Source organism: Xanthomonas prunicola, assembly GCF_025266575.1.
Lineage (GTDB): Bacteria > Pseudomonadota > Gammaproteobacteria > Xanthomonadales > Xanthomonadaceae > Xanthomonas > Xanthomonas prunicola.
Genome location: NZ_CP096142.1, coordinates 1,780,071 through 1,837,500 on the forward strand (window position 1 = coordinate 1,780,071; position 57,430 = coordinate 1,837,500).

General features: G+C 64.2%; 49 protein-coding genes (2 of these 49 only partly in view). 8 read left to right on the forward strand and 41 right to left on the reverse strand.

The window, feature by feature from the left end; genetic code table 11:
* The 15 genes from M0D43_RS07640 to M0D43_RS07710 form a co-directional block, all read right to left on the reverse strand.
* Nucleotides 1-1,453: the 5' portion of a TonB-dependent receptor gene (locus tag M0D43_RS07640; protein ID WP_252164164.1), read on the reverse strand. Its footprint begins 1,247 nt before the window's first position; only the first 1,453 of its 2,700 coding nucleotides appear in the window; the start codon lies at nucleotides 1,451-1,453; its stop codon lies off the left edge, out of view.
* A gap of 722 nt (nucleotides 1,454-2,175) precedes the next feature.
* Complete coding sequence (gene gspN / locus M0D43_RS07645; RefSeq protein ID WP_252164983.1) at nucleotides 2,176-2,886, reverse strand: type II secretion system protein N; 711 nt, start codon at nucleotides 2,884-2,886, stop codon at nucleotides 2,176-2,178.
* Between the two features lie 5 nt (nucleotides 2,887-2,891).
* A complete protein-coding gene (gene gspM / locus M0D43_RS07650; protein WP_252164165.1) occupies nucleotides 2,892-3,368 on the reverse strand; it encodes a type II secretion system protein M in 477 nt (158 codons plus the stop codon).
* Complete coding sequence (gene gspL / locus M0D43_RS07655) at nucleotides 3,365-4,453, reverse strand: type II secretion system protein GspL (RefSeq protein ID WP_252164166.1); 1,089 nt, start codon at nucleotides 4,451-4,453, stop codon at nucleotides 3,365-3,367. The genes gspM and gspL overlap by 4 nt, the downstream gene beginning before the upstream one ends.
* A complete protein-coding gene (gspK, locus tag M0D43_RS07660) occupies nucleotides 4,450-5,442 on the reverse strand; it encodes a type II secretion system minor pseudopilin GspK (protein ID WP_252164167.1) in 993 nt (330 codons plus the stop codon). The genes gspL and gspK overlap by 4 nt, the downstream gene beginning before the upstream one ends.
* The gene (gene gspJ / locus M0D43_RS07665; protein ID WP_252164168.1) at nucleotides 5,439-6,041 is read right to left on the reverse strand and encodes a type II secretion system minor pseudopilin GspJ; all 603 of its coding nucleotides are present in this window, start codon (nucleotides 6,039-6,041) and stop codon (nucleotides 5,439-5,441) included. Before gspJ ends, gspK begins: the two co-directional genes overlap by 4 nt.
* A complete protein-coding gene (gspI, locus tag M0D43_RS07670; RefSeq protein WP_252164169.1) occupies nucleotides 6,038-6,418 on the reverse strand; it encodes a type II secretion system minor pseudopilin GspI in 381 nt (126 codons plus the stop codon). Before gspI ends, gspJ begins: the two co-directional genes overlap by 4 nt.
* Nucleotides 6,402-6,872, reverse strand: a complete 471-nt coding sequence (locus tag M0D43_RS07675) for a GspH/FimT family pseudopilin (RefSeq protein ID WP_252164984.1) — start codon at nucleotides 6,870-6,872, stop codon at nucleotides 6,402-6,404. The genes gspI and M0D43_RS07675 overlap by 17 nt, the downstream gene beginning before the upstream one ends.
* A 51-nt stretch (nucleotides 6,873-6,923) precedes the next feature.
* Nucleotides 6,924-7,388, reverse strand: a complete 465-nt coding sequence (gspG, locus tag M0D43_RS07680) for a type II secretion system major pseudopilin GspG (RefSeq protein ID WP_252164170.1) — start codon at nucleotides 7,386-7,388, stop codon at nucleotides 6,924-6,926.
* Between the two features lie 28 nt (nucleotides 7,389-7,416).
* Complete coding sequence (gene gspF / locus M0D43_RS07685) at nucleotides 7,417-8,619, reverse strand: type II secretion system inner membrane protein GspF (RefSeq protein ID WP_252164171.1); 1,203 nt, start codon at nucleotides 8,617-8,619, stop codon at nucleotides 7,417-7,419.
* Nucleotides 8,606-10,093, reverse strand: coding sequence for a type II secretion system ATPase GspE (gene gspE / locus M0D43_RS07690; protein ID WP_252164172.1), 1,488 nt, complete (start codon nucleotides 10,091-10,093; stop codon nucleotides 8,606-8,608). The genes gspF and gspE overlap by 14 nt, the downstream gene beginning before the upstream one ends.
* A 4-nt stretch (nucleotides 10,094-10,097) precedes the next feature.
* Nucleotides 10,098-12,176, reverse strand: coding sequence for a type II secretion system secretin GspD (gene gspD / locus M0D43_RS07695; RefSeq protein WP_252164173.1), 2,079 nt, complete (start codon nucleotides 12,174-12,176; stop codon nucleotides 10,098-10,100).
* Nucleotides 12,173-12,991 carry a type II secretion system protein N gene (locus M0D43_RS07700; protein WP_252164174.1) on the reverse strand — a complete coding sequence of 273 codons (819 nt, stop codon included), beginning with the start codon at nucleotides 12,989-12,991 and terminating at the stop codon, nucleotides 12,173-12,175. Before M0D43_RS07700 ends, gspD begins: the two co-directional genes overlap by 4 nt.
* A gap of 159 nt (nucleotides 12,992-13,150) precedes the next feature.
* Nucleotides 13,151-15,808, reverse strand: a complete 2,658-nt coding sequence (locus tag M0D43_RS07705; protein ID WP_252164175.1) for a TonB-dependent receptor domain-containing protein — start codon at nucleotides 15,806-15,808, stop codon at nucleotides 13,151-13,153.
* A 77-nt stretch (nucleotides 15,809-15,885) separates the two neighbouring features.
* Entirely contained in the window at nucleotides 15,886-17,352 is a 1,467-nt protein-coding gene (locus M0D43_RS07710; protein WP_260808073.1) for a beta-helix domain-containing protein, read from the reverse strand.
* Between the two features lie 187 nt (nucleotides 17,353-17,539).
* Between M0D43_RS07710 and M0D43_RS07715 the strand changes: the two genes are divergently transcribed.
* Both M0D43_RS07715 and M0D43_RS07720 read left to right on the forward strand, forming a co-directional pair.
* Nucleotides 17,540-18,400, forward strand: a complete 861-nt coding sequence (locus tag M0D43_RS07715; protein ID WP_260808074.1) for a 2OG-Fe(II) oxygenase — start codon at nucleotides 17,540-17,542, stop codon at nucleotides 18,398-18,400.
* A gap of 183 nt (nucleotides 18,401-18,583) precedes the next feature.
* Nucleotides 18,584-20,629, forward strand: coding sequence for a TonB-dependent receptor (locus M0D43_RS07720; RefSeq protein WP_260808075.1), 2,046 nt, complete (start codon nucleotides 18,584-18,586; stop codon nucleotides 20,627-20,629).
* 226 nt (nucleotides 20,630-20,855) lie between these two features.
* Here the strand turns inward: M0D43_RS07720 and M0D43_RS07725 are convergent, their stop codons facing one another.
* Nucleotides 20,856-21,269 carry a VanZ family protein gene (locus M0D43_RS07725; protein WP_101362742.1) on the reverse strand — a complete coding sequence of 138 codons (414 nt, stop codon included), beginning with the start codon at nucleotides 21,267-21,269 and terminating at the stop codon, nucleotides 20,856-20,858.
* Nucleotides 21,257-22,510 carry a class I SAM-dependent methyltransferase gene (locus M0D43_RS07730; RefSeq protein ID WP_260808076.1) on the reverse strand — a complete coding sequence of 418 codons (1,254 nt, stop codon included), beginning with the start codon at nucleotides 22,508-22,510 and terminating at the stop codon, nucleotides 21,257-21,259. Before M0D43_RS07730 ends, M0D43_RS07725 begins: the two co-directional genes overlap by 13 nt.
* On the opposite strand from M0D43_RS07730, the gene M0D43_RS07735 reads away from it, so the two are divergent.
* Nucleotides 22,509-23,246 carry a pteridine reductase gene (locus M0D43_RS07735; protein ID WP_260808077.1) on the forward strand — a complete coding sequence of 246 codons (738 nt, stop codon included), beginning with the start codon at nucleotides 22,509-22,511 and terminating at the stop codon, nucleotides 23,244-23,246. The genes M0D43_RS07730 and M0D43_RS07735 overlap by 2 nt on opposite strands.
* 157 nt (nucleotides 23,247-23,403) lie before the next feature.
* Here M0D43_RS07735 and folK read toward each other — a convergent pair whose 3' ends face one another.
* From folK to M0D43_RS07760, 5 genes are all read right to left on the reverse strand, one after another.
* A complete protein-coding gene (folK, locus tag M0D43_RS07740; protein WP_260808078.1) occupies nucleotides 23,404-23,919 on the reverse strand; it encodes a 2-amino-4-hydroxy-6-hydroxymethyldihydropteridine diphosphokinase in 516 nt (171 codons plus the stop codon).
* Nucleotides 23,920-24,011: 92 nt separating this feature from the next.
* Nucleotides 24,012-25,514 (reverse strand): ATP-binding response regulator, encoded by a 1,503-nt coding sequence (locus M0D43_RS07745; protein ID WP_260808079.1) that lies wholly within the window; start codon nucleotides 25,512-25,514, stop codon nucleotides 24,012-24,014.
* Nucleotides 25,515-25,517: 3 nt separating this feature from the next.
* A complete protein-coding gene (locus M0D43_RS07750; RefSeq protein ID WP_003482689.1) occupies nucleotides 25,518-25,958 on the reverse strand; it encodes a response regulator in 441 nt (146 codons plus the stop codon).
* The gene (locus tag M0D43_RS07755) at nucleotides 25,955-27,766 is read right to left on the reverse strand and encodes a sensor histidine kinase (RefSeq protein WP_260808080.1); all 1,812 of its coding nucleotides are present in this window, start codon (nucleotides 27,764-27,766) and stop codon (nucleotides 25,955-25,957) included. The genes M0D43_RS07750 and M0D43_RS07755 overlap by 4 nt, the downstream gene beginning before the upstream one ends.
* Nucleotides 27,767-28,048: 282 nt before the next feature.
* Nucleotides 28,049-28,420 (reverse strand): BON domain-containing protein, encoded by a 372-nt coding sequence (locus M0D43_RS07760; protein ID WP_252164185.1) that lies wholly within the window; start codon nucleotides 28,418-28,420, stop codon nucleotides 28,049-28,051.
* Nucleotides 28,421-28,571: 151 nt separating this feature from the next.
* On the opposite strand from M0D43_RS07760, the gene M0D43_RS07765 reads away from it, so the two are divergent.
* Nucleotides 28,572-29,630 (forward strand): oxidoreductase, encoded by a 1,059-nt coding sequence (locus tag M0D43_RS07765; protein ID WP_260808081.1) that lies wholly within the window; start codon nucleotides 28,572-28,574, stop codon nucleotides 29,628-29,630.
* Nucleotides 29,631-30,004: 374 nt separating this feature from the next.
* Here M0D43_RS07765 and gnd read toward each other — a convergent pair whose 3' ends face one another.
* From gnd to M0D43_RS07805, 8 genes are all read right to left on the reverse strand, one after another.
* The gene (gnd, locus tag M0D43_RS07770) at nucleotides 30,005-30,946 is read right to left on the reverse strand and encodes a phosphogluconate dehydrogenase (NAD(+)-dependent, decarboxylating) (RefSeq protein ID WP_252164187.1); all 942 of its coding nucleotides are present in this window, start codon (nucleotides 30,944-30,946) and stop codon (nucleotides 30,005-30,007) included.
* Between the two features lie 20 nt (nucleotides 30,947-30,966).
* Nucleotides 30,967-32,244, reverse strand: coding sequence for a hypothetical protein (locus tag M0D43_RS07775; RefSeq protein ID WP_425510671.1), 1,278 nt, complete (start codon nucleotides 32,242-32,244; stop codon nucleotides 30,967-30,969).
* A gap of 237 nt (nucleotides 32,245-32,481) precedes the next feature.
* Nucleotides 32,482-32,862: a glycine zipper 2TM domain-containing protein gene (locus M0D43_RS07780; RefSeq protein WP_252164188.1), complete on the reverse strand. Its 381-nt coding sequence runs from the start codon at nucleotides 32,860-32,862 to the stop codon at nucleotides 32,482-32,484.
* A gap of 123 nt (nucleotides 32,863-32,985) precedes the next feature.
* Entirely contained in the window at nucleotides 32,986-33,789 is an 804-nt protein-coding gene (locus M0D43_RS07785) for a DUF2242 domain-containing protein (RefSeq protein WP_260808082.1), read from the reverse strand.
* 74 nt (nucleotides 33,790-33,863) lie between these two features.
* A complete protein-coding gene (locus M0D43_RS07790; protein WP_252164190.1) occupies nucleotides 33,864-34,928 on the reverse strand; it encodes a DNA methyltransferase in 1,065 nt (354 codons plus the stop codon).
* Complete coding sequence (locus M0D43_RS07795; RefSeq protein ID WP_252164191.1) at nucleotides 34,921-36,021, reverse strand: hypothetical protein; 1,101 nt, start codon at nucleotides 36,019-36,021, stop codon at nucleotides 34,921-34,923. The genes M0D43_RS07790 and M0D43_RS07795 overlap by 8 nt, the downstream gene beginning before the upstream one ends.
* A gap of 22 nt (nucleotides 36,022-36,043) precedes the next feature.
* Nucleotides 36,044-37,447, reverse strand: a complete 1,404-nt coding sequence (locus M0D43_RS07800) for a nicotinate phosphoribosyltransferase (RefSeq protein WP_252164192.1) — start codon at nucleotides 37,445-37,447, stop codon at nucleotides 36,044-36,046.
* Nucleotides 37,448-37,568: 121 nt separating this feature from the next.
* Nucleotides 37,569-38,624, reverse strand: coding sequence for a bifunctional nicotinamide-nucleotide adenylyltransferase/Nudix hydroxylase (locus M0D43_RS07805; protein WP_252164193.1), 1,056 nt, complete (start codon nucleotides 38,622-38,624; stop codon nucleotides 37,569-37,571).
* Nucleotides 38,625-38,782: 158 nt separating this feature from the next.
* On the opposite strand from M0D43_RS07805, the gene M0D43_RS07810 reads away from it, so the two are divergent.
* Nucleotides 38,783-39,655: an endonuclease/exonuclease/phosphatase family protein gene (locus tag M0D43_RS07810; protein ID WP_252164194.1), complete on the forward strand. Its 873-nt coding sequence runs from the start codon at nucleotides 38,783-38,785 to the stop codon at nucleotides 39,653-39,655.
* A gap of 54 nt (nucleotides 39,656-39,709) precedes the next feature.
* Here M0D43_RS07810 and M0D43_RS07815 read toward each other — a convergent pair whose 3' ends face one another.
* Nucleotides 39,710-40,594: a LysR substrate-binding domain-containing protein gene (locus M0D43_RS07815; RefSeq protein WP_252164195.1), complete on the reverse strand. Its 885-nt coding sequence runs from the start codon at nucleotides 40,592-40,594 to the stop codon at nucleotides 39,710-39,712.
* A gap of 177 nt (nucleotides 40,595-40,771) precedes the next feature.
* Here M0D43_RS07815 and M0D43_RS07820 point away from each other — a divergent pair, with 177 nt between their 5' ends.
* Nucleotides 40,772-41,515, forward strand: a complete 744-nt coding sequence (locus tag M0D43_RS07820) for a sulfite exporter TauE/SafE family protein (protein WP_252164196.1) — start codon at nucleotides 40,772-40,774, stop codon at nucleotides 41,513-41,515.
* Nucleotides 41,516-41,687: 172 nt separating this feature from the next.
* Here the strand turns inward: M0D43_RS07820 and M0D43_RS07825 are convergent, their stop codons facing one another.
* The 4 genes from M0D43_RS07825 to M0D43_RS07840 all read right to left on the reverse strand — a co-directional run bounded on the left by M0D43_RS07825 (nucleotide 41,688) and on the right by M0D43_RS07840 (nucleotide 46,256).
* Nucleotides 41,688-43,847, reverse strand: a complete 2,160-nt coding sequence (locus tag M0D43_RS07825) for a carboxy terminal-processing peptidase (RefSeq protein WP_252164986.1) — start codon at nucleotides 43,845-43,847, stop codon at nucleotides 41,688-41,690.
* A gap of 415 nt (nucleotides 43,848-44,262) precedes the next feature.
* Nucleotides 44,263-45,276 carry a lipoyl synthase gene (gene lipA / locus M0D43_RS07830; RefSeq protein WP_252164197.1) on the reverse strand — a complete coding sequence of 338 codons (1,014 nt, stop codon included), beginning with the start codon at nucleotides 45,274-45,276 and terminating at the stop codon, nucleotides 44,263-44,265.
* A 15-nt stretch (nucleotides 45,277-45,291) separates the two neighbouring features.
* A complete protein-coding gene (gene lipB / locus M0D43_RS07835; protein ID WP_252164198.1) occupies nucleotides 45,292-45,990 on the reverse strand; it encodes a lipoyl(octanoyl) transferase LipB in 699 nt (232 codons plus the stop codon).
* Nucleotides 45,978-46,256, reverse strand: coding sequence for a YbeD family protein (locus M0D43_RS07840; RefSeq protein ID WP_101362763.1), 279 nt, complete (start codon nucleotides 46,254-46,256; stop codon nucleotides 45,978-45,980). Before M0D43_RS07840 ends, lipB begins: the two co-directional genes overlap by 13 nt.
* 264 nt (nucleotides 46,257-46,520) lie before the next feature.
* Between M0D43_RS07840 and M0D43_RS07845 the strand changes: the two genes are divergently transcribed.
* Nucleotides 46,521-47,582, forward strand: coding sequence for a lipid A deacylase LpxR family protein (locus M0D43_RS07845; RefSeq protein ID WP_252164199.1), 1,062 nt, complete (start codon nucleotides 46,521-46,523; stop codon nucleotides 47,580-47,582).
* A 122-nt stretch (nucleotides 47,583-47,704) separates the two neighbouring features.
* On the opposite strand, the gene M0D43_RS07850 is transcribed toward M0D43_RS07845, so the two are convergent.
* The 4 genes from M0D43_RS07850 to M0D43_RS07865 form a co-directional block, all read right to left on the reverse strand.
* Nucleotides 47,705-48,910, reverse strand: coding sequence for a D-alanyl-D-alanine carboxypeptidase family protein (locus M0D43_RS07850; RefSeq protein ID WP_252164200.1), 1,206 nt, complete (start codon nucleotides 48,908-48,910; stop codon nucleotides 47,705-47,707).
* A 413-nt stretch (nucleotides 48,911-49,323) separates the two neighbouring features.
* A complete protein-coding gene (locus M0D43_RS07855; protein WP_252164201.1) occupies nucleotides 49,324-50,727 on the reverse strand; it encodes a septal ring lytic transglycosylase RlpA family protein in 1,404 nt (467 codons plus the stop codon).
* Nucleotides 50,724-51,863, reverse strand: a complete 1,140-nt coding sequence (gene mltB / locus M0D43_RS07860) for a lytic murein transglycosylase B (RefSeq protein ID WP_252164202.1) — start codon at nucleotides 51,861-51,863, stop codon at nucleotides 50,724-50,726. Before mltB ends, M0D43_RS07855 begins: the two co-directional genes overlap by 4 nt.
* A gap of 428 nt (nucleotides 51,864-52,291) precedes the next feature.
* Nucleotides 52,292-53,692, reverse strand: coding sequence for a glycoside hydrolase family 28 protein (locus M0D43_RS07865; protein ID WP_252164203.1), 1,401 nt, complete (start codon nucleotides 53,690-53,692; stop codon nucleotides 52,292-52,294).
* Between the two features lie 728 nt (nucleotides 53,693-54,420).
* On the opposite strand from M0D43_RS07865, the gene M0D43_RS07870 reads away from it, so the two are divergent.
* Nucleotides 54,421-54,804, forward strand: coding sequence for a hypothetical protein (locus M0D43_RS07870; RefSeq protein WP_252164204.1), 384 nt, complete (start codon nucleotides 54,421-54,423; stop codon nucleotides 54,802-54,804).
* A gap of 259 nt (nucleotides 54,805-55,063) precedes the next feature.
* Here the strand turns inward: M0D43_RS07870 and rodA are convergent, their stop codons facing one another.
* Both rodA and mrdA read right to left on the reverse strand, forming a co-directional pair.
* A complete protein-coding gene (rodA, locus tag M0D43_RS07875) occupies nucleotides 55,064-56,182 on the reverse strand; it encodes a rod shape-determining protein RodA (protein ID WP_252164205.1) in 1,119 nt (372 codons plus the stop codon).
* On the reverse strand, nucleotides 56,179-57,430 hold the 3' portion of the coding sequence (gene mrdA / locus M0D43_RS07880; protein ID WP_252164206.1) for a penicillin-binding protein 2. The gene runs 809 nt beyond the window's last position; the window shows 1,252 of its 2,061 coding nt (coding positions 810-2,061); its start codon lies off the right edge, out of view; its stop codon occupies nucleotides 56,179-56,181. The genes rodA and mrdA overlap by 4 nt, the downstream gene beginning before the upstream one ends.

The window sequence follows — 57,430 nt, forward strand, 5'->3', positions numbered from 1 at the left end:
AGACCGCACCGGTCCTGAGCAGATAGAGGAAATCGCGCCTGCGCACATCGCGATCGAAGGTTTCGCGGCGGTATTTGGCACCGAAGCGCACTGCGTTCAACGCGCCCAGGTCCAGATACCGTTCGGCATCCAGTTGCAGCGACCATTCCTTGTTGCTGAGCGACTGGATGGAGCCATTGGGATATTCGCTACGCACCAGATTGGCCTTGTTCCAGGCACTGGCGTCGTCGGCGTCGGCATCGGTGGTCAGCGAGATCGCGTCGGGATTGGAGGTATCCAGCAGCGTTGCCGAGGGAATCCGCCCCAGGATCGCGGCGCGCTCGTTCTCGTCGGTCTTGCCCTGGGTGTAGTTGGCCGCGCCACTCAGCGTCCAGGCATCGCCCTTCCACTTGAAGTCGTAGGTGAGCAACTGGGTGGACAGATCGTGCTGTTCGATCTGGTGATTGTTTTCCAGCCAGTAATCCGACGCCGCCACCTGTGTGGCGGTCAGCCCGTTGGTCTGCAGCACCGTCAGCGGACTGCGCTCGAACGAGTACACCAGCTGGTTCATGTCGTTGGCGGTCCTGTCCTGCGAATACAGCGCAGTGAGGTTCATCTCCAGCTGCTCGCTAGGCTTCCATTGCAACCCGCCATTGAACATCTTGCGCGTGGTCTCGCGCTCGATCGAGCGATAGCGCGGACGGCGTGGGATATACAACGTGCCGGCGTCGGTGGCTTGCGTATACCAGCGGTCGATCCACAGATAATCGGCGCGGTCCTTGAGCTTCTGATAGCCGGCGCTGAGAAACACACCCAGATCGCCACCACCGAACTTGAACTGATCGATATAGGTGAGCACTCCCTTGGGCGTTGGCGAGCCGCCGGCAAATTCGGAGTACTGGGTCTTGGCCGAGAACAACAGTTTGGTCTGCTGGTAGTCCAGCGGTTTGGTGGTGTTGATGTTGACCGTGCCCGACAGGCCACCGGCATCCATGTCCGCCGACGGCGATTTGATCACCTCGATCCCGGCGGCCACGTCCGGCTGGATGATGTCGTAGCGGAACCCGTCGGTGAAGTCGGCGCTCTTGATCACCTGGCCGTTGATGGTGGTGGCCGAATACTGCGGCCCAAGGCCACGCACGCTGATGGTGGAACCGCGCCCGTTGATGGTGGAGATCTGCACGCCGGGAATGCGCTGGATCGCTTCGGCGATGTTTTCGGCAGGAAACTTGCCGATGTCCTGCGCCGAGATGCCATCGGTCATGCGCACATCGTCGCGCTTGTTGTCCATCGCGGTGATCAGGCTCTTCTGGTACGAGCTGGTGACCTTGATGGTGTCGAGCTGGGAGATCTGTGCCGATGCGGCGTCCTGTGTCTGCGCGTTAGCGCCGCAGGCAAGCAGCGACAGCGCAATGGCAAGGGACAGCGACGAGGGCGAACAACAACGCAGCGAGGCACGCGGGAGAGGCGACATGAGAGATCCTGAAGTGGAATGGCTGGACGACGACGCGACTGGCATTCCGATCGATCAGCGATGACAGATCCCGGGGCTGGCAACCCAACCACACGCGCACAGGCCACCCGTCCCGGCCGTCCGGAACCGCCTGCGATCTGTTGTCTGCGAGCACCCCATACGGCCCCCCGTGGGTGCCGATGCCGCGCCCCTCCCGGGACGGACACCGCATGCCATTGCTGATCAACGGCCCTGACTGGAAAGTACCAATTCAGTGAAGTTGATTCTTATGGTCTCTAAAAGATCGTGTCAACAGTCACTTACGAAAGTGTTTGAAAGCTCCCTGACGACGCACCCAATCCCTGCCATTACCGACCTTCAACGGTGCGTACAAAGATATTGAGTGCGTACCGGGCATCGTTGTCACAGGACCAGTCACTGACCAATTTTTGGTGACCAGACCAATTCTGTGCAATCCACGTTGTGGTCACAGCTTCGCAGTCACTGCGGGCTGCATCACAGTCCTTTGCAGCGTGCTCATGTGTGTTCCAAAGCGGGTGTCGCGCGTACTCGCTCAGGCGAACGCGTGCGGCGATGACTCTGTGACGCGCCAAAACGACAACGTTGTCAACGGATGAGCCAGCCTGCCATCCAGATCCCTGAAACGAACACGCCAACCGTGACGCATGCACGCTCATGGTGCAGACGCCCGGTGCGACGGCGCGCAGCCAGTGATATCGCTTCTAGCGCACTCGCCCCTGGTCGTTGCGCAAAAACCCGCGCTCCGGGGTAGCAGTAAAGCCCAGCAATTGCAGTCCGATGCCCAGCGTCGCGTCCTGCGCTGGATCGACGCGCGACTGCAGTTGCCAGCGTCCATCGCGCCAGAGTTGCAGCTGCGCCTCGGCCTGCACGCCGGCAGGCAACGCCGCGTCTGGCAGCAGAGTCAGCACGGCGGCGTCATCCATGCACTGCGGCTGCCCGGACAACTGCAACGGCGGCAGACCAGGAAGGTCGCCCGTGCCGCTGGCCAGCAGTTGCAAGCTGACCCGCCCACGCGCCTGCACGCAGCCGGTGGCATCGAATAGCAGATCGACCTGCTGCAGCTGCACGACCAGATCGATCAGCGCCACGCCCCCTGGCTGATGCAACAGCAGCTGGCCCTGTGCATTGCGAATGCCGTGTTGCGCGCCATCCACCAACAGCAGTTGCAGCTGCGTGGACTGTAAGTGCACCTGACGCTGGCCACGCAATAGCGGCCAAACGCGCGGTCGGACTGCGACATCGCCGAACGCGATGCCCTGCCATTGCACCTGCCGCAACGTGCCGGCCCATATCGAGCCCTCCACGTCCAACACCGAGAACGGCAGCCCTTCGCGTGGCAGCACCAGGCGCAAGGGCAGCGACGCGATCAAGGCCACACCCAGCATGAGCAGAAGGATCAAGGCCCAACGCAGACGTGTCACGGTGCCGATTCCGCAAAGCTGCAGCTAACGCGGAGTTGGCCCTGATCGCGCACGACGCTCAGCTGCGTCGGCGCTAATCCATGTGCTTGCCGCAGCCGCTCGAGCCAGCCGAACAAGGCGGCAGCTCCGACCGCGTCGATCTGTACGTCTACCCCGCCCGCAACGCGACGTTGCTGAGACGTAATGCTGACGCCGGCATCGCGCGCGCTGCTGGCGATGATCCCGGCCAATGCCACCGGGCCCGGTGCGGCAATGCGGTTGGTTGTTGCCGCCTTCGTAGATACATCGAGAACCAGCTGCGCTGCATCGGCATAGTGCGCCCTGGCCCTGGCATGCCAGTGCCGCAATGGGGTGTAAAGTGCATACCAGCCGACGAATGCCGCCAGCGCTGCGCACATCACGCCCAGCATGAGCCGCTCTCGCGGCGCACGCGTCTGCCACCACTGCGTGGCGCGTTGCAACGCTGCGTTCATCGCAACGGCTCCAGTGCGAACGGCGTGCGCAGGCGGTCGTCTTCGACCTGGCTGCTGCCGGGCTCCACGTGCCAGCCTGCCTCGGCCAGCCGCGCCGAGAGCTGTTGCAGACTGGCGTCATCGGTGTGTAGCAACCTCGCGCGCAACGGCTGTGTGGCGGTGTAGTCCAGCTGATCCAGTTCTGCAGCCGGAAGAGTATCGACTGCTGCGAACAAGGTGCTCAGTTGCACCGCCAAGCGATCGGTCGCCGTCCCGGCCTGCCGATGCGTCTGCAATGCGGCTGGCACCGCGGCTGCATCGCGCACACCCAACTGCGTGGCGGCACGTGCGTGCAGCACCCGCGCGCCGATCTCGTAGCGCAATGTCTGCGCCAGCAACAGCACCACCGGCGATAGCAACACCAATGCAGCCAAGGCCGCCAGCCGGCGCAGACCGATCGGTTGCACAATCGCCGTCTTGGTCGCAAACGCGTGCTGCAGGAGATTGATCGGTGCATATGGCGCGCAGCGCGCAAAACAGGCAATGGACTGCGCAGTGTCGGCTGCCGGCGGCACTGCCGGCGCGCGGTCGCCCAGCAGCGTGCGCGCAGTCTCCGGCTCCAGGCTGCAGGCCAAGCCTGCGCCGCGGATCAGCCAACGGCCATCCCAGTGCATCACTGCCGCCGCCGCATCGGCACCAGGCTCCAGCAACAGGCAATCTGGCACCACCGCATCGGGAACGACGCCGCACTGCATGGCGCGCGCCAACCACCGCTGCATGACTCCGCTGTCCACCGCGGCAACTAGGCGCGTGCCATCGGCATCCGCACGATCGGCAATCACAACATGCAACGCCTGCGTTTCGACAGCCAGATGCTCGGCCAACTGCAGGCGGGCAGCGGCCACCGATTGCGCGATGCTGCGGCCAGGCAGGGTCAACCAGCGTAGATGCACATCCACCCCCGGCACCACCAGGATGGTGCGTGCAACCGGCGCGCGCGGCGTGGTGGCGGCTCCCACCGACTGCACCTGCCCGTGCGTATCCACGCGCACCGCAACGGGCTCGGCGGCTGCATCGGTTGGCAGCAATAGCAAGCTGGTCCTCATTCGTCAGAACCCCATTGGCGCGCGACCAGTCGGACCCGGCCGGCCGTTTCCTGTTGCAGCAGCGCTTCCAGCATGACGTGTGCTCCGGCGTGGTCGACCTGGCTGTAGAGAGAGAAATAATGCGTGCGTAGTTCGAACTGTTCCAATACTGCATTGGACAGCTCAGCCTGCATCAGCGCCGGCTGGCTCAAGAACATTCTGATGTCGCGCCATCCTCCGGCCGGCCGCGCAGCGATGACGCGTCGCGCCGCCGGCAACGCCAATGCACCGCCGGTCAACGCCACCAGCACCGGCGCGTCTTCCAGGCGCAACGTGTTGATATTGACCGGCGACAAGCGGCCCTCCGGCAATGCGCAGACATACGGCTGCAGTTGCGCGATCAGCTGCGGCGTATAGCCGACGATGGCGCGCAGTTCGCTGACCCCTGCCAGCAAGGTCGCACCGCTGCGCAGCGGCACGGATGCCTGCAGGTAGCGGTCATCTTCGGCACCTTGCGCCCCCGGTTGTGCGTCGCTGTCGAGCCAATCCACCAATGCATCGGTCAACGCCTGCGCCTGTTGCGAGGCAACGCCGAGCACTTCCAGCAATGCGCGATATTGACGTGCCCCCTCATCGCTGCGCTGCCATTGCTCGGGCGCACCGACGACCACGCTATTGAGATTGAAGCAGCCGCCGCGATCGCGCACACGCACGCTCACGGCACCGCTGTCCAACGGAAAGCGCATCGGCTGATCGTTCCAGCCACCGTCCAGCGTGGTGCGCAATGGATCGCGCTTGGCCAAGGCCTGCAACCGTTGCCGTGCGACCGCCTCGCTGCCCAGGGCGTACCACTGCGCCTGTGTCATCGCCTCGCCATTGCTGCTGCGGCGCAGACCAAAGCGCAGATCGTCCAGGACGGCAGCCATCAGCAAGGTCATCACGGCAACCAGCAGCAACACCGTCAGCAGGGCCACGCCGCGCTGTCTGGCAGGTGCATGCAGCGCCCTCATGTGCGTCCCTCCGGCAACAGGAACAATTGGCGCACGCGCCCCCAGTGCTCCAGGTCCAGCTCCAGCGCGACTGCATCGGGTAATGCTTCCAGACCGCCGCTCCAGCCATCGCTCCACTGCGCACGGTAATGGAATGCCACCACCGCCGAACGCACGCCGCGCAATAGCACTTGCGGCGTGCCGGCTGCTGCGCCGTCGAGCGCGGAGCGTGCACTGCGCTCCAGCCGTCCGTCCACCACGCGGTATTCCACGTACTGCAGTGATGCACGCGGCGCCCGATCCGGATTGCTCCAGCCACGCCGCACAAAGCCAAACAATGGCCCGTGCGTACCGGCCGCGCTTGCGACAAATGCGCTACGTGCGGCGCTGCCATCGCTAGCACGGGTGCGGCGCACGGCGGCCTGCTGCAGGTCGCTGCGCAACAGGCCGTGAGCAAGCTGAAAGTCGCGGATCTGATGCAACCGCACGCGCACGGCATCGCGTTGATCGATGCTCTGCCGCATCACCCCGACCGCTGCTGCGGCCACCAATGCGAATACCGCCAATGCCACCAGCAGTTCAATCAAGGTGAAGCCACGCGTGCGCTGCACGCGGATCATTCGGCGCTCCGCAAGACGCTGAGGCTGGCCACTTCCTGCCCCTGGCCTGCGGCGCGCACACGCACCTCGACCCGCACGCTGCCTGCCGCGCCGGCTGGCAGCGCCTGACGTTGCCAGTCCCAGCTGCGACCGCCGAGCACGACCTGCCCGTTCGCAGGCGCACGGATGGCGGCAGCCGGCGCCAGCACAGCCTCGATCGCCTGATTTTCTGCCACCACCGCGGCCAGCGCGCGCTCTTCCAACACCACGGCAGTGCGGGCGCTCTCGCCGGAAAGATTCAATAAGCCGACCACGGCCATGCCGAAGATCGCCAGTGCGACCATGAGTTCGAGCAGCGAGAATCCGCTCGATGTACGTGCGTTAGCGAGATCGCGCATCGACCTGCACCACACCGGCCGCATCCACCACCACGTGCATCTGCTGCCGACCATCCCCCAAGGCGATGCCTTGCGGCGTGGCTGCACCCGTTGGGTCGAAGCGCACGCTCAGTTGCGTGCTGCCGACGGGCAGCTGCGCCTGGATGCCTTCCGGCCAACGCACGGCGACGAACGGTGTTTCATCCAACGCGATCCAGCGCTGCTGGGCCTGACGACGGAACCCATAGCCGCCGGCATCGATGCTGACCTCTACCATGCGCAAGCTCATGATCGCCTCATCGCGCGCGCGCATCAGCGCGCTGGCCAGTGTGTCGGCGTGATCGTGCAGATCACGCCGCGTATCCGGCAAGGTCATCACCACCAGCGTGCTGGCAAGTGCAGTCATCACCAGGACGGCCAGCACTTCGAGCAGGGTGAATCCGCGCGCACGTGCTGACGCCGCATGCATTTGCATGCACATGGGTGATCGCTGTGCAGTGGTCGTGGCTGCAGACACTGTCGGCACTCAGCGCCAGTTGCCGATATCGGCGTTGTCGGCATCGCCGCCTTCTGCGCCATCGGCACCAAACGAGTACACGTCGAAGCCGCCATGACGACCCGGACGCCGATATTGATACGCATGCCCCCACGGATCTTCCGGCAGCCGGCGGATATAGCCGCCCTGCCGATAACGCTCCAGGCGCGTCAATCCGCTCGGCGGGTTGAGCAAGGCTTGCAGGCCTTGTTCGGTACTCGGATAGCTGAGGTTGTCCAGGCGATAGGTTTCCAGGGCCTGTTCCAGCACCGCGACGTCGGCGCGCGCTTTTTCCGCCATGGCGCGGTCCTGGCTGGGCATCACATTGATCATCACCACGGTGGCGAGCAGACCGATGATGACGATGACCACCATCAGTTCGACCAGGGTGAAACCACGCCTGCGTCGATGTGCGGTAAGTGCGCCAACGCATGCGCGGGAATGGATGGACTGCATGAGGATCTCCAAGAATGAGCGGCCGCGCTCAACCAAGCGCGAGGGTATTGAATTGCAGGATGGGCAACAGGATCGACAACACGATCACTGCCACCACGCCGCCCAGCAGCACGATGATGGCCGGCTCCAACAGGCTCATTGCGGCGGTGGTGAACGACTCGAATTCGCGCTCCAGGTAATCGGCAGCACGCTCCAGCATCGGCGCCAGGCGCCCGCTGTTTTCGCCGCTGGACGCCATGTACAGCAGCGTCGGCGGAAACACACCCGCACGTTTCATGGCGGCAGCCAGACTGCCGCCTTCCCGAATCGCGGTGACCATGCTGTCGGTGGCCAGCCGCAACGCGCGGTTGTCCACGGTGCGGGCGGCAATCATCAAGCCCTCCATCAACGGCAAACCGCTGTTGACCATGATCGCCAACGTGCGTGCCATGTGCGCGGCATGCAGATCGCGGATCAGACGGCCCAGCAGTGGCGCACGCAGTCGCGCGCGGTCCGCGGCCAGGCGCAGCGCGGGGCGGTTAAGCAGCTGCGACGCGGCAATCACCGCGACCACCAGGGCGATCAACAACGGTATGCCTGCATGCAGCAGAAAATGCGATACGCCAATCACTGCACGGGTCAGCCAGGGCAAGGCGCGGCCCATCGAATCGAACTGATCCACCACCTTGGGCACCACGAAGGTCATCAGCACGATGACCAACGCACCGGCGGTCAGCGCGAGCGCAGCGGGATAGACCAGTGCAGACTGCAATTTGCTGCGCACCTGCGCTTGGCGTTCGAGGAGATCGGCCAGACGTTCCAGCACCTGCGGCAAGGCGCCCGCACTCTCGCCGGCGGCTACCATTGCGCGGTACAACGCGGGAAATGCCTTGCCCTGACGTGCCATCGCATCGGACAAACGAAACCCTTCGACCACCAACGCATGCGTCTGGCTGGTGACCCGACGTACGCCGCGGCGTTCGGACTGGGTGCCGATGGTGCGCAAGGCTTCTTCCAGCGGCGCGGTTTCCACCAGCGTGGCGAGTTGGCGGGTGAACAGCACCAGATCCTTGCCGCTGAAGCGGGCTGCGCGCACGGCCGTGCTGGCGGTCGCTGCGGCAACTTCCACGCGCACCGGCACCCATTGACGCTGCTCCAGCTGTGCACGCGCGCTGTGCACGCTGTCGGCACTGATCACGCCCTGCCGGTTGCGCCCGTGCAGATCGAGGACGGTGTAATCAAACTGCGGCATGCGCGTGGTCCTGTTGGCGGGTCACACGCAGCGCTTCTTCCAGTGTGGTCTGACCTTGCAGCACGGCAGCGCGTGCCGCATCGCCCAGCCGCGGTGCGCGGGCGAAGGCCACCGCAGCCAATGCGTCTTCGTCGGCGTTATCGCCGATCAGGCGGCGCATCGCATCGTCTACCGCAATGGCTTCGTAAATGCCTACACGCCCGGCGTAGCCGCTGTGGTGGCAGACGCTGCAGCCAACGGCGGTGTAGATCACTGCATCGGCTGGCGCATCCAGCAGTTGACGCGTGCCGGCATCGATTGGCCGCACCGTGCGGCACTGCGGGCACAAGCGCCGCACCAACCGCTGCGCCAGAATCAGCCGCACGCTCGATGCCAGCAGAAACGGTTCGATGCCCATGTCGCGCAACCGCGTGATTGCACCCACCGCGTCGTTGGTGTGCACGGTGGAGAGCACCAGATGGCCGGTGAGGCTGGCCTGCACCGCAATCTGCGCGGTTTCGGTATCGCGGATTTCGCCGATCATCACCACGTCCGGGTCCTGGCGCAGAATCGCGCGCAGGCCGGCGGCGAAGGTCATGCCGACGCGTGCATTGACCTGGGTCTGACCAACGCCATCGATGGCGTATTCCACCGGGTCTTCCACGGTGAGGATATTGCGCGAGCCATCGTTGAGCAGGCTCAGCGCTGCATACAACGTGGTGGTCTTGCCCGAGCCGGTAGGGCCGGTGACCAGCACGATGCCATTGGGCACCTGCAATGCACGCTGCACGGTGTGCATCGCCGCCGGCGGCATGCCCAGTTGTGCCAGCGACAGCGTGCCCTGCTCTTTATCCAGAATACGCAGCACCACCCGCTCGCTGCCGCGCGTGGGCAACGTGGAAACGCGCACATCCAACGCCTTGGCCCCCATCACCAGCGACACGCGCCCGTCTTGCGGGATGCGTTTCTCGGCGATATCCAGCCGTGCCATCACCTTGACGCGCGATACCAGCAGTGGCGCGATGCGTCCGGGCAGCGTTGCCGCCTCGCGCATCACGCCATCCACGCGTAGGCGCACGCGCAGCCGCGATTCGTAAGATTCAAGATGCACGTCGGACGCACCCAGCCGCGCGGCTTCGGCGATGATGCCGTTGATCAGGCGGATGATCGGCGCATCGTCCTGGCTGTCGAGCAGATCGGCGGTGGGGATGTCATCGATCAACGAATCCAGGCTGCCATGGAGATCCAGCGCTTCCACCTGCACACCTTGTTCCAGCCCGGCGTCGGCGTAGATCTCCGACACATGCCGGTCGAACACCGACGGCGCCAGTGTGCGCACCTGCAACGGCATGCCCAATGCGCGGCGCAGCTCGATCAGCGCCTTCACATCGCCCCCTTCTCGCAGGCCGATCTGTGCGGCAGTGCCGCGCCCAAGCAGCACGACGCCGTGGCGCTTGGCGAATGCATACGAAATGCTGGCGCGTGCGGTATTCATGGCATCAACGCTGTAGGGGACGTGCAGTGGGTGCAGGCGTCGCTGCCGGTGCCGGCACAACCGACGACGGGCCCGTCGGCACCTGCGGTGGCTGTGCACGCAAGTAGTCGCGCACCAGCGCATCGAGCGCGGCTTCCGGGTCGCCATCGGCCAGCTGGCGGTCGCGCAGGTAGTTGTAGCGCGGCGCGGTCATGCGTTGGGCATCGGCTGCGTCGCGGATGATGGTTGGGCGAATGAACACCATCAGGTTGGTCTTGTCGCGATTGCGCGACTTGTGCCGGAACAACGCGCCAAGGCCGGGGACATCGCCAAGCAGCGGTACTTTTTCTACTGTTTGGCGATCGTTCTGATCGAGCAGGCCACCGAGCGCGACGATGGCGCCGTTCTCCACCACCACGCGCGTTTCGATCTGGCGCTTGTTGAACACCAGCTCCGAGGATTGCGCGCTGACCGGCCCGGCAATCGCCGAGACTTCTTGTTTGATCGCCAGTGTGATGCCGCCGGCGGTGTTGATCTGCGGGCGCACTTCGAGCTCCACGCCCACGTCCTGGCGCTGGATGGTGCGGAACGGATTGTCGTTGGCCGTACCGAGCACTTCACCGGTGGTGATCGGCACTTCCTGTCCTACCAGGATGCGTGCCTGCTCGTTGTCCAGCGTCATGATCGAGGGCGTGGACAACAGGTTGGAGCCGGTGTCGCTCTTGACCGCATCGATGATCATGCCGAACACCGCATCGTTGCTTTGCCCGGCAAGTCCGATCAAGCCACCACTCAAGCCGAGCAGCGATTGCGCAGCCACATGACGTGCCTGTTCCAGCACCGAATCGCCTTCGCCGTTGTTGCTGCGCGTGCTGGCCGCCGCAGCAGCCAGCAGCACGATGCCGGGCGATGCGCCGCTGTACTGTGTCGCGATTAATGGCACGGTCCCGTTGCGGCCTGCCAGCAGCAGTTGCACACCCAGGCGCTTGGCGGCGGTGTCGGAAATTTCCACAACAATCGCTTCGACCAGCACCTGCTCGCGATGCACGTCCAGCTGCCGGATCACATCCATCAAGGCACGCTGGGTTTCCGGGTCGGCATTGATGATCAAGGCGTTGGAGCCGGGGTAGCGCACGATCACCGGGCGCTTGCCGGCCGCCGGTGCGATCACCTGCGTCTGCGCAGCACCGGTGGCCGCGGCCACCTCCACTGCGTTGGAGCGCGTGTCCTGCCCTGCCTGCGTCTCGTTGCCCGGGGTCTGGCCGACCAACTGCTGCAGCACCGGCAACAACTGCTCGGCACTGGCGTGTTGCAAGCGCACCACGCTGACATCGCCACGGCGCTCGGCGCGCCCGTCCAGATCCACTGCGGTACGCACCACACGCTGCACCAGTGCCGGGTCGCCACGCACGATCAAGGAGTTGCTGCTTTCCACGGGCAACACCGACAGCACATTGCTGCGCTCGCCGCCTTGGCCGAACAGCGAGGTCAAGGTACGCGCCAGTTCTTGCGCCGAGCTATTGCGCAGCGTCACCGTCTCGATGGCTGCACGGTCGGTGTCGATCTGCGCCACCAACGTGCGGATGCGTCGCAGGTTATCGGCATAGTCGGCAATCAACAGGCTATTGCCTTGCGGCATCGCCATGATGACGCCACCACGTCCAATCAGCGGCTTGAGAATTTCTGCAGCACTGCGCGCATCCACGCGCTGCAGGGTGAATACTTGCGTCGCGAATCCCAGGTTGCCGTTGGCGGCGCTACCCGGCTGTTGCGCAGCGGTGTCGTCGGGAATGATGCGGTACGTCGATGGCCCGCTGGAGACGGCAATCAATCCATTGGCACGCAGCACAGCCAGCAGCATGCCCAACAGATCCGCTTCCGACATCGCCTGCGCGCGCGCCACGTTGACCGAACCCTGCACGCGCGTGTCCACGATGAAGGTGATGCCGGTGGCACGCGAGACGTCCTGGATGAAGGCACGCAGATCCACGTCCTGCAGACGGACTGCCGGCGCATCGGCGGCATGCAGTGCAGTCATCGGCAGCGCAGGCAGTGCGAGCAACAACGTGGCCGAGAGCAGCCAGAGAGGGCGAACAGCAGTCATTGCGGGCGCTTCAAGGTCATGGTGTGGGTCTGGCCATCGCGACGGTAGGTCAACGTGGCGGCCTGGCCGTCGCGCAATTCGTCCTGCAGTTCGCGCAGGTGTTCGGCATCCAGGCTGCGGCCGTTGATCTGGGTCAGCACATCGCCCGGCGCCAACCCGGCCTGCCGCAGCAGTGCGCCATCGCCGCGCGGCATGACGGTGAAGCCGCCACCATCGGCGCTGGCGCGCAGGCCGGCACTGGCGAGCAACTGCTGCGGGTCGACGGCGGTGGCTGCGGTCGCGCCTGCTGGCGTCGCGACATTCGATTGCACTGCTGGGGCAACGGCGACCGGCGCGTTTGCGCTGGTTGCGGCAGCCGGTAGCGATGCGCCCGTAGCAGCTGCCGCGCTCAATGCAATGCGACGCACACTGCCGCCAGCACGCAACAGCACATGATCGACCGCGACCGCCTGCACCACCACGCCGGACGCAACCGTGTCGCCCACGCGATATGCGCCTTGCCGGCCGTCACTGCCGCTGAGATAGGCGGCCGCCTGGGCCCCGCCAGCACGCACGCCGTGCAGCACGATGCCATCGCTATTGGCATCGGGCGCGGTGCGGTAGAACACGTCGCGACGCAGTGCAGACACGTCGACATTGCTAACCGAGCCACTGTGCGCAGTTCCCAATGGCCCGATCGGGGTGAGCATCAGCCACAGCAAGCGCACGCCTTGCAGCACCAGGAGTGCGATCACGCAGCACGCCACCGCAGTGCGGACGCCCGGCGCCAGCAACAAGGAATTCAACGAGGGCCAGGCGCGCTGCAAAGCAGACATCCGTCTCAGGATTTCGATTGGATGACAGAATGCGGCGGCAATGTGTCAGCTCGAAGAAATTGATGACACAGTCCGACACACGGCGCCACACAGTAAAACGCAAACGCCCACCATGCGATGCACAGCGGGCGTTTGCCCTACGTCCAACGACACGTGAAATCAGAAACGCGCCGTCACACTGATGTCATAGCTGATGCCGGGCTGGTAGGTGTACAGATCCACCCGGTGGCTGCCCACCCTCTGATATTCCTGATATTTGGTCTTGAGCAGATTGCGCGCGGCAAAATTCACCGACAACGTATCGCCTGACCACACCAGGCCCTTCTTGATCACCAGATCCAGCGAGGTGCCCGGCTTGTCGATGTAATCCGGCTGCCCCGGACGACCACGCGCCGACACCCGCTCGCCCACGTAATTGGCAATCAACGTGGCCTGGCTGCGCGTGCTCTGGCTCTCCACACCAATCTGCAGGTTGGCGATGTCATCCGACTGTCCCTGCAACGCGGAGCCATCGCGAATGAACAACGTCGCCTGCACCGGTGCGCTGAAGCCGAACGGCTGCACCGTGTCGCCATCGCTGGCACTCACCTCGGAGGTGGTGCGCGTGTAGTTGCCGGACACGAACAGGCGCTTATCGCCCCACCAATCGGCCGCGACCGGCACGTCCAGATACTTTTTGGCTTCCAGCTCGATGCCGTACAACCTGGCCTTGGGCGCGTTGATGAAGCTCTGCACGATGCCGCCGCCGGGCGCGTCGTTGACGATGGCTTCGATCGGCTTGTCGATGTTCTTGTAGAACGCTCCGACGGTGAGGTACTGGCCCGGCTCGAAGAACCATTCGTAGCGTGCATCCAGATTGACCAGCTCGCTATCGACCAGGAACGGGTTACCGAAGAACTGGCGGTCGATATCCGGGTCCAGGTACTGCTGTGGTGCCATCTCGCGGAATTGCGGGCGCGCGATGGTCTTGGACGCACCCAAGCGCAGCTGCTGGTTCTCGGCAAAGTTCCAGGTCACCGTGGCCGACGGCAGCGCATAGCTGTTCTGCAACGGTGCCACGCCGTCCTGGCGCGTACCGCTGAAGATGTCGTATGGATGCACCGCCTGGGTGGCGTCTTCGTAACGCACGCCGACGGTGGCCCGCAACGTCGGCACGATTTCGCCCTCTGCCTGCAGATACGCCGCCTTGACCTTCAAGGTGGCGTCGTAGGCAGCCGCACCGAAACTGCCGGTTGTTTCGCGCAGGCGCAGCAGATCGTTGCTGAGGTTGTAATCGGAGAACAGATAGTCCACGCGCTGATACTGGTTCAAGAACGGCAGCGGGCCATCCAGCGCCAGGAAGCGGAATTCGCGGCTCCACGCGCGACGGTCGTTGTCCAGATAGGCCAGACCACCCTTGATGGTGAGATCGTGCTCCATCGGCAGGCGCCAGGTGACATCCACGCCACCACTGGCCACCTTGTCGTCGACCTTGCTGAAGCGCGTGTAGTTCTGCACACGCGACGCATCGTGCGCCCAATAGCCATCCAGCAGCTCGTAGCGAATGCCGGTTTCGTAAGGCACATCGCGGCTGGCGTTGGCCACTGCAGCGCGCCATTCGATCTTCAGGTCGTCGTATTCGCCGAAGGCATGCGTGCCGCGGAGCTGGTTGTTGATCAACTGCCGCGCGTACCACTCGGTGTTGTCGTCGCGTACATCGAAACCGGCCAACTCGTCGCGACCTGTACGGCTGCGTGCCACCTTCAAGGTGTCGTGCAAGTACAGTGTGGTCCAGCCGATGCTGTGGCGGCCGTATTCCCAGCCAAGTCCCAGCATGCCATTGGTGCGCACGTTGTTGCGGGTGGTGGCGAAGTCGTAATTGGAATTGAACTCGACACTGTCGCCGACAAAGATGCCGTCCTGCTGTTTGCCGGTGCGCGTGCGCCATTCGTTGTCGTAGCTGGCAACGGCGATGATGCCCAGCTTCGCCTCGCCCACATCCATGCTGTAACCGGCGCTGCCGCCGACGTTGACGTCCGGGTCAATGCTGTCCTTTTCCTGCAGCACATACAGGTTGGGATTGTTCAAACTGCGCCCGATGCGGCGGATGTCATCGCGCGGGAAGCTGCCCAGATCGACGCGACGGCCGGTCTTGATCGCATCGCGCAATGCGGAAGGCTGCTTGCGGGTGCCATCATCAACGCCCCACTCATCATCGTCCGAGCCGTAATAGGTCAGACCTTTTTCACCGGTGCTGACGCTGTTGGCGCCGCCACCCACGGTGAACGACAGGAACGGCTTGTCGGGGATCTCCATCGATTGCAGATCGATCACGCCACCGCCGAATTCGCCCGGATAATCGGCCGAATAGGTCTTTTGCACGGTCACGCTGGCCAGCACATCGCTGGGAAACAGGTCCAGCGGGACCACGCGCTGCATCGGCTCGGGGCTGGGTAGCGGCGAACCGTTGAACAACGCCGATGAATAGCGCTCGCCCAGGCCGCGCACGTAGACATACTTGCCGCGCGACAGGCTCAGCCCGGTGACACGCGTCAGCGCCACCGCAGCGCTGCTATCACCGGTGCGCTCCATGTCTTCACGCGTCACGAACGACGCCACCTCGGAGGTTTGCAGCATCGGTTCGGGAATATAGTCGCCACGCACCACGACCTGGTCGAGTTGCTTTGGCGCACTGGTACTGGCCGCGCTGGAGGTACCGCTGCCGGCGCCGGCAGCGCTGGTGGTCGACTGCGCCATGGCGGCGCCGGACATCAGCAACGTGGAAATGGATAGAGACAAACCCGTCCGCGAAAGACGGGCAACAGCTGAGGTTCGCATCGTGGGAGCCCTGGCAACAGAAAGATGAAGCTGGACGCATCACAAGGCGACCAATGGCCGCTTTGTGATGCCATGCCTCAGCAGGGACGGTCGGCGGTCAGGCCACAGGTCCAGCCCTGCCACCAGGTGTCGTTGGCATCACGCACGCCACCGATGTAGTTCACCTGCTGGAAGAAGCTGCTCACCCCGTTCAAGCCCTGGAAGGCCGGCACGGCGGTTTCGTTGGCACCGTTGACGAAGGTGTTCTGTAGCGTGGACACGCCGTTGGCGACGTTGTTGGTGCCAGCCGCAAACTGGCTAGCCGCACGCGGGTCGCTGCCGAATGCAGTCGGACAGGCAAAGAACACCGAGTGGAAAGTACCGGCAGTGTCGGTGTCGGCCATGTTCAAGCACACCAGGCCATCGCCGGTACCACCGGCGGGACGGGTGAACACCGAGTTGTAGAACGACGCCTGGGTGCCCTGGTTGAGCATGATCGCCGCACCGGCGCGCGCATTACCCACGTAGGTGAAGTTGGCCACTTTAGGACGCGAATACGGCTGACGACGCAGGCTGCTCCACTCGTTTATGCGGTCGCCGCCACCGGCGCGCTGCACCACGATGCCGAACTGCAGTGCACCGTTCCAGCCAGCGTCGGTATCCAGCGAATCGTCGTCGGCACCGGTGATGACCAGGTGGCTACCGTTGACCGTGCCACCGAACCATTCGATGCCATCGTCTGAGCTGTTGTGGATCTGCACATAGTCCAGCTTGGTACCGCTACCCACACCGGCCAGCGTGATGCCCTGCAATTCGTTGTTGGGCGAAATTTCGAAGCCCGAGTACATCACGCGCAAGTAGCGCATCGAACCGCTGTTGTCGGTAGCGTTGTTGCCGCCATAGAACGCGTTGGTACCTTCGACCTGCGCCTGGCATTCCGGCGTGCCGGACACCGTGGTCCCCGCGCAGTTATTGATCGCCGCGCGACCCAGCACCACGATGCCGCCCCACAGACCAATGGTATTGGCGCTGACCGTGCCCTCCAGCGCCTGACGTGCGGTGAACACAATCGGTGCAGTCGCGCTGCCTTCGGCAAAGATCTGCGAGCCGCGATTGACCACGATGTAGTCGCTACCGGCCGAACCGAACAAGGTCACGCCCGGCTCGATGGTCAAAATGCCCTGCGTGCTGCCAGCGGCCGGTGCGGTGGCATTGCCGCCGCGGTCGGTGCCCACATTGACGCGACCGCTGATCGAATACACGGTGCCCGCGCGTGCCGGCACCACCAGATTGCCATTGACGGTTTCCGGCAACTGGCAGGCGCGCAGCGTGTTGCTGGCGATGGTGCCGACGTTGGAAAAACCGGTCGGGCAATCTGCAGCCGGGCCGGTCGGTGCCGGTGTCGGCGCAGGCGTGGGTGCCGGCGTCGGCGCGGGAGCCGGTGCAGGCGGAAACGCGCCCTCGCCCGGCGAAGCGACACGGTCGGCACCGCCACCGCAGGCCGATAGCGCCAGTGCGGTACCAAACGTCATGAGAAGTGTCTTGCTGCTGTTGCGAACGGCCATGCGGCTGATCTCCAGGTCAAAGGGTCCGGTATGAAGAGGAGTCGTCAAGAATTGGTGGCGTTCCGCGCACTGCAGTGGCGAGCACGTTCAAGATCCCCGTCACTTTTATAGAGGCCATCTGTTGCATTTGTCTTACCGCGACACAATTGACACACGAATGCCACACAGCGACATGCACTGTAGAGCGATGACACATACTGATATCCCTACGGCGCTGGCCGACTGGATCGTGGCGCAGGCCGTGGCCGGCCATCCGCCCGAGCAAGCGCTACAGCCGCTACTGGATCAGGGCTGGAACGCGCAGGACGCTATCGCTGCAGTCGAGGCACTGGTCCGTGCCCACATCCAGCAACACGCGCTGGCACACGGCCTGCCGATGCCGGTGCGCGTGCCGTCGCTGCAACAGGACAACGATGCATCGCTGCTGGCACTGGGCGACCGCGACGTGCGCGTGCTGATCAGCCTGTTGCTACCGCGCGTGGTGGTGCTCGGCGGCTTTCTCTCCGACGACGAATGCGATGCATTGATCGCCTTGGCACAACCGTGCCTGGCGCGTTCGCGCACCGTGGACAATGCGAACGGGGAGTACGTGGTGCATGCAGCGCGCACCAGCGACAGCATGTGTCTGCGCGTTGGCCAGGATGTGCTGTGCCAACGCATCGAAGCGCGTATCGCGCGCTTGCTCGACTGGCCGATGGATCACGGCGAGGGCTTGCAGGTTCTGCGCTACGGCACGGGTGCCGAATATCAGCCGCACTACGATTACTTCGACCCCGACGCAGCGGGCACGCCGGTATTGCTGCAGGCCGGCGGGCAACGCGTCGCCTCACTGGTGATGTATCTCAACACGCCCGACCGCGGCGGGGCCACGCGCTTTCCCGATGTGCATCTGGACATTGCAGCGGTCAAGGGCAACGCGGTGTTTTTCAGCTATGACCGCCCACACCCGATGACGCGCAGCCTGCATGCTGGGGCACCGGTGCTGGCCGGCGAAAAGTGGGTGGCTACGAAGTGGTTGCGCGAACGCCCGGTGCGCATGCCTGGCTGACCGGGCTACGCGCCCGGGCAAAGCGCGCGCTCGACGCGCCGCTCGCATGCCCAGACGGGCGTGCAAAACACGCTGCGCTGTCAAGCTTCAACAAGAGACAGAGGCGCGATTCATATATGTTATAATGTTGCATTAGCTGACACATAGGGTGATCAGCGCCGTCGCATCGGTGTCGTTCGATCCATGAAGATCCACATTCTCGTGGCGGCAGTGGCTGCCGTCCTGTTGGCCGGCCAAGCGCATGCGCAGTCGTCCGATTCGGCGCTGACGCTCGGCAAGGTCGATGTCCATCAGCATGACGAAGGCCAACTCACCGCGCATCAGGTACTGACCTCGGTGGACGTGCTGGGCGCCGACCAGATCGAGGACAAGAACGTGTCCTATAGCTGGGAGCTGCTCGGGCAGATGCCCGGCATCCAGCTCACCGAAACCCGGCAAGGCGCCGAATCGGGCAAGGTCAGCTTTCGCGCTTTCAACGGCGAGGGTTACCTCAATGCGATCAAGACGCTGATCGACGGCATTCCCAGCAACGTCAACAGCGGCAATCAGCGCTTCATCGACATGCTGTTCCCGCTGGACATCAGCTACATCGAGGTGGTGCGCGGCACCAATGATCCGCGCTACGGCTTGCACAATATCGGCGGCAACATCAATTTCGGCACGCGTCAGGGCGGGAGTTACACCGACGCGCGCCTGACCTATGGCAGCTTCAACACCCGCGATGCGCAGCTGGCCGTGGGCCGCGAACGCGACGGGTTTGCGCAGAACTATTTCGTCGGCGTGCAGGCCTCCGATGGCTACCGCGAGCACGACACCTCCAGCAAATATTCGTTGGGCGGCAAATGGTTCTACGGCAACCTCGACGACGGCATGCGCATCGGCCTGACCGCACGCGTCTATCACAACCAGGCCGACGAACCCGGCTTCATGACCGCAGTGGAAATGCAGGCAGACCGTCGCAGCTCGGACCTGCGCAACCGCAACGACGGCGACGACCGCGACATGCGCCAGTTCGGCGTCCATCTGGATCTGAAGCTGGCAGAAGGACTGTTCTTTGGCACCAAGCTTTACTCCAACCGCTATCTGGACGACCGCCAGGTGACCTTCAGCGACCTGCCCACCGGCAATGCGCCACGCCAGCGCCGCATCTGGGACGAGACCCAGGTCGGCATGCTCAACACGCTGACCTGGCGCAGCAGCGACACGCTCACTCTGGAAGGCGGCGTCAACTACGAGCATCAGGACAACGCCTACCGACGCGAGCGCCTCAGCTACGCCGAGCCCACCGATTTCAATGCCACTCCGGCACGCATCCAGAACGACGACCGCCATACCTTCGACAACTGGGGCGCTTACGTGCAGGCGATCTATCAGCCGATCGAGGCGCTGAAGATCGTGCCGGCCTACCGCGTGGACCGCTTCGATGGCCACACCCAACTGCCGGGCGGCGTTCGCGCACCGCTGCAGCGCTACGGCAGCATCGAGCAGCCCAAACTGAGCCTGGTCTACGCCTTCACCCCGACCACCAACGTCTATGCCAACTGGGGCCGCAGCTTCCAGGTGCTGACCGGCTCCACGGCGCCGGCTTACCTCACCGCCGGGCAGCCGGACGTGCGGCCTTCCACCAACACCGGCATGGAACTGGGCATGAAATTCAGCCCGTTCCAGGGGAGCCAGGCGCGCATCGCGGTCTGGCAACAGGACGCGGCCAACGAAGTCTCCAACATGCCCGCCACCGGTACCACCGTCACCCTGGGCAAGACACGCCGGCGCGGCGTGGATGCGCAGATCAATGCGCAGCTGGGCGACAGGTGGACGCTATGGGCATCGCACGCGTACCAGGAAGCGAAGATCGAACGCGACGACCGCGATGCCAGCCTGTCGCTGGCCGGCCGCGAAGTGGCCGCAACACCGCGCTACATCAGCAACATCGGCGTCGAGTACCGCCCGACCGCTGCGCTGCGCCTCGGCATGCAGGGCCGCGCGCAAGGCGATTACTATCTGGAGGAGCGCAACCTGGCCGGCAAATACGGCGGCTTCGCCACCCTGGATCTCACCGCCAGATACACCCTCAATCCCGCCTGGAGCGTGGATCTGCAGGTCCGCAACGCCACCGGCCGCGAATATGCCTACGTGTGGTACGACAGCTTCTTCTGGACGCAGGCGCAGCCAATGTTTTCGCCAGCGGCAGGGCGCCAGCTCTATCTTGGCTTGAACATGAAGCTGTAATTCGCCCATCCACGGGCGGCGACCGGCGCCTCATCCGAGGATGTGCGCATGGCTGCCACTCGATGCCAGCATGCGCCTGATCTGGGACGTCAGACACCGCAGTCGGCTACCACAACGACACAGTGCTCGCTACCGACGCCTCGTGCGCCATCGCAAGCACATCGCCCGATAGCGCCAATGCCTGGCACAGGCGTGCGTTCGTACACGCATGCACCGCACACGCAACTCAACGCCGCGCAAACAGGCGCTGATCGATCCGCAACATCACAAAACGCAACGGCGTCCACGCCAGGCACAAGCCGGCAGCAATGCCCAGCGTGTCGGCCAGCGCATCGTAGGGGTCGGCGCTCCGATTGGTCGTCAGTGCGCCTTGCGCGATCTCGATGCCGATACCTAGAGCCACCAGACCGATAGCCGCAACGACCTGCGCGCGACGGGTGGCAAACAACTGCACCGCGCCCCAGCACAACAGCGCGAAGGTCAAAAAGTGCTCGGCCTTGTCGCTGTTATCCGGCAACTCCGGAATCTCCGGAGGCGGCCCCAGGCAGACCGCAATCACCACCACGATCGCAGCGATCCATAACCCCACCCACAACCGCGGCCGATGAAACGGGCGCAGCGTCTGCGTTACAGCCGCCATGTGAGATCGCCGGCCAGGAAAGCAGGTGCAAAGTCGACATCGCGCGAGAAGCCCATCACCTGAAAACGCTCGCCCATCTCGCTGGGTAGGGTCAGCCGCTTGATCTGCTCGCGCAGACGCATGCGTCCTACTTCATCAGTGCGCGTATCGGCTTGCGCCAACAATGTATCCAGCCCATTACCGAGTAAAAAGCTCGCCTGCGTGCAGTAACCGGCCAGCTCGAAACCTGCGCCGGTGCCTGCCTCGGCCAACGCGGTGAAGTCCACCGATGCGGTCAGATCCTGTAGACCCGGCCAACGGTACAGATCTTCATGCATGCGATGCCGATAGAACGCGCGTAGCGTGCCGTCCTCGCGCTGCGCACGATAGAACTCGCCCCGCGGGTAACCGTAGTCGACGAACAACATCGCACCGCGCTTCAAACCGCCAGCCACCGCTTGGATCCAGTATGGCAACTGCGGCAACAATTCGGAGCGATAGCCATCGGCGAACGGCTGCTCCAGATAACGCTCAAGGTGGCGCACGGCCGCGCTCAGCAATGCATCGGCCGGTTGCTCGCCACGTGCGAAGCGCTGCTGCGCATCGAGCACTACCGTTTCTTCATACACCTGCCCATCGCGCAGTGCGAAGCGCGGCGTGGGCAATGCGTCGATGACTTCATTGGCGAACAGCACGCCATCCCAATCGTCCGGGAACGGCGCATCCAGCCATTCCACCAGATCGAACACCGGCGGGATCAGACTGCGCCCCAGCCGCTCGCGCTGACGCTCGCGCAGGTCGGCGCTGGGTTCCAGGATCGCGTAACGCTCGGGCAGCGCATCCAGCTCCAGCAGCCGCTTGAGCGTGACTTCGGCAAACGCACCGCTGCCGCCGCCCACTTCCAGCACACGCGCCTGTGGCCCAAGCTGCTGCAACACGGGCGCCAACGCGCCGGAGACGGTAGCCGCGAACAACGGCCCCAATTCCGGGGCAGTGACGAAATCGCCGGCCTCGCCGAACTTGCTCGCGCCGGCGCTGTAATACCCCAGGCCCGGCGCATACAGTGCCAGCTCCATGAAGCGCGAAAACGGAATCGCACCACCGGCGGCCTGGATTTCTGCGCGCACGTGCGCAGCCAGCCGGTCGCTGTGCGCCAGCGCGTCCGGATCGGGTGTGGGAAGGTCGGCGTGCATGCAGGCACCGGTTGCGGGGACAATGCACAGGATAGCCGAGCCCTTTGCAACGCCGAGCGAGTACGCCATGACAGACAGTTCCAAGGTGGTGTTGATCACCGGTGCCGCCCGCCGCATCGGCGCGCAGATCGCCACCACGCTGCACGCCGCCGGCCACCGCGTTGCGCTGCACGCACACCGTTCCGCCGAGGTGCTGGACGCGCGCGTGGCCGAGCTATGTGCACAGCGTGCCGGCAGCGCCCACGCCTTGCACGCCGATCTGTGCCTGCCCGAGGCGTCCGCACAATTGGTGGCCGACTGCATTGCCGCCTTTGGTCGCCTGGACGGTGTGGTCAACAATGCCTCGGCGTTCTACCCCACCCCCATCGGTGAGGCCACTACAGCGCAATGGGACGAATTGTTTGCAGTCAACGCACGCGCGCCATTCTTCATTGCCCAGGCCGCTGCCGCCCAGTTGCGTCAGCACAGCGGTGCCATCGTCAACCTCACCGACCTGCACGCACAGCAGCCGATGCGCAATCATCCGCTGTACGGCGCATCCAAGAGCGCGCTGGAAATATTGACCCGCTCGCTCGCGCTGGAACTGGCGCCGCACGTCCGCGTCAACGCGGTCGCGCCTGGGGCGATCCTGTGGCCGGAAGAGGGCAAGTCCTCCGAGGCCAAGCAGGCGTTGCTCGCACGCACGCCACTGGCGCGCATCGGCACGCCCGAGGAAATCGCCGAAGCCGTGCGCTGGTTGCTGGACGACGCCAGCTTCGTCACCGGCCATACCCTGCACGTCGATGGTGGCCGCCAACTCAGTTGAGCGGCGCTTGTCGGCTACGCGTGCTTCCGTCGCGGAGACTCAATATCTCGGTCGCGCGCGTCGGCTCGGCTGACACATCACCGGCTGCCACTGCCATACAGGTTTCGCACGTCGCATCGCTGCTCGCACGCTTGCTCAGCCACGCCGCTAGACGATGCTACTGCGTCGTACTCAACTCCTGCGCAGCCGTGTCCAGTTCCACCGTCGTAAATGCGCTGCCGTACTGCGGATGCGCCTGCCACAATGCTGCCAACGTTTGCCCGCTCAGCGGGTCGATAAAATCCGGCGCGATATCTGCCAGCGGCTTGAGCACGAATGCGTGCTTGAGCTCGGGCCGCGGGATACGTAGGTGCCTGGGGCCTTCGACGATGCAATCGCCGAAGAACACCACATCCACATCCAGCGTGCGGTCGCTGAAATGCGGGCAGCTGCGATCGCGCCCGTGCGCATCTTCCAGCGCATGCAGCCAGTGATCCAGCGCGTCCAGCTCCAGATCGGTCTGCAAGACCACCGCGTTATTGACGAAGTCGGGACCATCGAAGTCCACCGCAGGCATGCGGTACGCGGGGGAAACGTCAATCTGGCCAAAGCGCGTACGCAGGGCGGCGACGGCCAAGCGCAGGTAGTGGGTCGGCTGGACGTTGCTGCCGAGGCTGAGAAGCACGGTGGTCATACGTTATTCGGGCATGCGGCCGGCGTGGGCGTCAACTGTTGCAATCGCATGGAACCCATACACGCTCGCACCGAGTGCGCAGAAACATGGTGTCAGGCCACTTCCAGCGCGTGCGAAACGGCGCGAAAGACCCGACGCATTTCCAAGGGTTTGCGCAATACATGCACCGGAAGATCCGACGGAAAATGCGCCCGCTGCAGCGGCGCGCCAACATCTTCCAGCACGATCGCCGGGCCCTGGTACCCCAGCTCCTGCATGCTCAACAGCACGCTCACTGCCGAGAGCAGGATGATATCGCTGTCGATGATCACCAGGTCCGGCATCGCGTGCTGCTGCACCAACTGCAGGGCCGCGGCACCATCGCTGGCCAACTGCGGCTGATAGCCCTGACTGGAAAGTGCATTGCCCAACAGCGACAGGCGCGTGGCTTCGCCGTCCACCAGCAAAATACGCTGCCCACGGCCGAGTGCGAGCGGCAGCTCGGTTTCCGTCACTGCCACCGACACCGCGCGCATCGGCACGATCATGTCGAAGCGCGTGCCTTCGCCTAGCCGGCTATCGACCACGATGCTGCCGCCATAGCTCTCAATAATCCGCTTGCACGAAATCAGCCCCAGCCCGGTGCCATCGGCCTTGGTGGTGAAGAACGGGCTGAACAGGCGCGCGCGGGTGTCATCGCTCATGCCCACGCCGGTGTCGACCACGCTCATGCGCACGCGCGTGGCATCATAACGATCGGCCGCCAGGATCAGGATGCCGCCAGCCGGCATCGCCTGGATCGCGTTCAAGCCCAGGTTGAGCAGGCATTGCTGCAATTCGGTGTAGTTGGCCTCGATGGTCAGATCCGGGGCAATGGTGTCCATCTGCAGACGCACGCCGTCGGGCAGGCTGCTCTTGAGCAGCATCTGCACGGCCTGGAACAGACTGGCGACGGAGACCTGCTCGCGCGGCTTATTGGACCCCCGCACGAACGACAACATCGACTCGGCCATCTCATGTCCGCGCCGGCCGCATTCGGCCACCACGTTGGCCAGCTGACGCAGCTGCGGGTCGTCGGTGCGCCCGGCCAGCAGGTCGGGCACGATCAATAGCGGCTGCAGGATATTGCGCAGGTCATGGCTCAGGCCGGCGGCCAGCATCGCCAGGCTCTCCAAACGCTGCGCGCGCATCAGCTCGCTTTCCACGCGCTGGCGTTCCAGATCGGCGCGCGCCTCGCGAATCGCGCGAATCACCGCGCTCGGCAAGCGCGTGGGGTTGTGCTTGATGATGTAGTCGTTGGCGCCATCCTGCAGCGCCTTGACCGCGGTCTCCTCACCCATGGTGCCGGAAACAAAAATGAAAGGCGTGGCACCGTTCTGGCGCACCAGACGCAGCGCCTGATGGCCGGAAAAGCCCGGCATGCTCAGGTCCGACAGCACAATGTCCGGCTGGAAGGTCTCCAGCGCGGAGCGCAGCGACGGCTCGCTGTCCACGCGCTCGAATGCCGCATCCAGCCCGGCATCCAGCAACTGGTCGGACAACAGCTCGGCGTCCTCCGGTGAATCTTCCACCAGAAGGATCTTCAGCTGCTCCAGATTGCCACCCTCATGCGGCATGGTTCAGTCCAGCTCCGGTGCCTGGTTGATGACCGCCCAGAACGTGCCGAGCGTTTTGACCGCGTTGAAGAACTGATCCACATCCACCGGCTTGACCACATAGGCATTCACGCCCAAGTCCCAGCTGCGGGCCAGATCGCTTTCTTCGCGCGAGGACGACAAGATCACCACCGGCAGGCGCTTGAGTGTCTCGTCGCTGCGCACCTGCTTGAGCACTTCCAGCCCGTCCAGGCGCGGCATCTTGATGTCCAGCAGCAGCACTGCCGGCAGGCCTTCCTCGCGGTCGGCGAACATGCCCCGGCGCAACAGATAGTCCATGGCTTCCACGCCATCTTCGACGTGCACGATGGGGTTGGCAAGGCGGGCTTCGCGCAAGGCGTCGACCGCCATTTCCGCATCGGCCGGGCTGTCTTCTGCCAGAAGAATGGTACGGATGGCGGTCATACACTGAACTCTTGGTTGGGCGCTTCAAGCGCAGGTGGTAACACGAAATAGAACGTGGCGCCTTCGTCGACGACGCCTTCGGCCCAGACCCGGCCGCCGTGACGCGTCAATACGCGCCGCACGCTGGCCAAGCCTATGCCGGTACCAGCGTATTCGCTGGCCTTGTGCAAGCGTTGGAACACACCGAACAATTTGCCGCTGTATTCCATATCGAAACCGGCGCCGTTGTCGCGCACGCTGAACTGGTGGCCGCCGTCGGCCATCGGCGTGTAGCTGACCTCGATTTTGGCCACCTCGCGCTTGGCGCTGTATTTGACTGCATTGCCGAGCAGGTTCATCCACAGCTGGCGCATCATGTTTTCGTCGGCCACCAGCACCGGCAGCGCCGCGATATGCCATTCCACCCGGTGACCGGTGTTTTCGCTCTGCACGTTGGAATCCAGAATCGCACGCGTTTCGGCCACAAGCGATTGCATGTCCACCGCCTGCAGGCGCAGCGCACCGCGGCCCAGGCGCGAGTACACCAGCAGATCGTCGATCAGCGAGGCCATGCGCCGCGCCGAGCTGCTGATCACTTCCATGTAGTGACGCGACTTCTCGTCGGCCGCATCGCCCAGATGGCGCGCCAGCTTGTCCGAGAATCCGGCCACGTGCCGCAACGGCGCGCGCAGATCGTGCGAGACCGAATAGCTGAAGGCTTCCAGCTCGCGGTTCACCTCAGACACCTGCTCCACCTTGCCTTCCATCTGCCGGTTGAGCTCCTGGATACGCATCTGCGCGCTCTTTTGCAGGCTGATGTCGCTCACCGTCATCAGCACCACATCTTCATCGGTGGTGTCGGGCAGGGGCATGCGGCGTGCGTTGATCAACATGGTGCGTAGTACGCCATCGGCGCCACGCTGCTCGTGTTCGTAATCCCACAGTTCACGACCACGCAGCAATACGTCGGCCAGCCGCTGATGGACCTGGGTATCGCGCCACACGCCCTCGCCCACATCCTCCAGCGCCATCGATTCGTTGCCGCGATCTTCCAGGCAATACAGCTCGGCGAAGGCGGGGTTGTGTAACACGATGCGTTGGTTGGCATCCAGCAACACGATCGGCTCGCGCACGGTCTGCAGCACCGAGCTGGCGCGGCCGTTGGCGCGCAGGTATTCCTGCTCGGCCGCCAGCCGGCGCCGGATCTGCCGTTGCAGCAGCCAGGTCACCGTGCCCAGCAATAGCAGCTGCACCGCCAGCGCCGTCCAGCTCAGCACGGCGTAATGCATGCGTTCGGTCTCGGCCCGCGCATGACGCAGCGCCAACAAACGGCCTTCGGCGCTTTGCAGGTCGTCGATCGGCGCACGAATCGGGTTGTTCACGGTCATGTCGTTGATGAGTACGCGGATCTGCTCCGGCGCAGTGGTCCCCGCAATGCGCTCGGCCAGCAGCAAACGCCGTTCGATGGTGCTCTGGATGCGCCCGATGCGCACCAATTGCGCGGGGTTGTCCCTGGTCAATTCGATCAACCGATGCACCGCGGCCAGCGACTCGCGCCTCCCGCGAAGCATGCGCTCATGCAGCACCTCGCGTTCCACACCGTACGCGCGCATCAACGCCGCCGATTCGGTGTCGCGCATCGCCGCTTCAAGCCGCTGCGAGGTCTCCTGCACCTCTTGACTATGCGAGACCCACACCGCAGCCCGGTTGGCGTTACGCGCCATCTGCTGCAGCAACAACGACGGCACCACCACGATCAAACACACGGCAACCGCCAACAGAGGCAGGCGCCAGCGATCCCACTTGTCTGCTTGGACCGTTGTTTGCATTGCTAGATCGGTTTCCGCTCGCTACGGGGGCCAAGCACAAGTCGGCATTGTCTCCGATCGCGCATATTGCCAGATTAATGATTCAGAGAAGTCACGCTCGCCCGTGACATAGCTGAATGGGCATAGCATACGTCCAGTAAATGTGAAAACGGTGCGAGTGCCCTGCCGTCCATCGGCTCGCTTAGCGGTCCCTGCAGACAAAAAAAGCGCACTCCGTGGAGTGCGCCTTGTGCTCGGGTGCGCCGCCTCGCCTCGGCGCCCCGGCATTCGCAGCGGCTGCGCTTACTTCTTCGCAGCAGTGACCTTCAGGCCGGTCGACTTGACGCTTTTGACACCTTCGATGCCCTTGGCAACGGCTACGGCCTTGTCGTGCTCGGCCTGGGTGGCGACTGCGCCGGTCAGGGTCACGATGCCGTTCTTGGTCTCGACCTTCACGTCGGTACCGGAGACGTTATCGGTGGCCAGCAGATCGGCCTTGACCTTGGTGGTGATCCAGGTGTCGGTGACCGGCTTCTTGGACTCATTCATGCCAGCAGCGTGGTCCTTGTGGTCGGCATGTTCCTGCGGGGCCGCGAACGCCTGCGACGCGCCGAGCGTCAGGCCAAGCGACAGCGACAGAGCCAGCAACTTACGTGCATTGATCGTGTTCTTCATACCAAGTACCTCACTGTTGAGCGTGGGCGCAGCTTGCGGCGGCGCTCGTCGAGCAGACGTGACCGTTGCATGGAGAGGGTGTGAACCCTGCGCACACGCACAGGTGCAATACCATGCGGGTTCCCTTCGTCGTTGCGATGAACCGTTTTCAATGCCTAAACCGTTCAATCTGGCCGTCGTCGGCTACGGCTATGTCGGCCGCACGTTTCATGCACCGCTGATTGCAAGCACGCCAGGCCTGCAGTTGCACAGCGTGGTGTCGTCCAAGCCGCAACAGCCGCAGGCCGATTTTCCCGGCATCAACGTGGTTGGCGACCTCGACAGTGCGCTGGCCGATCCCGCATTGGATGCAGTGGTACTTGCCACCCCCAACCAGACCCATGCGCCTTTCGCGCTGCAGGCCTTGGCCGCCGGCAAGCATGTGCTGGTGGACAAGCCGTTCGCACTGGATGTTGCCCAGGCGCAGCAAATGGTCGATGCCGCCAACGCAGCGGGACGCATCATCAGCGTGTTCCAGAATCGTCGTTGGGATGCGGATTTTCTCACCGTGCGCCGCTTGATTGAAGAGGGCCAGCTCGGCGAGGTGATGGAGTTCCATTCGCACTTCGACCGTTACCGCCCGCAAGTACGCGACCGTTGGCGCGAGAGCGATAGCCCCGGCGCCGGACTTTGGTACGACCTGGGCCCGCACTTGCTCGATCAGGCGCTGCAGTTATTCGGTATGCCGCAGGGCATCGGCGCGGACCTGCAACGTCAGCGCGATCAGGCACGCAGCGTCGATTACTTCCACGTCACCCTGCACTACCCGCGGCTGCGCGTGATTCTGCATGCGGGGTCGCTGGTGGCCGATGGCAGCCTGCGCTTCGCCGTGCACGGCACGCGCGGCAGTTACCTCAAGCACGGCCTGGATACGCAGGAAGATCAGCTGCGCGCCGGCCGCCGCCCCGGCACGGTCGGCTGGGGCGTCGACCCATTCGCGGGAACGCTGACCCGCATCGATGACGAAGGCCGTGTCCATACGCATCAGCCCGACAACCTGCCGGGCGACTACCGGCAGGCCTACGCCGCCTTTCGCGACGCGCTGGCCGGCACCGGCCCGGCACCGGTCAGCGGCAGCGACGCGGTACAGCTGATGCAGCTGGTGGAACTTGCGCAACGCAGCGCTGCGCGTGGGCAGGTGCAGTGGTTGGATGCCGCGCACGGGCTGTAGTACTTGAGAGTCGGCACGGCGCGAGCATGTGCGTGGTGATTACGTGCCTGCGTCCGCGCGAGCGAGCCTATTCGCTGTGTGCCAGATGCGTCGTGCTTTGCGAATGCCCTACTTAATGCTAGCCGCTTAGCGCGAAGCGATCTGCATTCCGTATGTAAAGCACGCTGCTCGGTCCGCATTCCGTACGTAAAGCAGGCTGCTCGGTGCTTGGCAGCAATGCCGTCGCGCTGCATCGACCGCGCAACAAACGGCGACGAGCTGACCCCGCACAATGATGCAAACGCAATCGTGCGTTCGCATGCAATGCGAAACGTTCTGCAAGACCGACAGTGCGCGCCATCGCCGAGGCGCGCACCGCCCTTGCGTCGAACCGCTTACGCGTCCTTGCTGCCGATCGTGGGCGCTGCAGAGGTCGTGGTCATCACTGCGTGGCCACCGAACTGGTTGCGCATCGCCGCCAGCAGTTTGTCGGTGAACGAATCCTTGTCGCGCGAGCGCAGCCGCTCCATCAGCGACAGCGTGATGACCGGTGCCGAGACTTCCAGATCGATCGCTTCGGCCACCGTCCAGCGGCCTTCGCCCGAATCGGCCACGAACGGCGCGATGCCGGCCATGGTCGGGTTATGCGTCAGCGCATCGGCCGTGAGATCCAGCAGCCATGACCGCACCACGCTGCCGTCGCGCCAGATTTCGGCAACTTGGTGCAGGTCCAGCGCGAAATCGGTCTTGTGCTGCATCAGCGCGAAGCCTTCGGCATAGGCCTGCATCATTCCGTACTCGATGCCGTTGTGGACCATCTTGGTGAAGTGGCCGGCACCGCTCGGACCCACCCGTCCCCACCCCTTGTCCAGCGCAGGCGCCAGCGTGGCCAGGATCGGATGCAGCGTGGTCACCGCAGCCTCTTCGCCGCCGACCATCAGGCTATAGCCCTCCTTCAAGCCCCAGACGCCACCGCTGGTGCCGCAGTCGACGAACGCGATACCGCTTTCCTGCAACTGCGCCGCGCGGCGTTGCGAATCCTTGTAATACGAATTACCGCCATCGATGACGATGTCGCCGGCCTGCAGCAACGGCAACAGCTGCGCCAGGGTGTCATCGACGATCTTGCCAGCTGGCACCATCAGCCATACCACGCGCGGGCTCGGCAGCGCGGACACCAGCGCCGCCAAGGCATCGGCCGTGACGATGCCCTTGGCCTGCGCGCTGGTGCGCGCGTTCGCGCCGGGGTCATAGCCATGCACGCGATGCCCGCCGTTGACCAGGCGCTCGGCCATGTTGGCGCCCATGCGGCCCAGTCCCACCATACCCAGTTCCATAATCGCTCCTCATGCGTTGATCAGTGCAGGGTGCCACGCCCGGCGTACGCCGGCGTGGCGGAATTCTCAATGGATTGTTCCGCTGCGGTGGCGGCGCTGCATTGCTGCAGCTGCCAGTCGACCCACCGCCAGTACAAGGTGGTGCGCAGATTGTGCAAGGTCAGGTCGATGGCATACGGCGTGCGCGGGTTGCGGTCGAGCAGGCGTGCAACGTGATAGCCGATCGGTTTGATGCCCTTGGGGTGCACATAGACTAAAAAGCCTTGATAAAACGGGTCGTCCAGCAGCGTCTGCAGCTGCTGCAGCTGGGTCTGCTGTTGCGGGTCGAGCCTGGCGCGCAACCCTGCATCGCGTTCGTAAAGCAACCGCTCGAAGCGACGCTTGCCAGGCCCGCGCAGCTGTTGGGCCAGCTCCCAGATCTGCCGGTTGCGCGCGTCGTAATACGCAAAACCGCCGTGCTGCGCCAGCGCTTGCGCGGCTGCATCGCCCACGTCCACCACCACGAAATTTTCGGCCTGATTGTGGATGTCATCCAGATAGGACTTGTCGAATACGTGCGCGATGAACCCCGGCGCACCGACAAACGCTTGCCGCCCCAGTTGCGAGGTTTTCACCGCCTTGCCGTCGGCGAAAAATTCGCCGGCATGCGCACCGAGCAGAATGCTGTCGGTATCGTGCAAGGTCAGAAATGTGCCGATCGAGAGTTCGCCAGGCGTAAACGACTCATTGAACCCGGCATCGCCGAACAGCTCGCGCTGTGTGGCGAGCTGAGCGACTTGCCGGCCCACGCCGCATTCGGAGCGCACCTGACCGCGGTAGAACGCATCCAATGCCTGCGCATTGCTGCCGCGCGGCCGATACCCGCGACCGAAACTGCGAAAACCACTCCAGCCCTGCGCCGCTGCGCCACGCCAGCCAAATCCGATCCACCCCAACTGCACCGCCGAGAAGCGGTAGTGCGGGTTGTTCTGCAATTGCGTTACCGCACGGCGGGTGGCTGCACCGAGTTCGAACGCATAGGCGCAGTGCGTGGCCGCATCGTCCAGCACGGCGGTGAGCGCTGCGCCGCGCTGTTGCGTGTTCCAGTCGGCCGGAAGCGTCAGCTGCAGATCGCCCGCGGCTTGCGCCTGCGCAAGCGAGCCACGCGTACACGGTTCACCACGCTGTAGTACCGGCGCGCTCACCGCGGCGCGATGGATGGCCCAGCCCAGTCGGCGCAGCAGTGCTTCCACACAATCTGCGCTCGCGGCGTTTGCGGTTTCGCTCGGCGCAGCACCCGCGACCTGCAGCAGCTGCATCACGACAAGGGCACTTGCACACATCACCGCAGCAACTCTGCGCCTGCCCGCATGCCACATCGATATCGACCTCGGAGCAGACGTTGGTCGCAGCAACAATGAACCGCTTTGCGCGTGGGCAGAACTCATCGATGACATGCGCAATCAATCGTCGGCACGGTGCCGCAACCCTCAGACGTAGAAAGCCCCGGCATGGCCGGGGCTCGCAATCAATTCAGATCAGTCACTTCGCCAGGCTCAACGACGTTCGCAGACGCGCTCGACCTGACGATTGCCATTGGCCTGCTGGCGATTGCCCTGGATGGTGCGGCCGGCTGCACCACCCGCCACCGCACCCGCTACGGTCGCCAGCTTCTTGCCGTTGCCGCCGCCGACCTGGTTACCCAGCAAGCCACCAATCGCAGCACCAGCCAGCGTGCCGCCGATGCGGTTCGGGTCAGTCGAGTTCTTTTGCACTTCGACATTGCGGCAGCGAACGCGGGTGCCATCGTTGAACCTGCGGCCTTCGTCTGCTTCCGTATAGCGCTGCTGATGCGAATAGCTTTGAGCCTGGGCGAAGGTGCTCGTTGCCATCAGGCCAATCAGGGACATACCCAGCAGGGAGGTGTGCATTTTCATCGTTGTTCTCCACGTTCTCGCCCGCTCGGCGAGCCATGGGCGCACTCTGGCCGCTGGGTCGAGAACACAACGTGAAGCGCGCACCTTGCTATTCAGGCTTTGGCGCGGAGCGTGAACATCCCATCACGGCTGCGTGGCGGGCTCGGTTTGCGGCACCTTCGCCGGTGTCGGTGGCGGGTCCTGCGCTTCAACCGGCAATGGCGCAACCGGCGGCTGTGCAACCGTTGTGGGAGCCGCTGGAGCGGGAGCAGGCGATGCGGGCGGCGGGGCCGTCGCTGCAGGTGTCGCGGGAACTGCGGCTGCCGGCGCTGGTATGGCCGCATGTGCAGATGCAGATGCAGATGCAGGTGCAGGTGCAGGTGCAGGCGCTGTACTCGCAGCAGCAGGCACCGCCTCGGTGACCTTGGGCAGATACGAGTTCAAGCGCTCGAAAAAGCGCTTGTAGAACGCCGCATCCTGCACCGTGGTGCTGGACACGCGCACCAGCGAATCGCCGCTGCTACCGACCGGCAGCGATAACGAGCCCAGCACGCCAACGCCCACGCTGGCCGAGGTGGAGCTCTTCTTCAGCGCGTAACGGTCCTGCAGCGCGCTAACGAACACCTGCGCCTTGCCGCCGTCCTGAGTGGCGCAGGAAATGCGCAAATTGAGCTGCTCGCTTTGGTCGGCTTCCTTGAGCTGGAAGTTCTTACTGCCCTCCACCGCGGCGGCATCTGCGCGTGTCACAGCGTAGCCCTGACTCAACAGCACACGCCGCGCCGCCTCGCAGGCTTGCGGCGAACTGGCCGCCACGCTGCGCGAATAGGTGTCATCGGAATTGAACGACTCGCGCATCAACATCGTGTCGCCCTTGCTGCCACCGCAGCCAGCCAGGGTTACCAGCGCGCCAAGCAGCGCGCCGCGCGCGATCAGGGAAGAACAAGACATAGGGAGATTCCGGCATCCAAAACCGGCACAGAGCATAGCGGCAACCCATGTGCGCACGGCGTCGCGTTGCCGGGTCAGGGCGGCGGCGGTTCATCCGCTGGCAATTGCAGGTCCACCTGCAGACGGCGGCCATCGGCGCCGATGCGCTCGGCTCGCAGGTAGTGGTGCGCACGCACCGCCGCCAGCGTCACCGGGGCACGGCACGGCTCGCCCCACAAGCTCAGCGCGAAGCCCTGCTGCTGCAGCCAATGCGTAAGACGGTCCCACAGCGCTTGTTCGGCGCGCAGCATCAGGTCCAGATCGGCCGGGCCCTCCGGCACCAGGGTCGGCGACTCCAGCCAGCGCGCGTAGCTGCCATGCACGACCACCGGCAGGCCCTGCGCGTGCACCGCCTGCAGCAGCTGCGCAGCCTGCTGCAGATCCAGCCGGGCACGGCTGTGCTGGAAGATCAGCGCGTATTCGTGGCCGCGATTGCTTTCGGCATCGGCATGCACCAGCGCTGCGGCCGGACGCCGATAGCACAGCACCCGCTCCTGGCGCAGCGTGAACAGGCTGGCCAGGATCCGGCCCAAGTCCCACGCCTGCGGAATCACGCGGCCGCCGACCACCACGTTCTGCACCATCGCCACGCCTACGCCATCAGGCCGCATCTGCTTGCGCAGCGCATGAAAGACCGCACGCATGCCGGTCAGATAGCCGGCGTAATCGCCACTGGCGTAGAGCTGGCCGGGTAACTCTTCGCCCTGCCAGTGGCAGCCGAAATACGGGACATTGGTCAGGCACAGGTCGATCCGCGCAACCGGCGCGGTGTCCGCCAGACTGCCGACCACGACCGGTGCTTCCACCGCATGCCGCTGCAAGCGCGTACGCGCCAACTGCGCACGTGCCGGATCGATCTCCATGCCGTGCGCGTTGCGGCCTTCCAGCGCGGCTGCCAACAGGGTGCTGCCGAAGCCGCAGAACGGATCGAACACCTGCTCGCCAGGCTGGCTGAAATGGCGCACGAACGGGCGCATCTGGTTGACCCAGCCACAATCGCGCCCGCGTAGCGGGTCGGCCACGCGCAGATCGTCGGGCAGCGCCCAGGCGGAATCGTCCGGGGCCGGCGTCCACCAACTGCGCTGATCGAGCTCATCCATCGGCAGGTTCCCACAGCACATCGGCATCCGGATCCCAGCCCGCACATAGACGGCCGTTGGCGAAGAACACCAGCTTGTACAGATCGCCGGTGGCGTGGCGCGTGTGCATCGCGGCGTAGTCGGCGCTTTCGAAGACCACCTGCAGGCCCGTCCGATCGCGCAGCCGCACATTCCAGAAGTAATAGCCTTCGGTCAGGCCATCGGGTTGCCAGCGCGACCACCAGGGCTGCTGCATGCACTCGGCCAGCAAGGTGTCAACGCCGACGCGGTGCTCGTGGATGTAGCGCAGCGTGCCGTTGCTGCGGTACGCATCGTCCAGCCGCGACAACTCGCGAAAGATCACCTGGCTGGCGCCACAGCTGCGCGCCCATGCGATGTACTGCGCGACGTCCTCGGCGTTGTCCACGCCACCGCGCTGCACGATGCAGACCAATCGCAGCGGCAGCCGCGCTGCGAGCCGCTGTGCTGTCTGTACGAAGATCGCCGCATCGGCGATCGGCTCATCAGGGCGGAAACGCATGATCGCGTCGTTGCGCTCCTGCAACCAATGGTGACGCGACAGCTCGACCCACGACAGCCCGAAGGCGACCAGCGCATCGATCAACTGCGCACCGTGCGTGCGCGCCAACCCGGCGCCATTGCTGTACAGCACGCGTTGCTCGACACGCGGGCCGTTCGGTGTTGTCGCCAAGGTCTGCAGCAAGCTCTGCAACCACGCCGCATCGTCGGTCATTTCCAGACCGGACAACGAATACGACAGCGGCACATCCCGCAGCAGCTGCAACGCAGCGCTCAACTGCTGGAAATACGCAGGCCCAGGTCGCAACGACGCTGCCGCACGACCACCGCTATGCTGGCGTAGATTCTCCGAACAGAACCCACAGCGCGCCGAACACGGCCGCACAGAGGCATATGGGGTAAAGGTAATCGGCAACGCCGCGCGATAGGTGCGCGCACCGATGCGCACTGCATGCCAGCGGCTGGCCTCGTCCTGCAGCGGCACGCGCCGCTGCAGACTGGGCGCTGCGGCGCGCAGATGCGCCAACAGCGGTGACGCAGGCAACAAGGAGATGTCGTCGATGGAAGCGTGCATGGCGAACCCCGCGCGCCGCGCATCAGCGACGTGCGGCGTTGGCACGCGCGCGCACCTGCTCCAGCGTCCACTCCTGTTGCGACACGCCATTTTCCCATACCGTCACCAACGCATCTTCGCTGTCGGCATGGGTGCCCACCTCATCGAGCAAGGCGCTGCGGTAGCTGCCATCGTTGCGGTTGCGCAGCAAGGTCAGCCGGCCGCGCTTGCTCTGCTTGCCCTGGTCGGTGATTGGGTCCTTGTAGACATCGATCCACTGCCCATCCACGCGTACCGCCGAACACTTCAACGCAAACTTCTGCGTGTCGCGGTCCACCTTTTGCAGCAACGCACCACCCATGCCGAAAGCGACATTGTCGGCGGCATAGCCAGCCGCGGTGATGCGTTCCAGGATCGCACGCAGCGAGTTGGGGTTGATGCCATCGCCCTGGATCACCCGCACATGGTCGAGCACCTTGTAGCCTTTGCCATTGACCTGGTGACCGAACGCCTCGTCCAGCAACAGCAGGCACTGCTCGACCACATCCACCGGGTCGCCGGAGTCCGGACGAATCACCACCGTTGCACCGGAAGTGATCACTTCCTCGCGCAAGGTGGTGCCCCAATGCTCGGCAATGGCGCGGTAGATGTCGTAGCTGTCCGACACCACCGCCACGATCGAACCCGGGCGCGCGAATTGCGTGAGCATGTTGCGATACGCATCCACCTCGCGCTCGCGCCCCCAACTGGTGATGGTGCTGTGCTCGGCAGCGGGAATCGAATATCCCGCCACTGGCGTGTGGTAATGCGCACGCGCCAGCAGCAACGCCGACAACGTATCGGTGCCAAGAAAATTCACCAGATGCGCGGCACCGCCCAATGCAGCCGAGCCAAGACTGGACACACCACGCGCGCCAAAATCGTGCAGCTTGAAAGGCAACTGCCCTTCCGCATCGTCGCTGGTACGCTCCAGGTAGTCGCGCACGATCTGCTTCACCTGCCAGCTCACGGTGGCCACCGTCACCGGGTACCACACACGCAATAACAAGGTTTCCAGATACGACGGCACCCAAAACGCCTTAGCGTCGGTGGACTCGATCGTCATCAGCACGTTATGCGTTGGCACTACCGCGCCTTCGGGCACGGCGCGGATGCGGATCGGCAACTGACCGCCAAGCCGGTCGACGATATCGCGCCAGCCGGCTTCGTTGAACGGCTCGCCGTGCGCGGCCAGCAACTCCTTCGCATCGTCGATGTCGGCGTGCGTCACCGGCCGGTTGATGGCTTCTTTCAGGATCGATTGCAGGCCGAAGAAGACAGTCTGATCGTACAGGCCACCGCGCGATTCGACGTAGAAAAACGAGGCATCGGTGCCAGGCGGATATTGCAGCCAGTGGCTGGCCTTGTAGCTATCGGTATTGAGCAGCAGGTTATCGAGGTAATGCATGACGGAAGCTCCTTCGCGTCGAATGAACCAGCGGTCTGTCCGCCGGCGGGAGGTCACGGTTCAAACGGTCACACTGCGTACGGCCACGTCGCTTTACGGCAACACGCAGGCGTTTGCGCTCTCAGCCACGGCCCAGGAAAAATTCAAGAATATGCAGGTGGTCTTCGTACAGGCGTGGACCCATCGCCATCACTTCAGCGATCGGAATCCAGCGCGCTTTATCGGCGTCGTCGCCACCGCGTACCGCAGGCAATTCGCCGGCTGGAAATTCGAAATGAAACGCATGGGTAATCGTGCGTCCGCGTTGGCTACGTTCAGGGTGATCGAATACCTGCCGCCCACGCAACGATCCCTTGAGCACCGGCACCGGCAACTTGAGCCGCGTTTCCTCGCGCAGCTCGCGCAGGCAGCAATCCAGCAGGCCTTCGTCCTGGCCGACAAATCCACCCGGCAAGGCCCACAGGCCCTTGCCCGGCTCGGCGCGACGACGCACCAGCAGCACATGGCCCGAATGCACCACGACCGCATCGGTGGTCACGAATGTCGGCGGATAGGGCGCGTCTTTCCACGCGGCGCGGTATTGCTCGATGAAGCGGTATTCGGCCACCAACTGCGCGTAGCTGGGTGAATTACGCCGGAACGCTTCCAGCATGTCGTATACCGGCGCCGGCACATTGCCGCGCAGCATCAACAAGCCACCGTGGAACCCGATATCGCCGGCTTCGAACAGATAGCGGCGCAATTCGGTGGCCGACAGCGTCGCCGTGTGTTGCACATCTTCCAGCGGCCACTGCGGAAACTCACGCAGGTAATAGCTGCTGGCGTCCTTGTCCATGCCGATCAGGCCAATGTTCGCATCCAGATTGCCGCCATCGGCTTGCACTGCCTCGGCAACCTGACGCTGCACTTCGGCGATCCACAGGCTTTCGTTGTAGAGATGGTCGCGTAGCGGGCGCACGATCAGCCGCGTAGTTTCGTCCGGCAACGCAGATTCGATCATCACCGCACGTTCGGCGACGGTCCACGGATTGCGAATGGTGCGGGGCGTGTCGGCCGAGCCGATCAGCATGATGAGCTTTCTCGCCTTGCCCAGCGCATGGCGGGCGACGGCGGCGTGGCCGTTGTGAAAGGGCTCGAAGCGCCCGATAAACACGAGATAGTCGTACGGTGTTGCCATGAGAATCCCTCACGGTTGAGTGGTCAGCTGGCGGTCTCTCCGCCGGCTTGGTGCAAATGCTACGCCGATGTGCGACGGCGTCAAGCGCCTGAGCAATGCACCCACAGCGGTCATACGTACTGGCTAGACTTGCGGCTTGTCTTCTGGAGATCCACGACATGCCACGCTTCTCGCTACGCGCTGCGTCAGGTTATTTTTTCGCCGCCATCCTCACGCTATGCATGACGCTGCCGGCCTTTGCCGCGTCCGCGCCGGCGCCGGCGCCGTTGCGGGTGATGTCGTTCAACGTGCGCGTGCCAGTGGACACCGATGGCGACAGACGCTGGACGGTGCGGCGGGCGTCGATGGTTACGCTGATCAAACAGACCCATCCCGATGTGTTCGGCACCCAGGAACTGGTGCAGGAGCAGGCGCAGTACCTGGCCTCGCACCTGCCTGATTACCGCTGGTTCGGCAAGGGCCGCCGTGGCGATGACAGCGACGAGCACATGGGCGTGTTCTACGACAGCCGCGCGTTGTCGGTGGTGGAATCGGGCGATTTCTGGCTGTCGGAAACGCCACAGGTCCCCGGCAGCAGCAGTTGGAACACCGACCTGCCGCGCATGGTGACCTGGGCCCTGTTCGAGCGCCGCAGCGACAAGCGCCGCTTTTATCTGCTCAACACGCACTTCGCCCACCGCGACCAGGACGAGGCCGCACGCGAGCACAGCGCGCGCCTGATCCTGTCGCGCATCGCGACACTGCCGGCCGACATTCCGGTGGTGCTGACCGGCGACTTCAACAGCGATCCTGACCAGGGCACTTACCGCGTGCTCACCGCCACGCTTGGCGATGCACGCGCCCGCATCTCCGAGCCGCAAGGCCCGGAAAAAACCTTTCAGGACTTCACCACGCAACCGACCCGTCGCATCGACTGGATCCTGTTCCGCGGCCTGACACCGACACGCTTTTCCACGCTGGATCAGCGTCCCGGCGGTGTATTGCCGTCCGACCACTATCCGGTGCTGGCCGAATTCGCCTGGCCGCGTTGAGCGCGCCGGCGACGTGACGCTGTCACGATGCCGGCCACTCTGACGCTATGCAGCTCAGTCGCGTTGCAGCCAATCCACCAGCGCTTGCAGCATGGTCGATGGCGCAGGCTCGCAACGCAGCACGATCGAAAGTTGCCGCGGTGCCCAGGCTGCATCCAGGGGCACCGTGGCCAGCTGATCGCGCACGCATGAGCGCTGCACTGCGGCGTGCGGGAGAATCGCCACGCCCATGCCTTGCGCGAGCATGCGGCACAACACGTCGATGCCTTGTACCTTTGCACGCATGCGCACCTGCACGCCGGCGCGGTTCATGTGCACGCGCAGATGCCGTTGCAAGGCGCTGTCGCCGGCCAGCCCCAGCGTGTCCATTCCCGCGAGCTCGCTCAATTGCAGCGTCGCGGCGCCGGCCAGTGGATGCGCTGCAGCCATCACCAGCACCAGCCGATCCTCACGGAACGGCAGCACCTGCAGCCCACTGAGATCGGCATGGCCTGCGACCACGGCGATGTCGGCGCGTTCCTCGCGCACCGCGTCGGCAGCTTCGTCGCTGCCCTGCTCGGTCAATGCCAGATCCAGCTGCGGATGTGCGATGAGAAAATCCGCCAACCGTTCGGGCAACCAAGCCGACAGCGCCGCGGTATTGGCCGCCAGCCGCAGTGTCACCTGCCCACCGCCCCCGTAGCCGCCCAGCTCCAGCTGCAGCGCCTCGGCCTGCCGCTGCAATTGCCGTGCGTGCCGGAGCAGTACACCACCGGCCGGCGTCAGGCTGACCCCGCGGCGCCCGCGTTCCAGCAGTACAGCGCCCACCTGCAGCTCCAGCGCACGAATCCGCGCACTGGCAGCAGCCAGCGACAACGTCGCGCGTTGCGCACCGGCGGTGATGCTGCCCGTCTCGACCACCGCGATGAACAACCGTAAATCGACAAATTCCAGATGCATGACCGCTCCACAAGCATTCGCACGTCAATCGACGTGCATTCGCCGCCGACAAGACAGGCTAGCCAGGCCGGAGACCTCTGCACGCGCGGCATCGCACCTTAGCCTTCGACGCTACCGAAGCCTGCCTCAAACAATCACGCATTGTCTGCTGCGGGACAAGCCCGGATCCTTGGCTGCATGGAGACATTGCACACCCACTGGCATCTGATCGCAGGCGTCTTTTTGCTGGCTGGCTGGGTCAAGGGCGTGACCGGGATGGGCTTGCCGACCGTTGCGATGGGGCTGCTGGGTCTTTGGCTGACGCCTGCCGAGGCAGCGACCTTACTGGCTCTGCCTTCGCTTGTGACGAATGTGCAGCAAGCCTGGGGACCGGACACGGCGACCCTGTTGCGACGTCTGTGGCCATTGCTGGCAACCGTGACGCTGGGCACCTGGCTGAGTGCAGGGGTGCTGACAGGCGCCGACCCCAGCCTGGTCCGCGCCGGGTTGGGCGCGCTGCTGGCGTTGTATGCCTTGCTTGGGCTGGCCCGACGCCACTGGACGATGCAGGCGCGTCACGAGCCGTGGGCAGGGCCACTGGCCGGGCTGGCCACCGGTCTGCTGAGTGGCGCCACCGGCGTGTTCGTGCTGCCATCCCTGCCCTACCTCACCGCCCTGCAACTACCGCGCGCGCTGTTGATCCGCTCTCTGGGCTGGTGTTTCGGCGTGGCGACGCTGGCGCTGGCCAGTGCCCTGGCCTGGCATGGCGCGCTACCCCGCGCGGCGATCGCTCCGTCATTGTGGGCGCTGTTACCCACCGCCATCGGTATGTGGCTGGGTGTCTGGATGCGCAATCGCATTTCCGCCGATATGTTTCGACGCTTCTTTTTCACCACCTTGCTGGTGCTCGGCCTGCAAGACGTCTGGCAGGCACTGGCGTAAGCGCAACGGGGAGTCGCACGACACGCAGGCGCGGCAGCCGGACTACCCATCATCAGTCAAACCGTTCACGCAGTCGCCCATATGAAAGGGTCGGCCAACAAAAAACGCCACCGCGATGCGGTGGCGTTTTGTACTTCAAGCTGATCTTGTCGCCAACTGCTCGGCGAAACGATCAGTCCGCCCAACGTCCCGGCGCGGTCGACTTCGGCAGCACCTGGGCCGACAACGGCTTGTCCTGCGACAGCAAGCCAAGCGCGTCGGCCAGGATCGCGGCCGATTCATGCAGCAACGGATCCGGACGCTTTTCGGCAGCCTTCTCGCGTGCGGTGTCCTTGACGATGTCGCGCTCGTTACCGGTCAGGCCGTCGTCGCTGTCTTCGGCAAGCGGATCCAGCGGCAACCCGAGTTGCTTGCGAATCTGCTGGCGATCCTTGCGCTGCTGATCCTGCTTTTGGCGCTCGGCAACGCGCTCGGCTTCGTTCAACGAGATGTACTTCTTGGCCTTTTCATCTCGGAACTGCTTGACGTCCTCTTCCCACCACTGGAATTCCTTGTCGGTCGCGATGCGTGCAATGTGCAGGGCCTGCAACCTGGGCAGCAGCGGCGCAAAGTTGCCGTACTGGGTGTGCGGCGCAGCGGCGATGCGCGTCCACGGCAATGCATTGTCGTAGGTGCTCTCGCCGAACTCGGTGGCATCCACGCTGGCCGGGAACGCGATGTCCGGCACAACGCCCTTGTGCTGGGTGCTGGAGCCGCTGACGCGGAAGAACTGCGCGATGGTCAGCTTGACCTGGCCATAGCGCTGCCCCTCGGCAGCCGGCCAGCGATCCAGGTCGACGATGTTCTGCACGGTGCCCTTGCCGAAGCTGGTTTCGCCGATCACCAGGCCACGACCGTAATCCTGGATCGCACCGGCAAAAATTTCCGATGCTGATGCCGAGCCGCGGTTGATCAACACGCCCAGCGGGCCGTCCCAGGCAACCTTGGGGTCGCTGTCGCCATTGACGGTGACGCGGCCGCCGGATTCGCGCACCTGCACCACCGGACCCTGCTCGATGAACAAGCCGGTGAGTTCGATCGCCTCATCGAGCGAGCCGCCGCCGTTGTTGCGCAAGTCCAGCACCACGCCGTCGACCTTGTCGGTCTTAAAGCCGGCCAGCAGCTTGGCGACGTCGCGGGTCGCCGAGGCGTAGTCGGTTGCATTGCGACGACGGCCTTCGAAATCCTGGTAGAAGCCCGGCAGCTTGATGATGCCGATACGGCGCTGCGGCTCGGTGCCCGTGGCCGGCAAGGTAATGGTTTCGCCCTTGGCAGCCTGTTCGGCCAGACGCACCTTCTGGCGGGTCAGGGTCACGGTGCGGTGCTTGCCGTCGATGCCCGACTCGGCCGGGATGTACTCCAGGCGCACCTGGGTGTCCTTGCTGCCACGGATCTTGGCCACGACGTCATCGATACGCCAGCCGATCACATCTTCGATCGCACCATTCTTGGCCTGACCCACACCGACGATACGATCGCCCGGCTTGAGCGTGCCATCCACCGCCGCCGGGCCGCCCGGGATCACCTCGCGGATCACCACCATGTCGTCCTGCTTCTGCAGCTGCGCGCCGATGCCTTCCAGCGACAGCGACATCTGCTGGTTGAACGTCTCGGCAGTACGCGGGGTGAAGTAGTCGGTGTGCGGGTCGACAGCATTGGTATAGGCATTGACGAAGAACTGGAACACGTCTTCGCCCTTGAGCTGCTTGACCGAATCGGCCAGCGCCACGTAGCGCTTATCCAGCGTCTTGCGGATGTCCTCGGGCTTCTTGCCGGCCAGCTTCAGGCGCAGCCAATCGTTCATTACCGACTGGCGCCACAGCACGTCCAGCTGCTTGTCATCCGCCGCCCACGGTACGTCCTTGCGGTCGTACTCGAACTTGTCGTTACCGCTGAAATCGAAATCCTGCTTGAGCAAGTCGCGCGCGTATTTGACGCGTTGATCGACACGCTTCTTGTAGACCGAGAACACCTGGAAGGCCGGCTCCAGATTGCCACCGCGCAGCGCATCGCCGACGCCGGCCTGCAGCGGGGCGAAGCTGTCGATATCGGCCTGGGTGAAGAACTGTTTGCCGCCGTCCAGCGTTTCCAGATAGCGCTTGAACACGTCCTTGGACATCGCCTCGTCCAGCGCGCGCGGCCGGTAGGCATAGCGGCTATCGGAGAGCAGGCCGTAGACGAGCTTGGTGGCCGTCGCCTGGTCGGGCGTGGCGGCGGCAGGCAGCGCGGTATCGGCGCGCGCGAGCAATGCCATCGGAGTGGTCAACACCAGCGCCAGCAGGCCGGCCTTCATGGACGCAGAAACGTTGTAGGTCATCGAATGGCTCTCGGCACAGGGCCGATGAAAGGAAGGCGGTGATCGGATCAGACAGCATGACAGTGCCGAAAGTTGCTGGCGTTGTCATCCACTGGCTGAATCAGCCTAGCGCCGGGCCTGTAGCGGATTGTGAACGAGACCGTACCCTGCAGCGGCATGCCGCATGGGCGAGCGACGATTCCGCCACGCGCAGTGCGCAGGGCTGCAATGGGTGCTTAACCGGAATTGCGCTGTGACCGGCCGCCGACACGTCACGGGGCGACGACTCGCCTACCGACAGCACGCGGGACCTGCTGCGCCAGTGTGCCGACGAGCAAAGCCGCAAAGCGGGGCTGATCAAAATACCGATCGCACACTCGCCGGGGCGGTCATCCGACCGCCTGTCGCGCACTCAGGCAGCGACACCCGCGCCAGCGGCCTGCCGGTCGGCGTGGTACGACGAACGTACCATCGGACCGGAGGCGACATGACTGAAGCCCAGTGCGTTGCCGTAGTCTTCCAGCGCCTTGTATTCCTCCGGCGTCCAGTAGCGCATCACCGGGTGATGGTGCGACGTCGGCTGCAGATACTGGCCAATGGTGATCATGTCCACATCGTGCGCGCGCAGATCGCGCAGCGTGGCCTGCACCTGTTCCATCGTTTCGCCCAGGCCGAGCATGATGCCGGACTTGGTGGCAATGGAAGGATGCTGCGCCTTGAAGCGCTGCAGCAGCGTCAGCGACCACTGGTAATCCGCACCGGGGCGCACGTTCGGATACAGATCCGGCACGGTTTCGATGTTGTGGTTGAACACATCCGGCGGGCTCAGCGCCAGAATTTCCAGCGCGCGGTCCATGCGGCCCTTGCCGCGAAAATCCGGGGTCAGGATTTCGATGCGGGTATTGGGCGAACTGACCCGGATCGCCGAAATGCAGTCGACGAAATGCTGCGCACCGCCGTCGCGCAGATCATCGCGGTCCACACTGGTCACCACCACGTACTTCAGGCCCATATCGGCCACGGTCGTGGCCAGGCTGGCCGGCTCGCTCGCGTCAGGCGGCTTGGGCCGGCCATGCGCCACGTCGCAGAACGAGCAACGCCGCGTGCACACCTCGCCCAAAATCATGAAGGTCGCGGTGCCGTGGCTGAAGCACTCGTGGATATTCGGGCAGCTCGCCTCTTCGCAGACCGTGACCAGGCGGTTTTCGCGCAGCTTGGCCTTGAGGTTCTGCACCGCGTTGCCGGACGGAATCCGCACGCGGATCCACGACGGCTTGCGCAGCACCGGCGCATCGACGAACTGCACCGGCGAGCGGTTGATCTTGTCGCCACCGATCTGCTTGACGCCGGTCTGCAGCGGCGCAGGCGCGGCGGTGTCGCCGGAGACGACCTGCAAGGGAATGGAACGGGCGATAGGCTGGGTCATGACGATACGGGGCGCTCAGGCCGGAAGCGAAAGGTCGGGCAATGCGGAAGTGGGCTGCAGCACGAGGCCGAACTGGCACGCCAGCTGATCGAGCAGCACCGCCTTGACGGCGTCCATCCCGGAGGGGCCGCCCAAGTCTAGCACCGAGGTCACCTGCAGGCCCTGATAGCCACAGGGGTTGATGCGATGGAACGGCTCCAGATCCATGTCTACGTTGAACGACAACCCGTGGAAGGTGCAGCCACGCCGCACCCGAATGCCAAGCGCAGCAATCTTGGCTCCACCCACATAAACGCCGGGGGCGCCGTCGCGGCGCTCGGCCACGATGTTCCACTCGTCCAGCGTGTCGATCAGCGCCTGCTCGATCTTGCACACGTAATCGCGCACACCGATCTTGAGCCGACGCAGATCCAGCAGCGGGTACACCACCAATTGGCCGGGGCCGTGATACGTCACTTGGCCGCCACGATCGACCTGCAACACCGGAATGTCACCCGGTGCCAGCACATGCTCGGGTTTGCCGGCCTGGCCCAGCGTAAACACCGGCGCATGCTCCACGACCCAGACTTCGTCCGCGGTACGCTCATCACGTGCATCGGTGAAACGCTGCATTGCACGCCACACCGGGGCGTAATCCTGCTGACCGAGGTCGCGCAACTGCGCAGGCAGGCCGACAGCAGAGCTGCTCACGGGCTCGGCCGCTACAGCGTCCACTTCACTTCCGGATGGTCGCGCAGCGCCTGGTGCGCGGCGTCGAATTGCTCGCGGCTGTCGGCGCGAAAGCCGATCTTGACCGAGACATATTTGCCGCTGGACGAATGCTTCCAGCTGATGCTTTCCTGCAACAGCTCCACGCCGGTGGCGGCGAGCAGACGCGGAAGTTCCGTCTCCAGCCCGCGCTCGGCCGCGCCCATGGCGCTGAGCTCGAAGGTGCCTGGAAACTGAAAGCCGTGATCGGGGTTGTCGGTACTGATGTCCATCCGCCCATTATCGGGCCGGAGATGGGCAAACCCAAGCCTTTGCAACCGATCAGTCCGCCTAGCTCGTCCGCACCGTCACCATGCAAGCGTCAGCGACCTCCCACCATGTGATGCAACGCTCCTGGATCGAACACAGTTATATGCCGATGGCGACGCAGTAACGAGCTGAAGCAGAAGAGATTGCAGTCGCAGCTACGCACTTCACATGGCGCAGCAGAAGACGCAGGCACCTTTCCAAATCCAGCCATCCTCCCCAGGCCCTCCATGCTTCAACTGCGCCCGTTGTCAGCTGCCTTGCTGCTCTCTCTTTCCTGGCTGTCACCGTCGGCCCTGGCGGCGGATCAGTGCGATTCCAGCCGGCTTGGGCGTACGCCGCCTGCGGTGAATTTCCGGGTCGATAACGACTTGTTCGGTGGCGAAGATCAGGACCAGGGCTATTCCAACGGCGCGGTGCTGACGTTGGTGTCGCCCAATCTGGTCGATTACACCGACGACCCCTGCCTGCCGCGCACCGCACGGTGGGTCAACAGCTATCTGGAGCGGCTGCATCCAGGCGAGTTCGACCAGCAGAACATGGTGTTCTCGATCGGCCAGGCGATCTTCACCCCGACAGACTACACCCGTCGCGATGTCATCCCGGATGACCGCCCGTACGCGGGCATCCTGCTGGCCAGCTTCGGCTACAACGCGCGCAACGATGCGCACCTGCGCACCACGCAGCTGCAAATCGGCGTCGTCGGCCCGTGGGCATTGGCGAAAGAGGCGCAGGATGCGATCCACGATGCGCTTGGGGACGAAAAATTTCAGGGCTGGGACAATCAGCTGCACAACGAGCCGCTCATTAACCTGGTGCACGAGCGCATGCGCCGCTGGCCAGCAGATGCGAGCGGCAATGCCGAGGGGTTCGGCTGGGATTTCATTTCGCATTGGGGTGGCGCGGTCGGCAACATGGCCACGCATCTCAATGCCGGTGGCGAAGCCCGCTTCGGCTGGAAGCTGCCGGACGACTTCGGCAGCACGCCCACCCGCCCGGCGGGCGAAAACACGGCTCCCAGCAGACTGGGACGCGCCAGCGGCTGGTCGGGCCACCTGTTCGTGACCACCGATGCACGCTGGGTGATCCGCGATATCACGCTGGACGGCAATACGTTCCGTAATAGCCACAGCGTGGACAAGCGCCCGTTCGTCGGCGAGGTGGGCTACGGCTTGGCGGTGATGTACGGCCGCTGGAAATTCGCCCTCGCCCGCTACCACCGCACCCGCGAATTCGACACCCAACGCGAGACGCCGGTGTATGGCAGTTTCACGATCAGTCGGATGCTTTGAGGGCTGGGAATCGGGAGTGGGGAATCGGGAATCGCAAGAGCAAACGCTGTGCTCCTGCATTTACCGATTCCCAATTCCCCATTCTCGATTCAAAAAAATGCCGGCTTTCGCCGGCATTTTTCTTACTCCGATTCCCACCACATCCAGAACGCGTCCCAGAGGCGCTTGAAGAAGCCGCCCTCTTCGACCGCGTTGATGGCGACCAGGGGGGCCTGGGCGATGACCTTGCCGTCCAGGCTGACCTTCACGGTGCCGACTTGCTGGCCCTGCTTGATCGGTGCCTGCAGATTCTTCGGCACTTCCATGCTGGGCTTGAGGTCGTTGTAACGGCCGCGCTGCAGGCTCACCAGCAGCGGCTGTGCCACGCCGAGCTGCACTTCGTCCTGCTGGCCCTTCCACACCTTCTGCTTGGTGACGACCTTACCGGGCGCATACAGGCTGTGGGTTTCGAAGAAACGGAAACCCCAGTTGAGCAGAGCCAGGCTATCGGTGGCGCGCTGTTCTTCGGAGCTGTCGCCCATGACCACGGCGATCAGGCGCTGGTCGCCGCGCTTGGCCGAGCTCAGCAGGCAGTAGCCGGCCTCGGAGGTGTGGCCGGTCTTGATGCCGTCCACCGCCGGGTCGCGCCACAGCAGCCGGTTGCGGTTGCTCTGCTTGATCGAGCCGACCTGGAATTCCTTGATCTTGTTGTAGGCGTAGGTTTCCGGGTAATCGCGCACCATCGCGCGGCCCAGCATGGCCAGATCATAGGCGGTGGAGTGATGGCCCTCGGCACTCAACCCGTGCGCGTTGACGAAGTACGAGTTCTTCATGCCGATCTTGGCGGCGTAGCTGTTCATCAGCGAGGCGAAGGCTTCTTCGCTACCGGCCACATGCTCAGCCAGCGCGATGGCGGCGTCGTTGCCGGACTGGATCGCCATGCCCTTTTCCATGTCTTCCAGACGCGCAGTCTGGTTGACCGGGAAGCCGCTGTAGCTGCCATCGGTACCGGCGCCGCCCTCGCGCCAGGCGCGCTCGCTCATCATGACCTGGTCGTCGCGCTTGACCTTGCCGTTCTTGATCTCGGCGGCAACCACATAAGACGTCATCACCTTGGTGATGCTGGCGGGCGCCAGTTGCTGGTGGATGTTTTCACCGGCCAGTACCTGCCCGGTAGCGTAGTCCATCAGGATCCAGGACTTGGACACGGCCGGTGCGGGCGCCGGTGGCACCGGCAAGGCGGCCGGGGCGGCAGCCACGGCGGGAGTCGGCTGCGGCGCAGGTGTCTGGGCGCAGACCAAGCCGAAGGCGAACGTGGCCACGGCAGCGGCGGCGAAGCGGAATTTCATTGAAGAACGACTCCTGACGAACCCGAAAGCTGGGCAATGCGAAATTGTAAAGCGCCACGGCGATCAGGGCGACGCGCCGCAGGTTGCATGCGCTTGCGCAGTTCAGCGATGGCGGCCTGCTTGGGGCGCCTGATCAAGCTGTCGGAGGTGCCACGCACCGCATGGGCGTCGCCGACAGCGGATTGGACCAGGCGACTGTGGCGCTCAGTGGGTCGCTGGATGCAGACAGCGCGATGGGTAACGACGTGCGCGAGGCGTGGCAATTCCGGCCTGGGCCGCACCGGCGTTGCATCTATGCAATGGCCGCCACCCCATCGGGATCGCCTTAGCCGTTCCGGTACAGCCGACGCAGCCAGCGCGAGCGACTGATGCGCGTGCTTGATCAGCTAACGCGGTCACCGACTCGCCCGCAGCTAGTTGGCCACGATCTGTGGGCGGCCGAAACCGAGGCCAGCGATGCGCTGGGCGATCTCCGATGCGTTGGCGTGGTCGCGTGCATTCACGCGTAGCCGCCACAAGGTGCGCCCGCCGCTGACGATGTCGCTGACGCTGGCACCGGCAATCCCCGCCGAGGCCAATTGCGACAGTGCGCGATTGGCGTTTTCGCGGCTGGCGAAACTGGCGACCTGCAGCAGGATATCGCCGAGTGCGGCTTCGGCCACGCTGGGGGCCTTGGCGGGCGCTGGCTCGGCCTTGAGCGGACGCGAAGCAGTGGTCTCAGACGGCTTGACCGCCGCAACCGCGACCGGCGTCGCCGCGACAGCAGGCGCCGACGAAGTCGGGCGCGGGACCGCAGCGGTCGGCTTGCCGGTGGCCACACGCACGCCCTGTGCCTTCATCCAGGCATCGAAGTTGTCGGCATTGCCAGGCTGGCGCGAATCGGCGACGCGGTAGCGCCAACGCTCGCCGGCCGGAATGACCGCCGTGCTGGCAGTGGATGCAGCGGCGGAAGTGGCAGCCGTGGCACCGGCACCTGCCGCGACGGCACGCGGCGGCACGGTACGGGTGGGCAGACGCTGCACCAGGCCATCGATCTGACTGGCGCTGGCGGCCGGCTGTGCGGTGGCAACGGCGGTATTCACCGGTACCTGGCCACTACGGCGCTTGGCGAGCAGATTGCCGTTGTCCGCTTCGGTCAAGCCACGCACTTCGACATTGCCGGTGCCCTTGCCGGTGATACCCAGCTTCACCGCCGCAGCGTAGCTCAGATCGATCACGCGACCGTCGTGGAACGGGCCACGGTCGTTGACGCGCACCACCACCGACTGGCCGGTGTCGGTATTGGTGACCAGCGCAAAGCTGGGCAGCGGCAAGGTCTTGTGCGCGGCAGTGAAGGCGTACATGTCGTAGACCTCCTTGTTGGAGGTCAGCCGACCATGGAACTTATTGCCGTAGTACGAGGCAGTGCCGCGTTCGACATAGTCGCCGGGGTTGTCCATCACCACATAGCGCTTGCCCAGCACTTCGTACGGCGAGCGATTGCCCACCGCCGAGCGCGGCTCGTTGGTGACCAGCGGTTCGGGTATGCAGGCCACATTGGGCACATGATCGGGCGTGGTGTCTTTCACACCGGGCTTGTACAAACCGCCAGCGGTGTAATCGCCGCGCGTGGACGGGTCTTCTTTGGCAGGCGCGTATGGCGAGGTGGACGGGCAGCCGGTGGCGACATACGCCGGCCCCTTGCCTTCGACCTTGACGCCCTTGATCGCGCCGCTGCCGCTGCTACCGGCGGTTTTCTTCGGTGCGCTGCTGCAGGCCGCCAGGCCGAGCATCAGTGCCATCGGAATCAGCCACTTGGGGCCTGCAATGCTGTTCATGCCGGGGGTAACTCCTTGCCGGCGATGGCCTCGGACAGCTGGAACACGGCCATCGCGTACATCTTGGAAATGTTGTAACGGGTGATCGCGTAGAAGTTCTGGAAGCCCAGCCAGTACTGCTTGCCGTTGGCGTCGTCCAGGCTGATCGGGGTGGCGGTACTGCCCACTACCACCGGTGCGCTCGGGTGATACCCGCGCGCCGACAAGTCGGCCAGCGTGTAGACCGGAGACCAGTCGGTGGGATTGAATTCGTCGTGGCCGGCGGCCAGCGTGGCCGGTACCGCGACCTGTCCGTCGCGCACCCAGCCGCCCTTCTTGACGAAGTAATTGGCGATCGAGGCGAATACGTCATTGTAGTCGGTGAACAGATTGCGCTTGCCGTCGGCATCGCCGTCGACGCCGAACTGGCGATAGCTGGACGGCATGAATTGCCCCATGCCCATCGCGCCGGCGTAGCTGCCGATCAGGCTGGTGACGTCAAGTCGTTCTTCCTTGCCAAGCGCGAACAACTGGCCCAGTTCATCGCGGAAAAACAGTTCGCGGCGCACTTCACGTTCGAGCTTGGCGGGGTCGCCACTGCGCGGATAGCGGAATGCGAGCGTGTACAGCGCATCCAGCACGCGGTATTTGCCAGCGTTGGTGCCATAGCTGGTTTCCACCCCGATGATGGCGACGATCACCTGTGCCGGCACACCGGTGGCAGCTTCGGCCTTGCTCAGCTCGGCGCGGTGTTCGGCGAGAAACTTGCGGCCGCCGTCTATGCGCGCCTGGGTGATGAACATCGGCCGGTATTCGTTCCACGGCTTGACCCGTTCGGCCGGGCGCGACATCGCAGTGACGATCGCGTCCTTGAACTGCGCCTGCGCCAGCACCGCGTCGATCTGCGCGGCATCGATGCCGTACTTGGCCGCAGTGTCGCGTACGAAGTTGGCGCGGGCGATCTCGAAGGGCACCGGGGTCAGATCGACCGGCGGCAGCGCGGGGGCTTCGGCGGCGGCGCTTGCAGGCGCGACCGGAGCCACCGGCGGCTTGGCCGGCGGTGCGCTGGCAGCCGGCGGCGGGGACGGAGGGCTGGGCTGAGTCGCGCAGGCGACAAGGCCGAGGGTGAGCAGACAGGTCAGTGTGCGTCGAATCATCGGCCGAGGGTAACAGACATCGGATGAACTTCTGGCAATAAGACCATGAAACGAAAGAGCTTTAGCCGAAGTCAAGACGTGCCGCAGCATCGCTGGATGCGAAGGGGTCACTTCTTCCGGCAGATGCGGTACGAAAACCCCGGGCGCGCATGGGCGGGACCGGCGGAAAGGGGCCGGGGTGTCGCGGGGGATCAAGCGTAGCGGGACACGTCTGGCGGGCGGGGCGGCGGCAATCGCCGCCGGCATGGGATCGCAGTCTGCAAGCGCGCCCCACGGCGCCGATGCCTCAGGACGGCTCGATGGCTCAACCCGTCGGTTGGACCGATCGATGCCAAGGCGCCAGACACTGCAGCACCTCTCGGTGCTGCAGCGTCGCGGGGGAGAACAGAAGATCGGGCGCAGCGCGAGGACCGGCTGCGCCGGATCGGTCACAGTGCCGGGAAATGCGGTGCCGTCGAGCAGGCCGGGATGGCACCACTCACTTGCACCGGGCCGGTAGTGACACCGGTACCGGTCGGCGTCAGATCACTGTTGACCAGCCCGATCTGTGCGTCGCTGGCACTGACGGACTTGTTGCCTGTCGCAAGATTGGCCAGCACCAGGTCCAACGGCGTCTGCGCATCGTAGCCCTTCAGGATCCAACCCTTGCCCTTGAGCCCGGCATCGGCGGTGGTGCGCAAACCGTTGACGACGATCTCCTTGAAGCTGGGCTTGGTTCCGCCGGTACCGGACGCATAGAACGGGTTGATCACCAGCGGGCTGGTCACGCCGAACAGGCAGGTGTTGCGGTAGGTGATCAGGCTGACCGGGCCGCCCTTGACGATACTGGTCTTGATGCGCAACCCGTTGTTGTCGGTACTGTGGTTGCCGGCATCGTCGGTGGCGGTGATGACGTTGTTGTCGACCAGCACATTGTTGACCCCGAACATCACTTCGCTGCCGATCGAGATGCCGTGGGTGCCGTAGCAACGGTTGTCGCGCACGGTGATGTTGCCGGACGTGGAGGCGATGGTCTTGATCGCCACGCAATCGTCTCCGCCCATCACATCGTTGTCGACCAGACTGGCGTTGGTCACGCTGTCCAGGTCCAGCCCATCGGTGTTGGGGCTGGTGGCCGGCGATTTCACGCGCACGCCCCAAATGGTCAGGTCGTCGACGATATGCGCGAAGAAATGGAAGTACGCCGCGTTGATCAAGTTGATGTCGTACAGCGTAAACGCCGTGGAATTCTGCACCTTGATCAGGTCCGGGCTGTTCTGCACCTGGCCGGCGTTCTTGGCCGCCTCCCCGAACTCCCACCAAGTGGTGGTCTTGCCCAGCATGGGCAGGTCGCCGCGGCCATCGATGGTGCCCTGGCTGCCATTGCGGCGTATCCCCATCAGCCCCGACCCGGCGCCCTTGATGGCGATCAACGGCAGACAGCTGCCGCTCCTGGCGCCTGCCGTGCCGCAACCGCTGCCGTAGTCGGCGGGGTTGCGCGAGCCGTACACGGTGACGCCTTGATCGACGACCAGCGTCACGCCAGCGGGGATCGACAACGGACCAGTCAGAAAGGCATCGCCGCTACCGGCGGTCAACAGCACACTGCCGTGCTTGCCGATGCAGCCGTTCAGCGCGGCCTGGATGGCCTGGGTATCGGGCGGCGCGCTTTCCAATGTCGGATCGAATTGCCGATCGCTGGCGGTCCGGCCGGCACGCAGCAGCTTGCAGGTGGCGGGAACGACCGGCTCGGACAGCGGACGGGAATCGCCGGTGGCGAAATCGATGGCGGCGGCATGGCCGGCCAGCGTCAAACAGGCACCGCCGATGGCGGTGGCGAGCAGGTTCATCAGGAAGATCACTCGAATGCTAAGGAACCTATCGCTTGCACGTCACGATCGACGCACTCGCGCCAGCATGCGCACTCTACAAGCGGCCGGCGCATCTGGCTGCAACAGTTGCGAATCGGCCACCGTGGCACCGAACCGTTTTGCCCCCAGAGCAAGTCTTTACAGGCTCCCGCATAACTCCAGACGGCGACGCGACGGCAAGGACGCTGGATCCAGAGCCCTCAGGGGGACTGATGGTCCTCCGTCTGAAAGCCGACTGCCATCGCCATCGCCATCGATGCCGACTGAAGGAGCCATGGCGATGCGCTGCAACTGTTCGGTAGCGAGCGGCCGACGATCACCCGCGCTGGCTGCTGCACAGGATTGCGCTGTTGTGTGCCTTGCACGCGCGATGGCATGGGTATCGTTGAGCCTTCATTCCAGTCACCCCAGGCCGCGGGTGTATGCCCATTTTATTCGTGGGCAACAGTGAATTTAATTCGCATAGTTTCAATTGGCAAATAATACCCCACCCTCTCATTTTACTCAAATTATATTAGATAAAATTACCGTTATATATAACACCATCCGACCCTGACGCTTTCGTGACTTTCTCCGCAATTCCGTCTTAATCATTAACTTCGCTATGGACAAAATACGTGATGCTCAGGCAACAATTAAAAGCACCACTCGCAATATCCCCCGCAGCCTTCAACAGGCCGCACTTCCCCAACGGAAATTAAATTTAAATGACCATATATTCGAACGCGCGTGATTTCAGAAAAGCCGCATTTTGTGCCGTGCTCGCATTGGCAGGCGGCGTCGCAACGACGGCCAGCGCGCAGCAGGCCATTCCCATTTTTGCGACAAATAAAAACGCCGGCGTGAAAGCAATTTTCGTACAGAACGTCAACGTATACAGCGGATGGTTCTGCACCCCGGTGCCTTCGAATGGCAGAACCACACGCCTTGCCTCGGTTCTTGTCGGCTCCACATTTCGAGTAGGTGGATTCAGCACGACCGACTGCAAACTCGGCACTGCGCTGAGAACCCTGAATCAGCCGACTTTTACAGTCGGCAACGGGTTTCAGGTCTTTATCGACGTTAACGGCAGCATCCAGATCACTCAATAACGCTACGACGCTCCCCCACTGACACGCGCGGCAGCCCTTCCTGCCACGGGCTGCCGCGCTGCCGGCAAAAAGGACGATGCTGAAGGCGTTCCTGCCGTGCGATCCCAGCACTGGCGCAAGTGCCTGCTGGACAATGCGGGAATGGACGAAGTCCTGGCGCGTACGATTGCCTTGCTCGGCGCGATGGCATGGACATCCTCGAGCGCCTTGTTCGGTCGCTGCGTGCATCGCTGCTTGAGCGGCAGATGTTCGGGACGGCTCAGTAACCGTGCACCGGGCGATGCGACTTTACTGCCATGACCAAGCCAAGGCCGGCCAGCAACGACACCGCCGAGGTGCCGCCGTAACTCATCAGCGGCATCGGCACACCCACTACTGGCAACAGGCCGGAGATCATGCCGCCGTTGACCACCACATAGACGAAAAACGCCAGGCCGGTGGCGCCGGCAACCAGGCGCGAATAGGTGTCGCGCGCCTGCGAGGCGATCCACAGGCAGCGGCCGATGACGATGAGATACAACGTCAGCACGGTGGCTACGCCGATCCAGCCGAATTCTTCGCTGAGCACCGAAAACGCAAAGTCGGTGGTCTGTTCGGGAATGAAGTTCAGATGCGATTGCGAGCCCAGGCCCCAGCCCTTGCCGTTCAACCCGCCCGAGCCAATCGCGATCTTGGACTGGATGATGTTCCAGCCCGCGCCGAGCGCGTCGTTCTCGGGGTTGAGGAACATCATGATGCGGTCCTTCTGGTACGGCCGCAGCAGCCAGAACCACGCCACCGGCGCAGCCGCAGACACACCGCCCACCCCAACCGCCACCCACCACCACGGCAAGCCGGCGAGCAGCAGCACGAACACGCCGCTGGCCGCGATCAACACGCCGGTACCGAAGTCCGGCTGCAACATGATCAGCGCGGTGGGCACGCCGATGATCACGCAGGTCACCAGCACGGTGGAAATGCGCGGCGGCAGCGGCATGCGATGCAGATACCAGGCGGCCATCATCGGCAGGCTGATCTTGAGCAGTTCGGCTGGCTGCAGGTAAAACACTTTCAGATCCAGCCACTGCCGGCCGTATTTACCGGTGCCCAGCGCGAAGACCGCCAGCAGCGGCAGCATCGACAAGCCATACACCCACGGTGTCCAGGCACGCAGGCGTAGCACCGACATGCGTGAAATGCCCCACATCGCCGCCACGCCGATGATGAAGCGGATACCTTGCGCCAGCATCAGGTGCTCGCCGTTGGCAGTGCCGCCGGCGCTCTTGAGCACCGACAGACCGATCGCCATCAGCCCGCCCAGCGCCAGACACAGCAGCCAGTCCAGGCTGCGCGTGAAGCGCGCGGCCATGTCCACCAACCAGCGCAGGATGTCGCTCAATGGTCGGTCTCCTGCACTGCGTCCGGCACATCCGGCACCACCGGCTGCGCGGGCCTGTTGGGGTCCAGCGCAACGGCGGTCTGGCCGATGACCACCGGCAGCTCATCCAGCGTAGCGGCAGCGGCATCGCCGGCTGCGCGCGCATCGGTGACGCCGGCTTCGAACTGATTGACGCCCACTGCGGTCATGCCGAGCTCGCTGTCCAGCGGCTCCAGGCCCGCGGGCATCTTGCCCAGCAACCAGGCATCAAAAATCTTGCGTGCAATCGGCGCCGCCGAGCTGGTGCCGAAGCCGCCACCCTCCACCGCGACCGCGACTGCGATGACCGGGTTATCGGCCGGCGCGAAGCCGACGAACAGGCCGCGGTGGCGCAGATGCAACGGCAAGCTGCGCGGGTCCACCGCCGCCACGCCCTTGCGGCTGACCACCTGTGCGGTACCGGTCTTGCCGGCCATCTGATACGGCGCACCAGGCGTAATGGCATAGCCGGTGCCGCCGGGCCGCATGGTGTCCATCATGCCTTCGCGCACTACCTGCAGATGCGCCGCATTCGTGCTGATGGGCTTGCCCGGCGGCTGGATCATCGGCTCCCAGGGGTGATCAAAGCCGGTGCGTTCTTCCAGCACCAGATGCGGGCGCAACAACAGGCCACTGGCGATCGCCGAGACGCCGCGCACCAGTTGCAGCGGCGTCACCTTCCAGTCGCCCTGACCAATGGCAATGTTGACCGTGTCGCCGGGATACCAGCGCTCCTTGCGGGTTTTGTACTTGTAGGCCGGCGATGGCAGGATGCCGCCGATTTCGCCCAGCAGGTCCACCCCGGTCGGCTGGCCGAAGCCGTAGTCGCCCAGGTAGTGGTCGAAGCGCTCGATGCCCATATCCACCGCCAGGCGGTAGTAATAGGTATTGACCGATTGGGCGATGGATTTGCGCAGGTCGGTCCAGCCATGGCCGCCGCGGTGCGAATCGCCCCAGCCGCGGCTGACCCCGGGCAGGTAGAACATGCCGGTGGACAGCACCCGGTCCTCGGGTCGGCGCAGGCCGCTGTCCAGACCCGCCAGCGCGATCAACGGCTTGAGCGTGGAGCCCGGCGCCACACCACCCAGCACCAGCCGGTTGAACTGCGGCCGCGACGGGTTGTCGTTGAGCATCTTGAAATCGGTATGCGAGATGCCGTTGACGAACAGGTTGGGGTCGTAACTGGGCAGGCTGACCATGCCCAGGATCTCGCCAGTACGCGGGTCCATC

What these genes read in the sequence shown, in the direction of transcription:
- gspM (WP_252164165.1), bottom strand. Translation starts at nt 3,368, where the DNA reads ATGAACGCAGCGTTGCAACGCGCCACGCAGTGGTGGCAGACGCGTGCG.
- gspL (WP_252164166.1), bottom strand. Translation starts at nt 4,453, where the DNA reads ATGAGGACCAGCTTGCTATTGCTGCCAACCGATGCAGCCGCCGAGCCC.
- gspK (WP_252164167.1), bottom strand. Translation starts at nt 5,442, where the DNA reads ATGAGGGCGCTGCATGCACCTGCCAGACAGCGCGGCGTGGCCCTGCTG.
- gspJ (WP_252164168.1), bottom strand. Translation starts at nt 6,041, where the DNA reads ATGATCCGCGTGCAGCGCACGCGTGGCTTCACCTTGATTGAACTGCTG.
- gspI (WP_252164169.1), bottom strand. Translation starts at nt 6,418, where the DNA reads ATGCGCGATCTCGCTAACGCACGTACATCGAGCGGATTCTCGCTGCTC.
- M0D43_RS07675 (WP_252164984.1), bottom strand. Translation starts at nt 6,872, where the DNA reads ATGCAAATGCATGCGGCGTCAGCACGTGCGCGCGGATTCACCCTGCTC.
- gspG (WP_252164170.1), bottom strand. Translation starts at nt 7,388, where the DNA reads ATGCAGTCCATCCATTCCCGCGCATGCGTTGGCGCACTTACCGCACAT.
- gspF (WP_252164171.1), bottom strand. Translation starts at nt 8,619, where the DNA reads ATGCCGCAGTTTGATTACACCGTCCTCGATCTGCACGGGCGCAACCGG.
- gspE (WP_252164172.1), bottom strand. Translation starts at nt 10,093, where the DNA reads ATGAATACCGCACGCGCCAGCATTTCGTATGCATTCGCCAAGCGCCAC.
- gspD (WP_252164173.1), bottom strand. Translation starts at nt 12,176, where the DNA reads ATGACTGCTGTTCGCCCTCTCTGGCTGCTCTCGGCCACGTTGTTGCTC.
- M0D43_RS07700 (WP_252164174.1), bottom strand. Translation starts at nt 12,991, where the DNA reads ATGTCTGCTTTGCAGCGCGCCTGGCCCTCGTTGAATTCCTTGTTGCTG.
- M0D43_RS07705 (WP_252164175.1), bottom strand. Translation starts at nt 15,808, where the DNA reads ATGCGAACCTCAGCTGTTGCCCGTCTTTCGCGGACGGGTTTGTCTCTA.
- M0D43_RS07710 (WP_260808073.1), bottom strand. Translation starts at nt 17,352, where the DNA reads ATGGCCGTTCGCAACAGCAGCAAGACACTTCTCATGACGTTTGGTACC.
- M0D43_RS07715 (WP_260808074.1), top strand. Translation starts at nt 17,540, where the DNA reads ATGACACATACTGATATCCCTACGGCGCTGGCCGACTGGATCGTGGCG.
- M0D43_RS07720 (WP_260808075.1), top strand. Translation starts at nt 18,584, where the DNA reads ATGAAGATCCACATTCTCGTGGCGGCAGTGGCTGCCGTCCTGTTGGCC.
- M0D43_RS07725 (WP_101362742.1), bottom strand. Translation starts at nt 21,269, where the DNA reads ATGGCGGCTGTAACGCAGACGCTGCGCCCGTTTCATCGGCCGCGGTTG.
- M0D43_RS07735 (WP_260808077.1), top strand. Translation starts at nt 22,509, where the DNA reads ATGACAGACAGTTCCAAGGTGGTGTTGATCACCGGTGCCGCCCGCCGC.
- M0D43_RS07730 (WP_260808076.1), bottom strand. Translation starts at nt 22,510, where the DNA reads ATGGCGTACTCGCTCGGCGTTGCAAAGGGCTCGGCTATCCTGTGCATT.
- folK (WP_260808078.1), bottom strand. Translation starts at nt 23,919, where the DNA reads ATGACCACCGTGCTTCTCAGCCTCGGCAGCAACGTCCAGCCGACCCAC.
- M0D43_RS07745 (WP_260808079.1), bottom strand. Translation starts at nt 25,514, where the DNA reads ATGCCGCATGAGGGTGGCAATCTGGAGCAGCTGAAGATCCTTCTGGTG.
- M0D43_RS07750 (WP_003482689.1), bottom strand. Translation starts at nt 25,958, where the DNA reads ATGACCGCCATCCGTACCATTCTTCTGGCAGAAGACAGCCCGGCCGAT.
- M0D43_RS07755 (WP_260808080.1), bottom strand. Translation starts at nt 27,766, where the DNA reads ATGCAAACAACGGTCCAAGCAGACAAGTGGGATCGCTGGCGCCTGCCT.
- M0D43_RS07760 (WP_252164185.1), bottom strand. Translation starts at nt 28,420, where the DNA reads ATGAAGAACACGATCAATGCACGTAAGTTGCTGGCTCTGTCGCTGTCG.
- M0D43_RS07765 (WP_260808081.1), top strand. Translation starts at nt 28,572, where the DNA reads ATGCCTAAACCGTTCAATCTGGCCGTCGTCGGCTACGGCTATGTCGGC.
- gnd (WP_252164187.1), bottom strand. Translation starts at nt 30,946, where the DNA reads ATGGAACTGGGTATGGTGGGACTGGGCCGCATGGGCGCCAACATGGCC.
- M0D43_RS07775 (WP_425510671.1), bottom strand. Translation starts at nt 32,244, where the DNA reads ATGCAGCTGCTGCAGGTCGCGGGTGCTGCGCCGAGCGAAACCGCAAAC.
- M0D43_RS07780 (WP_252164188.1), bottom strand. Translation starts at nt 32,862, where the DNA reads ATGAAAATGCACACCTCCCTGCTGGGTATGTCCCTGATTGGCCTGATG.
- M0D43_RS07785 (WP_260808082.1), bottom strand. Translation starts at nt 33,789, where the DNA reads ATGTCTTGTTCTTCCCTGATCGCGCGCGGCGCGCTGCTTGGCGCGCTG.
- M0D43_RS07790 (WP_252164190.1), bottom strand. Translation starts at nt 34,928, where the DNA reads ATGGATGAGCTCGATCAGCGCAGTTGGTGGACGCCGGCCCCGGACGAT.
- M0D43_RS07795 (WP_252164191.1), bottom strand. Translation starts at nt 36,021, where the DNA reads ATGCACGCTTCCATCGACGACATCTCCTTGTTGCCTGCGTCACCGCTG.
- M0D43_RS07800 (WP_252164192.1), bottom strand. Translation starts at nt 37,447, where the DNA reads ATGCATTACCTCGATAACCTGCTGCTCAATACCGATAGCTACAAGGCC.
- M0D43_RS07805 (WP_252164193.1), bottom strand. Translation starts at nt 38,624, where the DNA reads ATGGCAACACCGTACGACTATCTCGTGTTTATCGGGCGCTTCGAGCCC.
- M0D43_RS07810 (WP_252164194.1), top strand. Translation starts at nt 38,783, where the DNA reads ATGCCACGCTTCTCGCTACGCGCTGCGTCAGGTTATTTTTTCGCCGCC.
- M0D43_RS07815 (WP_252164195.1), bottom strand. Translation starts at nt 40,594, where the DNA reads ATGCATCTGGAATTTGTCGATTTACGGTTGTTCATCGCGGTGGTCGAG.
- M0D43_RS07820 (WP_252164196.1), top strand. Translation starts at nt 40,772, where the DNA reads ATGGAGACATTGCACACCCACTGGCATCTGATCGCAGGCGTCTTTTTG.
- M0D43_RS07825 (WP_252164986.1), bottom strand. Translation starts at nt 43,847, where the DNA reads ATGAAGGCCGGCCTGCTGGCGCTGGTGTTGACCACTCCGATGGCATTG.
- lipA (WP_252164197.1), bottom strand. Translation starts at nt 45,276, where the DNA reads ATGACCCAGCCTATCGCCCGTTCCATTCCCTTGCAGGTCGTCTCCGGC.
- M0D43_RS07840 (WP_101362763.1), bottom strand. Translation starts at nt 46,256, where the DNA reads ATGGACATCAGTACCGACAACCCCGATCACGGCTTTCAGTTTCCAGGC.
- M0D43_RS07845 (WP_252164199.1), top strand. Translation starts at nt 46,521, where the DNA reads ATGCTTCAACTGCGCCCGTTGTCAGCTGCCTTGCTGCTCTCTCTTTCC.
- M0D43_RS07850 (WP_252164200.1), bottom strand. Translation starts at nt 48,910, where the DNA reads ATGAAATTCCGCTTCGCCGCCGCTGCCGTGGCCACGTTCGCCTTCGGC.
- M0D43_RS07855 (WP_252164201.1), bottom strand. Translation starts at nt 50,727, where the DNA reads ATGAACAGCATTGCAGGCCCCAAGTGGCTGATTCCGATGGCACTGATG.
- mltB (WP_252164202.1), bottom strand. Translation starts at nt 51,863, where the DNA reads ATGATTCGACGCACACTGACCTGTCTGCTCACCCTCGGCCTTGTCGCC.
- M0D43_RS07865 (WP_252164203.1), bottom strand. Translation starts at nt 53,692, where the DNA reads ATGAACCTGCTCGCCACCGCCATCGGCGGTGCCTGTTTGACGCTGGCC.
- M0D43_RS07870 (WP_252164204.1), top strand. Translation starts at nt 54,421, where the DNA reads ATGACCATATATTCGAACGCGCGTGATTTCAGAAAAGCCGCATTTTGT.